This window comes from Saccharopolyspora erythraea NRRL 2338, from assembly GCF_000062885.1.
GTDB classification, from domain to species: Bacteria; Actinomycetota; Actinomycetes; order Mycobacteriales; family Pseudonocardiaceae; genus Saccharopolyspora_D; species Saccharopolyspora_D erythraea.
This window is the reverse complement of record NC_009142.1, coordinates 3,780,324-3,836,199: the sequence shown is the minus strand read 5'-3', so window position 1 is coordinate 3,836,199 and position 55,876 is coordinate 3,780,324. Positions and strand designations below refer to the sequence as shown.

Genomic DNA, 55,876 nt, shown 5'->3' with positions numbered 1-55,876 from the left:
CGAGGAGTGACGCGCCGACGTTGTTGACCCCGGGTCAACAAGCCTCGACCCGGCCGTCGGCGAGATGGCCGCGAGAGAGCCGGACGACGGCTGGAACACGTCCGGGCCACGCCTGGCACGAAGATCAACCGAACGGACCAATGCACCGGACGGCCTGTTGACATCGGGGCAACAGCACTCCAGCGTTGACGGGGTTTTCGACAGACCGCCGCGCCGGTCCGCGCCAGGGAGGAAGCCGAGTTGCCCGCAGCAGAACGAGTCCGCAAAGCCGTCGAGGGCCACACCATCCCCGGGCTCCTGCGGCGCAACGCCCGCCAGTTCGCCGACCTGCCCGCGCTGACCGCCGGAACCGGGGCCGTCGGTGTCCTGGAAGTCGATCTGGGCCGGGCTGCGCGAGGAGGTCGCCGCGCTGGCCCGCGGGCTGGCGGGGCTCGGCCTGCGACGCGGCGACCGGATGCTGATCTCGATGTCGCACCGCCCCGAGCACTGGGTCGCCGACCTGGCGGCTGCGCACGTGGGCGCCGTCTCCTGCACCACCTACGACACGCTGAGCAGCGAGCAGTTGCGCTTCCTCGCCGAGCACAGCGCGGCGGCGGTCGTGGTGGTCGAAGGCCCGCAGCAGTGGGACCGGTGGCGGCCGGTGATCGACGATCTGCCCTCCCTGCGCGCGATCGTGGTGCTGGACGAGCAGATCATCCCCGACGGCGACGAGCGCTTCGCCGGCTACGCGGCGCTTCGCGGCGGTGGAGCGGACCCGGACTTCGCCGCCGAGTTCGAGGAGCTGACCGACGCCGCCACCCCTGACGCGCCGCTGTCGATGGTCTACACGTCGGGCACGACCGGCGAGCCGAAGGGCGTGGTGCTCTCGCACCGCAACGTCATCCACGAGTCGCTGACGCTGGACGAGCTCGCTCCGCTGCCGGAGCACCCGCGCTCGGTCTCCTACCTGCCGCTGGCCCACATCGCCGAACGGGTGCTCGGCATCTACCGGCCGATCTGCGGAGCCGGGCACGTGACGATCTGCGCCGGCCAGGCCGAGCTCGTGCCGACCCTCGTGGCCGCCCGACCGCACAGCTTCTTCGGCGTGCCCCGGGTGTGGGAGAAGCTCGCCGCCGGGTTGCAGGCCAAGCTCGACGCGCTGCCCTCCGGTCAGCGCGCAGCGCTCGACGAGGCCCGGGAACTCTCGCTGCGGGTGCTGCGGCAGCGCGGCCGGGGAGCCGAGGTGCCCGCCGAACTCGAGGCGCGGCGCAAAGAACTCGACGAAGCCCTCCTGCTTCCCATCCGCGCGGCCATCGGACTCGACGCCGCCCTGCGCAGCTACAGCGGCGCGGCGCCGATCCCGATCGCGGTGCTCGAACTCCTCGCCGGCATCGGGCTGCCGGTGTACGAGGTGTGGGGGCTCAGCGAGACATCCGGCGCCTCGACGGTCACCAACGGCGACACGTTCACCCTCGGCGCGGTCGGGCGCGCGCTGCCGGGCATCGAGGTCGCCACGGCCGAGGACGGCGAGCTGCTGGTGCGCGGGCCGGTGGTGTTCCTCGGATACCTGCGCCCCGACGGCGGCGTGGAGGACGGCACCGACGAGGACGGCTGGTTCCACACCGGCGACATCGGGGTCGTCGACGAGCGCGGCGTCGTCACCATCACCGACCGCAAGAAGGAGCTCATCATCACCGCGGGCGGCAAGAACATCGCGCCCGCCAAGGTGGAGGCGATGTTGCGGGCGCACCCGCTGGTCGCCCAGGCGGTCGCCGTCGGCGACCGCCGCCCGTACCTGACGGCGCTGGTCGTGCTGGACGAGGAGGCAGCGCCCGCGTGGGCCGAGGCGCACGGCATCGGCACCGTCGACCTCGCCGAGCTGGCCTGCCACCCGGACGTGCTCGCCGAGCTCGACGCCCTGGTCGACCAGGCCAACCAGGTGCTCGCCCGGGTCGAGCAGATCAAGAAGTACCGCGTGCTGCCGCACCCGTGGACGGCGGAGTCCGGTGAGCTGACGCCCAAGCTGAGCCTGCGCCGCCGCGTCGTCGCCGAGCGCTACGCGGCCGAGATCGACCGGATGTACGCCTGACACGGCCGTCCCGATGACCCGGGTGCGCGCGGCCCTCGGCCTGATCGCCGCCGGTCGCCGCGCGTGCCACGCGCTCACCCGGCCGGCGCAGCACCCGACCCGATCAGATCTGTTGTCAAGACGCCAACAGTGTGGGCGCCTGAACTCCTTGATGTGCAAGGATATTCGCGAACGCGGACTCGCACCTGATCCGGTTGTTGACACAGCGGCAACCGAGCCGCGACAGTGGGTGGATGAGCACCGAGCCCGCCCCGCAGCGGCGCCGGCTGGAGCCGGACCAGCGCCGTTCGCAGATCCTGGCGGTCGCGCGGCGGCTCTTCGGCCGGGGCAGCTACTCCTCGGTGTCCACAACGGACATCGCACGGGAGGCGGGGGTGGCCCGGGCGCTGATCAACCACTACTTCGGCAGCAAGCGCGAGCTCTACCTGGAGGTCGTGCGGCAGATGATGGTGGTGCCCGGCTCGGTCGCCCAGCACCTGCCCCGCACCACCACCGAGGAACGCGTCTCGATCCTGGTCGACCGCTGGCTGGACGTGGTCGACCGCAACAAGGAGCTGTGGCTGTCGGCCATCGGTTCCGAGGCGATCGGCCGCGACGAGGACATCGAGCGAATCGTGCTGGAGTCCGACGAGATCGCGACCGACAACGTCCTGCTGGCAGCGATGATGACCGACGTGACCGAGGGCCGCGAGGAGCTGCGGGCGATGATCCGCGCCTTCGGCAGCATGCTCAAGGCCGCTTCCCGGGAGTGGCTGGTGCGCGGCACCCTCAGCCGCGGTGACCTGCACGTGATGCTCACCCAGTCCGCCCTGCACCTGCTGGGCACCGTGTACCCGGCCGTGTGCCGGCTCGGCCCCGTTCCCGGCGACCTGGAGGCCGCCGGGTCGTGACCGCAGGTCCGGGAGCTCGTTCCACGACGTGAGTCACCTCGACGAAGAGGGAGCGCCGGATGCACCAGGTATCCCGTCCGCTCGCGGTCCGGTGGCCGACGCTCTGCTGCAGACCGGTCTGCTCGACTTCTCGGTGCGCACCGCGGCCGCGGCCGGGCGGGTCCTGCGGCGGGCGCGCTTCTCCTGGAGCGAGTTCGTGCGGCAGGCGTGGTTCCTCGCCTCGGTCACGACTCTGCACCTGGGGTCGGTGATCCGCTCCGCCGACGCGCTCGGGGCGAACGGTGTGGTCGTGACCGGGCACGCGGTCGACCTCCACGACCCGAGAACGCTGCGCGCCACCACGGGATCGTCTTCAGCACACCCACCGCGCACGCCGACTCCGCCGCACAGGCGGTCCGGTGGGTCGACGTCCGTCGCGGCGGTGTCCCGCTGCGCATCGTCGGGTTGAGCGAGGACGGCACGCGCGAGCTGGCCGCCTGCGACCCGCGCGGCCCGACCGTGCTGGTCGTCGGCAACGAGACCACCGGACTCAGCCGCGGCTGGACCGAGGCGTGCGACGAGGTCGCCCGGATTCGGATGGCCGGCTCGGCCAGCTCGCTCGACGCCGCCGCCTCGGCCTCCACCGCGCTCTACGAGGCCGCCCGGCAGCACACCCGGACCCGCGGCGGCGTGATCGCCACGCCGCTATAGCCCGTAGGACTTCCCGATGATGTCGCGCTGGATCTCGCTCGTACCTCCGTACACAGTGGACACCACAGTCGAGCGCAGCAGCGATTCCATGCCGTAATCGGTGGCGTAGCCGTAGCCGCCCATCATCTGCATGCCCTCCAGCGCGACGTGCTTGGCCAGCTCGGTGCACTTGAGCTTGGCCATCGACGCCTCCCTCGGGAACAGCACACCCGGGTTGGCGTCGATGGTGCGGGCGACGTCGTCCACGAGCAGGCGCGCGCACTCCAGCTCGGTGGCCATGTCGGCGATCCGGTGCCGCAGCGCCTGGAACGTGCCGACCGGCCTGCCGAACTGCTCGCGCTGGGTGATGTAGGAGACCGTGTCGTCGAAAGCGCGCCGCGCGGTGCCGAGCATCAGGGCGGCCAGGATCATCCGCTCCAGGTTCAGGCCGGACACGAGCTGGCTCCACCCGGCACCGACGGTGCCGACCACCGCGTCGTCGGGCAGGAAGCAGTCGGTGAAGTACAGGTCGTTGACCTCCCGGCCGCCCATCGTGTCGATGCCGCTGATCCGCAGCCCTTCCGCGCCGGTGGGCACCATGAACTGCGTCAGCCCCTCGTGCTTGGTGCCCTCGCCCGACGTCCTGGCCACCAGCAGCACGTGGTCGGCGATGTGGGCGTTGGAGCACCACGTCTTCTGCCCGTTGACCACCCAGCCGCCCGGCCGCCGCTCGGCGCGGCAGCGCAGCGCGCCGACGTCGGAGCCCGCGCCCGGCTCCGACATCGAGATCGCCTCGACGCGTCCGCGGACCACTCCCGAGAGCACTTCGCGCTTCTGCGGCTCGCTGCCGAACTTCTCGTACGCGGCGGCGGAGATGATCGTGGTGGCGAACCCCGAGATCGGAGCGCGGCCGTAGGCGGTCTCCTCCAGGAACAGGCACAGCTCCGCCATGCCGCGACCGGCACCGCCGTAGTCCTGCGGGATCGACACTCCCAGCCAGCCGAGCTCGGCCATCCTGGCGTAGAGCTCCCGGCTGTGCGGGTGGCGGCCGTGGTCGGTGAGGGCGTCGCGCTGCTGCTTCGTGCCGCACTCGCGGCGGCAGAACTCGCCGATCGCGTCGACGAAGTCCCGCTGTTCGTCGGTGAGCGCTCGTGGCATGGGGCCTCCCGGGATCAGCCCGTGACGACGGGCACCAGATGGGCGCGGGCGAAGGCGCGCGTACGTGCGTCGTCGGACTCCGGTATGCAACCGGTGGGGGTCAGCATCATCGAGTGCGCCAGTCGGACGAACACCTCGGCGACCGGCTCCGGGTCGAACTCGCCCAGCCGCCCGGCGCTCTGGTGACCGCGCAGCTTCTCGGCCAGGTAGCCGCGGGCGACCGCCAGCACCCCGCCCCAGTCGGCGGTGAGCGCGGGCAGCCAGTCGTCCGGCTCGACGGCCATCAGCCGGTTCAGCAGGGAGTGCCTCCGCAACCCGCCGACCACGGCGACGTAGCACTCGACGACCTGCTCGGCCGGGTCGGTGATGTGGTCGACGCGCTCGTCCAGCCACTGCACGAAGCGGCGCATCTCCCGCAGCAGGACCGCTTCCACCACGGCGTCCTTGTCCGGGTAGCGCCGGTAGATGGTCGCCCGGCCGAGCCCGGCGCGGCGGGCGATGTCGTTCATCGTGGTCCGCCGGATCCCGACGTCCACGAACCCGGCCAGCGCCGCGTCGAGCACCACACCGCCGACGTCGCTCTCGGGCTCGGCCAGCAGGAGCCGGTGGTCGCCGCCGTTCATCGCGCCGCCGGACATCGGGGCTCGGCGTCGGGCCCCGCGCCCTGCCGGGCCAGGTGGCGGTGGAAGGACTCGGGGCCGAGGTCGGAGAGGGTGTAGCCGTCCGGGTAGGTCAGCGGTTCGGGTGCCACCGGCCGCGAGTCCGGGCGGGCCGGGCCCATCCGCACGATGCCGGCGCGCAGCTTCAGCGCCAGACCGGCGAGCCGCCGCGCCCGCGCGGAGGGCTCCGGGAAGCCGAACGCCGCCAGCAGATGCGGCTCCATCAGCAGGTGGGCCGCGTCGCTCACCGCGCCCGAGAGCGCCTTCGGGTACCAGGAGCCGAACAGGTCGAGCGTGGCCTGCGCGACCCGCGTACCGCCGGAGTCGCGGCCGAAGTTGTCCCGTTCGTAGTCGTCGAACAGCCGCGCGAACTCCTCGTAGGTCTCGGGGATCTCGCTGATGCGCATCCCCTCGCCCATCGCGCGCATGACGTTGGTGATCGCCCGGACCTCGACCGGGTGCAGCCTGCGCCAGCCGTAGGCCTCGATCCAGCGGACCGGCATCACGACGAACGTCGACAGGGTGTAGCGGTAGTCGTCGTCGCTGATCCGGTAGCGGCCGTGGATGCGGTTGAGCCACTCCAGCGCGGCCCTGCCCTTCGCGCTGGAGGGTCCGTTGTGCAGGATCTCGAACAGGATCAGCACGGTGTCGTCGTAGCGCTTCTGCGGGCACCTGGTGAACTCCCCGGTGCGGTCCAGCAGGCGCCCGATGCTCGGCACCGCGTAAGTGCGGAACAGCGCCATCTCCAGCGACTTGGTGACGTCCCACGGGAACTCGTACTCGGCGAGCAGCCGGTAGATCGACTCGTAGTCGCGGTCGGGGTCCATGGCCAGAATCCGCTCCAGCCGGTCGAACCGCTTCATGTGGCACCTCGTCTCGGGCGCGGTCGATGCCACGGACGGTAGCCACCCGCGAGACACCAGGTCAACACACGTCTCACCGTCTCGCCCGAGCGGACCAACCCCGCCGCCGGCGGCGGCGACCGCGGGGGCCGATCGTCACCGCATCCCCGAGCCGTAGCGGCCCGGTGAAAACGATCACCCGTTGGGACGGATGCTCGCCCGTCCCACGGCGGTCGGTCATGGGACGTCAATACCATTTCTCCCTACCGCGCAAGGCGTTTCGCGTCCGGTTCGCGCGGACATGTCTCTTCCGCACCACACCGGAGACCGCCGGTCGGTCCGCCGTCCCGTCCATTTTCGGACCGCGGCAGAAGCATCCGGTGCCGCAGCCCAGAGAAGGAGCACACCAACCGTGACCGTCGACGTCCCCGTCTCCTCTGATCCCTACGCGAACCTGGCGGCCTCGTACGACCGGCTGGTCGACTGGGTGATCAGCGAGCAGGAGGAGACCCCGCGCGAACGCATGGGCGACTACATCGAGAGTTTCTGGCGGGACCAGCCCCGACCGGTGCACAAGGTGCTGGAGATCTGCTGCGGCACCGGCCTGATGCTCGGCGACCTCCAGCGACGCGGGTACCAGGTCAGCGGCCTCGACCGGTCGGCGGCCATGCTGGAGCAGGCCAGGAACCGGCTTGGCACCGGAGTGGAGCTGGTCCGCGCGGAGCTGCCGGAGATCCCGCTGCACGCCGGGTTCGACGCCGTCATCAGCGCCGCGAACGGGCTCACCTACCTGCCCGGGACGGGCTTCGGCGAGACGCTGGCCGCGGTCGCCCGGCTCCTGCCGCCTGGCGGCACGTTCGTCTTCGACCTCTACGGCCACGGGTTCTTCGAACGCTTCTACGACTCGGCGGAGCCGCGGGTGCTGGCCGTGGAGCTGGAGGACGTCTCCTACATCTGGACCTTCACCGCTCCCCCGTCCCGGGCGCACTTCGACGTGGTCCACAGCCAGTTCCTGCGCACCCCGGACGCGGAGGCCGGCACCTACACCAGGACGCGGGAGCTGCACCGGTTCCACGAGCACACCCACACCAGCGTGCGGCGCCTGGCGGCCGAAGCCGGGTTCAGCTCCGCCGAGGTCCACGACAACTGGACGTCCCGCCCGTCCACGCCGGAGTCGATGTACGACACCTGGACCCTGACCCGCGGAGTCTGACCGGACACCACCACCCAACGGGCACCGCGCCGGGTCGGCGTGGTGCCCGGGTCATTCGAAGCGGGTCACGAAGCGGCGCTGCCAAGGGGTTTCCACGGCGCGGCGCGCGTAGTGCTCGCGAACGTAGGCGACCGCTTCGGTCCGGGGTACGCCGTCGAGCACGGCGAGGCAGGCCAGCGCCGTGCCGGTCCGTCCGACGCCGCCTCCGCAGGCGAGCTCGACGCGCTCGGTCTCCGCGCGGCGCCACGCCTCGCGGAACGCGTCGGCGGCGTCGGCCCGGTCGGCCGGAAGCCGGAAGTCCGGCCAGCGCACCCAGCGGGAATCCCACGCCACCGCGGGCGGCTGCTTGCCGAGCAGGTAGAGCCCGTAGGTGGGTTCGGGCCCCGCCGGAAGGGAATGGCGCAGGCCGCGCCCCCGGACGAGCCGTCCGGACGGCAGGCGCAGCACGCCCGGTGCCGACGGCTCCCAGAGATCGATCATGGCGCCAGCCTAGACGTGGCGCGCCAGCGGATTTCCGGACGTGCGAACCGGATCTCCCGGCCCGTCGGCGCTGCTCAACTCGGTGCCGAGCACGATCAGGACCATTCGATCGGGTGATAGCGTGACCAGGTGGCGCTGAAGCACGCACTCCTGGCCGCTCTGCTGGAAGGCGAGGCGTCCGGCTACGACCTGGCCAAGCAGTTCGACGTCTCGGTCGCCAACTTCTGGTCCGCCACGCCGCAGCAGCTCTACCGCGAGCTGGAGCGCCTGGCCGAAGAGGGTCTGGTCGCCGCGCGGGTGGTGCGCCAGCAGCGGCGGCCCGACAAGCGGTTGTTCACGCTCACCGACGAGGGCAGGCGGCAGCTCGCCGCGTTCACCGCGCGGCAGCCCAGGCCCACGGCGATCCGCGACGAACTGCTGGTCAAGCTGCAGGCCGTGGACTCGGGCGACCGCGACGCGGTCCGCGCCTTCGTCCAGGAGCGCGTCGAGCTGGCGCGCACCAAGCTCACCCGCTACGACCGGCTGCGCGAGCATTTCCTGGACGGCCGCTCCGAGGACGACTACCTGCGCAGCGCCGAGCGGATCGGGCCCTACCTCACCCTGATGCGAGGCCGGTCCTTCGAGGAGGAGAACCTCCGCTGGGGCGAGCGGGTGCTGCGGATCCTGGCCGAGCGGGCCGACGCCGCCACCGAGCGGGTCGACGTCGGCAGTGCCGCTGAGGCTCCTCGCCTGCCCTGACGGGAAGTGTCGCCGACCGCCATCGTGCCCGCGCCCTGACCGCCACCGCCGCGCTCACCAGTTCCGCGCTTCGCGCACGAGCAGGTCGCGGACCAGGGTGACGTGCGGGTGCTCGGTCGCCCCGGTGCGCTGCACGAGGAACGCCGTGTTGATCGGCGGGTCGTCGGGTTCGAGCAACGGCACCAGCGCACCGGAGCGGATCGCGGCGGCGCACAGGTAGCGCGGCAGCACGGTGATGCCCGCCCCGGCTTCGACCGCCGCCTGCACCCCGCGCAGGTCCGGCATCACGATGGCGGCCTGGCCCGTCAGCCGCATCCCGAGGACGTGCCGCCAGTAGCGGCGGGCGATCGGCAGGTCCTCCGCGTAGGTGACCAGCGGCGCCTCGCGCAGCGGCGCGGGGTCGCCTGCTTCGATCGCGCCGACGCGCGCCGCCCAGGACGGAGCCGCCACGAGCACGAACTCCTCGTCCATCAGCGCGACGGCGGACACGCTGCGGCCGCGTGGCCGGATGGCGGAGACGACCAGGTCGGACTGCCCGGCGCGCAGCCCCTCTAGCAGGTCGTCGGCGAGCCCGGTGGTCACGCGCAGGCGCACGCCCTGCCGCACGAGCGGTGCGAGGGCGGGCATGACGCGGGCGCACAGCAGTTCCGCCGGGCCGGCCAGGTGCACCGGCTCGGCGGGCGCTTCGGCTCCGGGGCGGCCGCGCTCGGCCACCGCCGCCAGCTCGTCCAGCGGCGCGGCGATCTCGGCGGCCAGCTCGGTGGCCACTGACGTGCTGGCCACGCCGCGCGGCAGGCGTTCGAACAACCGCCGTCCCATCCGCTGCTCCAGGGCGCGGACCTGGCTGGTCACGGTCGGCTGCGAGAGCCCGAGCAGCCTGGCCGCCGCAGTGAACGACCCGGCGCGGTGCACGGCGAGGAAGGTCCGGAGCAGTCCGAGATCCAGCGGCCCGCCGGTGACCGGTTCCCCCAACCGATCAGGATTCCTATGGGACATAGTGACAACTCTATTGGCAGGGTGATGGGGAGCGCGCCTAGCGTCGGAGTCGGCGCCACCCGGCGGCCCGCACGGCCCGCCGACCGGCGATGTCAGCACAGCCGAGACCCGAGGGAAACTTCCGCGAAATGGCCAAGATCCTGTTCGTGATGACCGGTGCCGACCACTGGACGCTGGCCGACGGCACCAAGCACCCGACCGGCTTCTGGGCCGAGGAGGCCGTGGCGCCCTACGAGGCGTTCAAGGCTGCGGGCCACGAGATCGTGGTCGCGACACCGGGCGGCGTGGTGCCGCCCGTGGACGAGACCAGCCTGGCGCCCGAGGCCAACGGCGGTCAGGAGGGCGCCGACCGGATCGCGAGCGCGCTCGCCGGCATGACCGAGCTCAAGCAGCCGATCAGGCTCAGCGACGTCGACCTGTCCGACTACGCGGCGGTGTTCTACCCCGGCGGTCACGGGCCGATGGAGGACCTCGCGGTCGACGCCGACTCCGGTGCGCTGCTGACCAGCGCCCTCGACTCGGGCAAGCCGCTCGGCGTGGTGTGCCACGCGCCGGCCGCGCTGCTCGCAGCCAGGAACGCCGACGGCGCCTCCCCGTTCTCCGGATACCGGTTGACCGGATTCACCAACGCCGAGGAGGAGCAGGCCGGGCTCGCCGACAAGGCCGCGTGGCTGCTCCAGGACCGGCTGGTGGAGATCGGCGCGGACTTCCAGGAAGGCGAACCCTGGGCCGCGCACGTTGTGGCCGACCGCAACCTGTTCACCGGCCAGAACCCCGCCTCCTCGGCTCCCCTGGCGGCCGAGATCAACAAGCGGCTGGGCTGACCTACCGGCGGGCGTCCGGTCGGCCGGGCGCCCGCCTCTGGTCACCTGCCCCAGCGAACGGCGGCCGCGGCGGCGAAGTCACCGGTGTGCGCGAACCCGGCGAGCACCACCAGCGATCCGCTCCGGACGGTCCCGTCGCGCAGCGCTCGGTCCAGCGTGACGGGGATGCCCGCGCCGAACAGGTTGCCGCAGTCGTCGAAGGTGTCCGGGTGCCGCCGCGGGTCGAGCCCCAGCGCGTCGCGCCACGCGCGCAGGAACGCCCTGTTGGGCTGGTTGGTCACCAGCGTGTCGATGTCGGCGGCCGGCACTCCTGTCTCCGCGCACAGCTTCATGACGATCTCGGGCACCAGGCGCTTGCCGTTGGTCACCGCCTCCCTGACGCCCGCCTCGGTGAAGTTGACCCGGAGCTGCCCGGTTCCCGGCTCCCAGTACTTGCGGCCGTCGTCGGACTCCAGGCGCATGTGCCCGGCGAGCTCGGCCGCGTGGTGGGTCTCGACGTGCAGGACCGGGGACTCGGCCGACGCCGTCAGCAGCGCGACACCCGCCCCGTCACCCGGGATCGCCGCCTGGGGCAGGTCGCGGACCGCGGACTGCGCGAAGATCTGGCCGCTGAGGTTGGCCACGTTGCAGACCAGCGCGGAGCTCGCCGCCCCGGAGCCGATGAACTGGCGTGCCAGCTTGAGCATGTAGGCGAACGAGGCGCAGCCGGTGTTGTGCAGGTCGATGACCCATTCGGGGTCGGCGCCCAGCCGGTGCGCCAGCTCGCCGCCGCACCCGTGGATCGGGCTGTCCAGCAACGCGGTCTGGGTGATGAGCACGTCGACGTCGCGGACGGCGGCCCGCCCGTGCCGGGCGACCAGCCCCGCGCAGGCGCGTTCGAGCATGTCGGTCGCGGTCTCGTCCGCGGCCACCCGGTGCCGGAACAGGGGCGGCTCGAACATGGCGCCCAGGTGCGCACCCGACTCGACGTGGCCAGTGGGAACGCGTAGTGCAGGCAGGTAGCTGGAGACGTCGAGCAGGCTAACCGGTCTCATGCGCCCACCCCCCGCCAGCCTGCTACCGCACGGGCGGAGGTGAGCTGCGAGTTCACCGCTGGCACGGGATCATCCCCTCCCTCAGGAAAGCGGCGACCGGCGGCATCTCGTCGGCGTCGCAGTCGACGGAGATGAACGCGGGCCCGGGCGCGGACCCGGTGGCCACGAGAGCGTCGGCCAGCTCCAGCGCGGTCGTGGCGTTGCGCGCCTCCAGGCTCGGGAACATCGCGTTGACCCCGGCCGCGATGCTGGTGCCCGCGAACCGGTTGTAGCTGTACCCGCCGCCGTAGTGGAGCTGTTCGCGCGTCACGCACATGGCGTGGGCGTTGTTGTTCAGCACGATGAAGGTGATCGGCAGCCCGTGCTCGACCGCGGTGTGCACTTCCAGGCCGTGCATGTAGAACGCGCCGTCCCCGGCGATCACGAAGGTCCGCGCCACCTCGGCGGAGTCGGCGAAGCTCGCGCCGATCGCGGCGCCGAAGGTGTAGCCCATGCCGCCCATGCCCATCGCCACGACGAACCGCCCGCCCCGGGGCACCGCCAGGTGGTGGATCGCGGCCGCACCGCAGTTGCCCGCATCGACGAAGAGCCGCGCACCCCGCGGCAGCGCCGCCTCGATGACCGCCATCGCCTCCACGTAGCCGATGCCGCCGCCCGCGGGCCGGGCTCCCGGGTAGCGCTCGACACCCGGCGGCTGCTGCGATCGCGGCGCGGGCCGGCCCCTCAACCGGTGGGTCAGCGAACGCAGCGTCGGCGCGAGGTCGCCCGGCAGCACGATCGACCCGATGTGCGGGCGCTCCCTGGACACCGCCACCACCGGTCTCTCGGCGAGCAGGTGCTCGATGCCGTCCCGCGCGACCACGGGCAGGCGGGTGCCGACCAGCAGGCACGCCGAGGACGCGCGCAGCGCGCGGGTGACGGTCGGATGCCCCATGACGCCGGAGACACCGACGAAGCGCGGGTCACCGTTGTCGAAGGCGTCCTTGCCGTCCGGCGCCACCGCGACTCGCGCGTCGAGCGCGTCGACCAGCCGTGCCAGGTCATCGCGGGCGCCGCGGCGCGCCACGTCGTCACCGGCGATCACGAGCACGCCACCGGTGCGGCGGGCTTCCTCCAGCACGCCGACCGCATGCGGCAGCTCGCGGTTGTGCGGCGCGACTTCCGCTCGAGGACGTGGTAGTCCGGCGCAGCCGGTGACCCGGGCCTGCTGCACGTCCTTGGGCAGCAGGAGCACGGCCGGTCCGCCGGGCGGGGCCAGCGCGGCCTCGATCGCCTCCGCCAGCCGGTGCTGGAGGTCGTCGGGGGCGTCGAGACGCGCGCAGTACCGCGCCACCGCCCCGAAAACCGCTTCGGCGTCGAGGCAACCGGGCGCGCCGCTGGTGTCCTGGAACGCCCCGCGGCCCTCGATCCCGGTGGGCGGCTGCCCGATCAGCGCCAGCACCGGCACGCGCGACGCGAACGACTCGCCCAGCGCGGGAACCAGGTTCAGCGCGCCGCCACCCGAGGTCGCCGCGACCACGCCGAGACCGCCGGTGACGCGCGCGTGCCCGTCGGCCATGGCGGCCGCAGAGAACTCGTGCTTGGCCAGCACGCCGGTCACCGCCGGGCTGGTGTGCAGCGCGTCGTAGAGGTCCTCGATGTTGGCGCCGCCGACGCCGAAGACGTGGCTCACCCCGGCCGCGGCCAAGCCGCGCACGAGGACGTCCACCGACCGGGGGGCGCCGTGCGCGGCCCTGCCGCGGGTGCCGGATCGCACCGCGAATGACCTGTCCACGCCACCTCCCCCGTGGTGTGCCGCCGGGCTGCCGCCCGCGATCAGACCGGAGCCGTCCGCGTCGCCGCCGAAGTCCTGCCGCCGGCCGCCGCCAGGTCCTCCAGCGCCGGGACGATGTCGTGCGGGCTGGGCGTGGCCTCGACCTCCTCCGCCAGCCGAGCGGCGTTCGCGGCGAAGGAGGGCTCGTCGAGGAGCCGGCCGATCCGCTCGCACAACACCCGCGGGCTGAGGTCCTCCGGCAGGCAGGTGAGTCCCGCGCCCTGCTCGGACAGTGCCGCCGCGAGCTGGCGTTCGTCCCAGATCGCGGTGGGCACCACCAGTTGCGGCACCGCGTGCACCAGCGCGGTGTTCATCGTGCCCGCGCCGCCGTGGTGCACGACCGCGGAGCAGGTCGGCAGCAGCGCGTCGAGCGGCACGAAGTCGACCAGCCGGACGTTGGCCGGCACCGGGACCGGACCGAGCTGGTCGGCGGTCAGCGTCGCGACGACCTCGGCGTCGAGGGTGGAGACGGCTTCCAGGAGATCGGCCACCGGGAGGTCGTACCCGGCCATGCCGGGCACGTGCGAACCGTCACGCACCTGCGACCGGCCCGACATCCCCAGGGTGAGGCAGACCCGCGTGCGGGCCGGCGGCTCGCGCAGCCAGTCCGGGACGGACGAGGGCCCGTGGTAGGGCACCGGCCGCATCGGCAGCCGGAGCAGGTCGAGGTCCGGGCACACCCAGGACGGCAGTGGGTCGATGGTCAGCTGCCCGACCACGGCTTCCTCGTCGAAGTCGCATCCGAACCGCGCGAGCTTGCCCCCGAGCCAGTCGGCGACCGGGTCACCGGCCGGCTCCCCGTCCCGCGACCCGAGGAACAGGGCGCGCAGCCGGGCGAGGTTGTCGACGCCGCTGAGCAGCCTCGCGTGCGCGGTGCCGGTCGCCTTCGCGACCACGGACCCGGCGTAGGTGAGCGCGTCCCACACCACCAGGTCCGGCCGCCACCACCGGGTGAAAGCGGCGAGGTCGTGCAGGAGGGCGTCCGGCATCAGCGCGTCGAGGGCGAGCGGGCCGTGGATGTAGGTGGTGAACAGCCCGTGCAGGTACCGGGGAGTGAGCACCTCCGGTCGCTGCTCGGCGATGTCGAAGCCGGAGGCGTAGACGGTGTCCTCGAAGGCCACCTCGGCGTGCCGGGCCGCGAAGTCGAGCTCCGCACCGACCGGGACCGCCGTGAGACCCGCCTGCTGGATCGCGCGGGCCGTTTCCGGCTGCCCGGCCACGCCGACCTCGTGCCCGGCCGCGCGCAGCGCCCACGCCAGCGGCGCCAGGAGGTGCAGGTGCGAGGGGATCGGGAACGTCGTGAACAGCACGCGCACGGTGTCTCACCTCGCCCGGTGCGCCGGCGGCCGGGGCTCCGCCGTCGTTCTGCCGCGGAAAAACGTGATCACAGGCGGTTTTCCGTTCGTCTCCGACGCCGAACCCATGGCTGGTTCACCCGAACAGGCCGAGATTAGCAGCGCCGAGTCTCCCGCGTTCGGCGGAAACCTCGAAGGTGTGACGACGTTGAGCGCCATGAAGACCGGCGACGACGTTGCCGCATTGCGTTCCAGGGCACGGGAGAACGATCAACTGTCGACTTCGGACTTCCGGGTCGCGCGGTCGTCAGCCGACGTGCACCAGCGGACGCCGGCGCGGATCGGGCTCGGCGCGGCGCAGCACCTCGCGGGTCAGCGGGGCGACGTCCCCGCCACCGGATACGAGGTAGCTGACCAGGAACTTGAAGGGGTTGCCCTCGGTCCACCGGAAGTACACGTGCGGCATCACGCCCTGCTCGTCACGGATGTCCAGGAGCACGGCGGCGACGGCGTTGGCGATCGAAGGACTTCCCACCCGCAGCACCCGGTACCCGGCCACCCGGTGTCCGCGCACCTCGAGCGCCGACTCGAACTCCGACGCGTCGGTGACGGTGATCTCCAGGAACAGCAACGGTTCCGCGTCGTCGAGGTGGTGGTTGTCGCGTTCCTCCCGGTCTTTCTCCCGGTACTCCCGCTCGTCGCAGGCGTCGGGCTCGTTGGCGACGATGCGGACCACCCCGTCGCGGACCGTCTCGTCGACGAGGCGCCTGGCGGTGTCGTCCAGCCGGACCTCGGTGGCCCGCAGCTCCAGCGAGCGGCCAACCCTGGATGCCAGCGAGGTGGCGATGATCGCGCCGATGAAGAAGGACGCGATCTTGACCCCGTCCGGGCGTTCGATGACGTTGGCGATCGTGGTGTAGGCGAAGACCGCGGTGATCACACCGAAGGCGATGACCGACCCGCGCCGGCCGCGCTTGCGAGCGGCGAGGGTCACCGCCAGCGCCGACGCGAACATCAGCACCAGCACGCCGGTGGCGTATGCCCCGCCCTGTGCGTCGACGTCGGCGTCGAAGATGTTTTCGCGTTGTGCCACGCGATCCCGCCGATCAGGGACCTGGACAGGCTGCACCGCTTCCGTTCTGAACTCCGCGCGGGCGCCGGTCAGGAGGTGCTGACGACCAGCAGCGAACGCAACGGATCGGCGCCCAGAGCCTCGATCGCGTCAGGACGGCCGTCGTCGACCACCAGCGTGTGGTGGCGATCCAGCGGGGTCCAGTACGCGAACGGCGCGTGGTCCAGCTTGGAGTTGTCCATCAGCACGTAGGAGTTGCGGCCCGCGTGCAGCATCTGGTGCTTGAGCTGCGCCTGCTCCAGCGTCGGCGAGCAGATCCCGCGCTGCGCGGTCAGGCCGTCCGCGCCGAGGAACACGTGGTCCGGGGCGATGTGGCGCAGCTGCTGCTCGGCCGACCGGCCCAGGATCGCCTCGTTGGGGTAGCGCAGCCTGCCGCCGAGGACCACGAGCTCGATGTCGGGATTCTCGGCCAGGGCGAGCACGACCGTCAGCCCGTTGGTCACCACGGTCAGCCCGGAGCGGTCGGCGAGGTGCCGGGCGACGCGGCTGGTGGTGGTGCCCGCGTCCAGCAGCACCACCTCGCCGTCGGCGACCAGCTCGGCGGCCGCCCGCGCCACCGCGTCCTTCTCGTCGGCGTTGCTGGCGTCCTTCTCCCGCAGCGTGCGTTCCACGCTGTGCGCGCTGTCCAGCGCCCCGCCGTAGGTGCGCACCACGTGGCCCTCGCGGGCCAGTTCGGAGAGATCCCTGCGGATCGTCGACGACGAGACTCCGAACTGGTCCGCGAGCTGCTGGATGCTGCCCTCGCCGCTGCGGACGGCGTCGAGCAGCAGCGTCCGCCGCTGGGTGGTCGTAGGCCGGGGCACGGTCACGATGCCACCTTACGGGCGAGCCGACTCGAGGTCGGCGGCCACCGTCTCCGGCTCCGGCTCCGGCAGCGCGGCAGGCCGCACGCCCACCAGCGTCACCACGACCGCGGCGGCCAGGAACCCGGCGAGCACGACGAAACCGGTGGCACTGCTGCCCGTGGCGTCGGTCAGCCAGCCGACCAGGTACGGGCCGAGGAACCCGCCGAGGTTGCCCAGCGCGTTGATGAGCCCGAGCGCCACGGCCACGACCTCGAAGCGCAGCACCGTGCTCGGCATCGCCCAGAACGGCCCGTACGGGGCGTAGACACCGGCTGCGACCACGCACAGCAGCAACATCTGCTGCCACGCCGGACCTTGCAGCCACTGGCCGAGCAGCATCGCCGCGGTCGCGACCACCAGCGGCACCGCCACTGCCAGCCTGCGGTTGCCGGTGCGGTCCGACCACAGTGCGACGCCGGTCATGCTCAGCAGCGCCACGACGTAGGGGATCGCGGTCAGCCACCCCACCAGCGCCGCGCCGCCGTCGCCGGTCATCGTCTTGACGACCGAGGGCAGCCACAGCGAGAAACCGTAGAAACCGGTCATCCAGAAGAAGTAGACGACGATCAGCAGCAGCACCGTCGGGTTGCGCAGGGCCTCGCCGTAGCTCTGCTGCCGCCCCTTCGGCTTGGCCGCCTCCTCCTGGGCGAGCATCGACTCGACGTGGTCGCGCTCGGCCGCCGAGATCCACCTCGCCTGCGCGGGCCGGTCGGCGACGGCGAACCACCACACCACGGCCCAGATCAGCGGCGGCAGCCCCTGCACGACGAAGACCCACCGCCACGACATGTGTTCGAGCATCCACCCCGACAGCGGTGACATCAGGATCGCCGAGACCGGCAGGCACGCCATCCACAGCGCGTTGGCCCTGGCCCGCTCGCGCTGCGGGAACCACGACGCCAGCAGGATCAGCACCGCGGGCCAGACACCGCCCTCGAACACGCCCAGGACGAAGCGCGCGATGTGCAGCTCCAGCTCGCTGCGCACGAGACCGCAGGCCATCGCCGCCAGCGACCACGTGATCATCAGCCACAGCACGGTCTTGCGGCTGCTCCAGCGCGCGGCCAGGATCGCCGCCGGGATCTGCAGCAGCATGTAGCCGACGAAGAAGATGCCGCTGGCCAAGCCCTTCGCGCTCGCCGACAACGGCAGGTCCTGGCCGACGTAGGGCAGGATCAGCGAGACGTTGGTGCGGTCGATGTAGGCCAGCATGTACATCACCGCGGCGACCGGGATGACGAAGACCCATCGCCTGCTGGGCGCGGCAACGCCGTTGTTGCTCATGTGGAACTCCTGACAGGCTGTCTTTGATCTGTGAAGCGGGCAGCCGCTTGGCCCACCCCCGCAGCCGGCACCGCCGCGGGTTCTCAGGTGTTCTCCGGCGAGGACAGCTTTTTCGCGGCGTATGGGCGATACGCGAGAAAACGATCCCGGAGCCCGAGAGCGCCTGAGGTTCCGCCGCCCGCGCCGCCGTGCAAGGCGAGTCCGAAGACAGGCACGGAGGGGGTGGTGACCGGTTCAGCGGGCCTTCGGCGGGTAGACCTCGCGCAGGCGGCCCGCGAACGGCGCCAGCTCGACGGCCGCGCGGAACGCCGAGCGCATGGTGCCGGGGTCGGCCTGGCCGGTGCCCGCGATGTCGAAGGCGGTGCCGTGGTCGACCGAGGTGCGCAGGATCGGCAGGCCGACGGTCACCGACACCGTCCCGTCGAAGTCGACCGTCTTCGAGGCGATGTGGCCCTGGTCGTGGTAGAGCGAGAGCACGCCGTCGTAGCGGCCCTGCAGACCCTGGTGGAAGACCGAGTCGGCCGGGATCGGCCCGAAGACGTTGAGCCCGGCAGCCCGCGCTTCCTCGACGGCGGGGGCGATGGCGGTGATCTCCTCGTCACCGAACTTGCCGTTCTCACCGCCGTGCGGGTTCAGCGCGGCCACCGCGAGCCGGGGCTCGCGGGTGCCGAAGACCTCGAGGGCGGTGTAGGCCTCGCGGATCGAGTGCGCGATGTTGTCCTTGGTGATCGACTCCACCGCCCGGCGCAGCGACATGTGCCGGGTGGCGAAGAAGATCTTCAGCCCCTGCACCCAGAACATCGTGTTGAACCGGTCGGAGCCGGTGAGCTCACCGAGCATCTCGGTGTGCCCCAGGTGTTCCGAGCCCGCGGCCCAGATCGCCTCCTTGTTGATCGGCGAGGTGACGATCGCGTCGACGTCCTCCTCCAGCGCGGCCCGGGTCGCGGTCTCGATGGCCGCCACCGCCGACCGGCCCGCGGTGCCGTCGACCTGGCCCCACGGCAGGTCGGCGGGCGAGATCCCCAGGTCGAGGATGTCGATCGCGCCCGGTTCGAAGCGGGCCTGCGACACCTCCGACACGGTGTTGACCTCGACGTCCAGGCCGCAGACCTCGACGGCGCGGCGCAGGGCCGTGGCGTCGCCTACCGCCAGCGGGCGGGCGGTCTCGGTGGCCTCGGGTTCTGCCAGCACGCGGGCGGTGATCTCCGGGCCGATGCCGACCGGGTCGCCGAGGGTGACGGCCAGGATCGGCCGGGCGGTTCCGTTGCTCACTGCGGGATTCCTCTCTGTTGTCCGGCGATGGTGGTGATCAGGTGTTCCAGGCAGGCGACCGCGGCGGTCCGGTCGCCGATCAGGCCGCCCTTGGTGGCGAAGGGCAGCCCGTCGTGCGGACCGCCGACGAGCCTGCCTGCGACCGCCAGCGGCAGCACCTCGGTGTCGATGGCGAACCCGGAGCTGCCCAGCGCCTCGGTGGTGGCCTCGGCGATGTCGCCTCCGGTGGCGTAGAGACCGCCGAAGACCCCGTCGTCCAGCAGCATCGCGGTGGCCTCGGCCAGGACTCCGGGGATGCGGGCGGCCAGCGCGGGATCGGCAGGGGCGCCTTGGGCGGGAGGGACCGTCCGGATGCCGACGATGCGGATGCCGGTGCGCGCGAGCTCCCGGGCCCGCTCGGCGATGGCCGTCGGGTCCAGGGCGTCCAGCGTCACGTCGACGAAGCGGGCGCCGAGCACCTGCTCGGTCTCCAGGACCTGGTCGTGGGTGGTGGCGGTGATGCTGCCGACGACCGCCAGCACCGGCCGCAGCGCCCGCACCCCGGGGCCGATGCCCAGCGCGGTGGCCAGCCGGACGGCGAAGGGACCGCTGTCGACCGACAGCCAGCGCGGCCCGCCCGCGTCCTGCACCCGCGCCGCCGCGTCGGCGATCGTGCTCAGGTGCGCGTTGGTCGTCGCGTCGCAGACCACGAGCTCGGCGTCGGTGGCGCTCAGCGCCTCGGCGACCGACTCGGCACCGGCCTGCACGACGTCGAGCGGGACTTCGGTGATCGAACGCCGCGTGCCCTCGCGCAGCAACGTCGCCACCCGTGACGAGCCGACCGGGTTGAGCGGGTCGCGGGCGGCGAAGGTCTCGGCCAGCGGCACGCCGTCCACCAGGTGCAGGCCTCCCACCGTGGTGCGTCCCGCGTCGGGGAAGGCCGGGACCACCAGCGCGCGCGTGCCCGGCTCCAGCACCTCGAACAGCGCGTCGACCTCGGCGCCGACGTTGCCCCGCAAGGTGGTGTCGACCCGCTTGACGACCAGATCCGCGAACGGCGCCGCCAGCGCCGCGTCCCGCACGCGCTCGCGGGCGACGCCGGCCGCCGCGTGCCGGGTGCCCAGGTTGAGCACGACCACGTCGGCCTCCATGGCGCAGGGCACCCGCTCGACCCCGCTCACCGAGATCGTCCGGAGGCCGGCGCGCGCGAACCTGGCCCCGGTCGCGTTGCTGCCGGTGAGGTCGTCGCCGATGACGAGCACCTGAGGCACCGTCGCCTCCCTCTTTTGCGCGAACCGCGCGACTGCCGCGCGGCTTCGTGACTAGAGACTGAACTATGTGCACGGTTCAGTCAATAGAGTTGCTCAACTTGCGCAACTTTGCTGGATGCGCGGCGCCGCTCGCTCCACCAGGGTTGGGGTTCGTGCACGTCACCGCGACCGGCCGGAGGGATTGGGCCGCTGCCGGACGAAGTGGTTGGCCAGCGCCGGATTCCGCGACGCCCAGCAGGACCGCACGAGCCGCGCGGCGCTCAGGAAGGCCGTATCGCCGCACGTCGTGATCGGCTACCCCGTGCAGTCGATTGACCACCAGGTGGGCCGATCTTACGGTGACGAAAGCCGTCCTCAGTCCGAACGGAGCCCCGATGCCGAGCGTGGACGATCCGCGACCGCTCGGCCCGGATTCGCTTACGTGGAAGTACTTCGGCGACTGGCGGGGGCTGTTGCTGTCGCTGTGGGCCGGCTCGATGCAGAACATGCACCCACAGCTCGGCGCGGGCGTCGAGGAGCACTCGCGGTTCTTCGACGAGCGCTGGCAGCGGCTCTTCCGCTCGCTGTACCCGATCGGAGGCGTGGTCTACGACGGTCCGCGCGCGGCTGAAACCGCACGTCAGGTGCGGGGGTACCACGACGCGATCAAGGGCGTCGACCGGCACGGGCGGCATTACCACGCGCTGAACCCGGAAACCTACTTCTGGGCCCACTCGACGTTCATGATGCTGTCGGTGCTGCTCAGCGAGTACTCCGGGGAGCCGTTCGACGAGCGGCAGAAGGAGCAGGTCTACGCCGAGGGGGTGCAGTGGTACCGGCTGTACGGGATGAGCATGCGACCGGTGCCGCCGGACTGGGGCAGCTTCCAGCGCTACTGGGACCACATGTGCGCCGAGGCCCTGGAGGTCAACAAGGCGACCCGCGACGTCCTCGACATCTCCGGCATCGGCAAACCGCCGCTGCTGCGCAGGCTGCCCGACCCGTTGTGGCGGCTGGCGAGAATCCCCATTGCACGTGGGTTCGTGTGGCTCACCGTGGGCCTGTACCCGCCGGTCGTGCGCGAGAAGCTCGGCTACACCTGGTCTTCCCGCGACGAGCGGACGCTGCGCGTGCTCGGCCGGCTGCTGGCGCTGGCATGGCGACTGGTGCCCTTCGAACTGCGGTACCACCCCAGGGCCCGCGCGGGTTGGCGCCGGGAGCGCGGCCTCGCCCGGCCTGAGGCGCCGCTGGTCGAAACACCCGCGCGCAACCTGCCTCCGGCCGAGCACCGCGGCGACCCCAAGCACTACTCCCCCTCGGTCTGAGCCGAGCGCGGGCACCGCATCGCCTGCTCGCCGCGGTGCGAACTCCCTAGGACTCGACCGCGACCCGGAGGCCGAGGGCGACCATGACGCCGCCGGTCACCCGCTCCAGGACCTGCATGACGCGCTTGCGCGTCAGCACCGCACGCATCGCGCCGACCAGCCACGACGTGACCCGCCACCACACCAGCGCGACGACGAGGAACACCAGGGTGAGCACCGCGGAGGTGACGATCCTCGACTCCCCCGGCGAGATGAACTGCGGCAGCAGCGTCAGGAAGAGCAGGATGATCTTCGGGTTGAGCAGGTTGCTCACCAACCCCTGCCGGAACGCTGTCCGGCGGTCGATGGCCGTCTTCGGCGCCGCGGGCAGGTCCAGCGCGACCGGTTCGTGCCGGTTCCGCCAGCTCTTCCACAGCGTGCTGCCCCCGAGCCACACCAGGTAGGCCGCGCCCGCGAGCTTGAGCACCATGTAGGCCTGCGCCGAGGCGGCGAACAGCGCCGAGAGCCCGACGACCGACGCCACCGCATGCACCAGCAGGCCGCTGCAGCAGCCCAGGCCCGTCCACCACATCGCCGAGGTCCCGCCGCGCAGGCTGTTGCGCAGCCCGAGAGCGAGGTCGGGGCCGGGCACGATGGTGAGGACGATGACGAACAGCAGGAACGGGACCAGTTGTGAAGGCACGGCCCCACACTAACGTCCAGCCCCGACAACGTTGCCCCGCGAAGCGATCGGGATTCGCCGCGAAGGATCGGAGTTGCCCAAGAAGCGATCGGGAATCCCCCGCTGCGACTTGGAATCCCCGTGAGCGATCGGGAATCCCCGCGAGCAAATCGCGGTCGCCCGTGAGCATTGACGGTTGCGCCGCGAGCCGTGGCGCTCAGAACGCCCGCGCGTAACCGGAGGCCCGGATCGCCTTCCACGCCACCGGGTAGTAGCGCACCCTGCCCGGCAGCAGCGGGAAGACGTACCGCGTGAACATCGTGACCAGCCGCAGCCACCTGCGGTGCTCCGGCGTGACAGCCAGGTCCAGGCGGCCAAGGACGCTGTCCGGGAGCGTGGCCAGCGCGCCGGCGGTGAGCACCTTGCCCACAGCGGGCCGCGCCAGCCGCCACAGCGGCATCGGCACGTACCTCGACGGGCGCGGGATGTTCTCGCCGCGGAAGGTCTCCAGCAGACCGTCCACCGTCGGGTTCGGCTCCAGCCGGGTCGCCACCTTCTGGTCGAAGTACTCCCGGAAAGCCTCGACGTCAGCGGGCATGTGGTGTTCCTTGATGCCGAGGACGCGCCCCACCTCGCGCCACTCCGCGTAGAGGTCGCGCTGCTGGCGGTCGGTCAGCGGGCGCCCCAGGACCCGCGCCGAGGTGACCAGGCCCTCGTACAGCGTCATGTGCACCCAGGTGTAGGCCTCCGGGTTGAGCGCGTGGTAGCGCCGCCCGCGGTGGTCAACGCCCTTGAACGCCTTGTGCACCTCGCGCAGCCGCGCCCCTTCGGCCAGCGCTTCCCGGCCGCCGTAGACCTGGGTGTTCAGAGAGTCCAGGGTCGCCCACAGCCGTTCCCACGGCCGACGCTGGTAGTCGGAGTGGTCGTGCACGCCTCCCCCGATCACCGGATGCGCGACCTGCAGGAGCAGCGCGTGCCCGCCCATCAGCGCGCCGCGCAGGTCCCCGGTGCACTTCCAGGCCACCGAACGCGGCCCGAGCGGGACCGGTGCGGCGTCCGCGCCCGGTGTCGTGGTCGCCGATTTCCGCGCTTCAACAGCCATGATCAGCTCCCTTGATAGAAGTATGTTGATTTTCTATCACCGGGCTCGGGAGCACAATGATCCGTTCGAGTCGGCATCCGTGCACTCCGGGCGCCGCACGGCGCTTCCACGTGCGCTCGGCGCCCGGGGGTGCTGGGCTGGGTGGGCCAACGTTGGGGAATGGAGGTCCACATGGACGCCGAAGAGGTCGACGTCGTGGTCATCGGGCTAGGGCCCGGAGGTGAGGACGCCGCCGCGCGCCTGGCCGCGGGGGGCCTGTCCGTGGTCGGGGTCGAGTCGCGGCTGGTCGGCGGCGAGTGTCCCTACTTCGCCTGCGTGCCGACCAAGATGATGGTGCGCGCGTCGGACGCGCTCGCCGAAGGGCGGCGGGTCGCCGAGCTGGCCGGCTCCGCGCAGGTCAGTCCCGACTGGACCCCGGTGGCCGACCGGATCCGCGACGAGGCCACCACCGGCTGGGACGACACGGCGGCGGTCCAGCGGCTGGAGAAGAGCGGCGCCCGGTTCGTCCGAGGGTTCGGGCGGATCAGCGCGCCGGGCGAGGTGTCGGTGTCGACCGGCAACGGCGACCGGGTCTTCCGGACCCGGCGCGCCATCTTGCTGAATCCGGGCACCGAACCGGTGGTGCCGCCCGTCGACGGCCTGCGGGACTCGCCGTACTGGACCAACCGCGACGCCGTGCGCGCCCGCGAGGCTCCCGAGTCACTGCTGGTGCTCGGCGGCGGCCCGGTCGGTGTAGAGCTCGCGCAGGTCTTCTCCCGGTTCGGCACGCGGGTCGCGATGGTGGAGCACGAGCAACGGCTGCTCGGCCCGTTCGAGCCGGAGGCGTCGGAACTGCTGGAGTCGGTGTTCGAGGCCGAGGGCATCGACGTCCGGACCGGCGAACGCGCCGAGTCGGTCGCCCACGACGACGACTCGTTCACCGTCCGGCTGGGCTCCGGTGCCGAACTCACCGCGCAGCGGCTGCTGGTCGCCACCGGCCGCCGCACCGACCTCGCGGCGCTGGGCGTGGCGGCGGTCGGGCTGGACGACCGGGGCAGGACCATCGACGTCGACGTCCGGATGCGCGCGGCCGACGGGGTGTGGGCAATCGGCGACGTCACCGGACGCGGGGCTTTCACCCACACCTCGGTGTACCAGGCGCGCATCGCGGCCAATGACATCCTCGGCCAGGGCCACGAGAACGCCGACTACCGGGCGGTACCCGCGGTGACCTTCACCGATCCGGAAGTCGCCATGACGGGGCTGACCGAGGCGGCAGCCCACGATCGCGGGCTGCCGGTGGTCACCGCGACCACCGGCATCCCGGCCTCGACGCGCGGCTGGATCCACAAGGCGGGCAACCAGGGGCTGATCAAGCTCGTCGCCGACCCCCGGCGCGGGGTCCTGGTCGGCGCCACTGTGGTCGCGCCGGGCGGTGGCGAGATCCTCGGCGCGCTCGCGGTCGCCGTGCACGGCGAGGTGCCTGTCGAGCGGCTGCGGCACATGATCTACGCGTACCCGACCTTCCACCGCGCCATCGAAGCCACGCTGGCCGAGCTCCCCGCGTCCGGGATCTGAGCGGCGCCCATGAGGTGCCGTGATCCTGCCGGCCTACGGGGTCCGCGGCCGCGGGGCCGTCCCGTCGGAGGACGCGCTCGCTGCGGCCGGGCGCTGAAGGGCTACCTCGGCTCGTCCCCGGAGCGACGGTGCGCCTGCTTGCGGCTGTACATGTCCCGGTCGGCCTCGTGCAGCAGCGTCTCCGGCGGCGTGTGCGCGTTGTCGGTGGTGGCGAAGCCGACGCTGGCCCGCAGCCGGACCGACACGCCGGAGACCGTGATCCGGGTGTCCAGCCGCTCGGCGACCCGCCGGTGCAGCGCCACCGCCGAGGGCTGGTCCGGCAGCAGGCTGACCACCACGAACTCGTCGCCGCCCAGGCGGGCGACGGTGTCGCCGGAGCGCACGACCCCGAGCAGTTCCTGGGCCGCCACGGTGAGCATCTGGTCGCCCAGCGCGTGGCCGTAGCGGTCGTTGACCGGTTTGAGCTGGTCGAGGTCGGCGACGATGACCACCAGCACCCCGTTGCCCCCGGCGAGCTGCTGCAGGCCGTGGTCCAGCCGGTCGGCCAGCAGCGCCCGGTTCGCCAGCCCCGTCAGCGGGTCGTGCAGCGCCAGGTGCGCCAGGTGGGCGTCGACCAGCCGCTGCTCGCCCATGTCCTCGTACTGGCTGACCAGGTAGGCGGGCAGGCCGTCGGCGCCCGGGACCGCGGTCGCCCTGATCAGCATCCAGATCGGGTGGCCGTCGCGGTGGCGGTAGCGCTTCTCCACGCTCACGGTGTCCTTGCGGCCCTCGATGAGATCGGCGAGCGCGGTCACGCCCTGCTGTTCGTCCTCCGGGTAGGTGACGTCGTTGAAGGAGCGCGACAGCATCTCCTCCCTGGTGTAGCCGAGCATCCGGCACAGGGTGTCGTTGACCGCGGTCCAGCTGCCCTTGAGGTCCAGCAGGGCCATCCCGATCGGGGCGTTGTGGAAGCTGCGCTGCCACAACAGCTCTGCCTCCCGGCGGCCTGTGATGTCCTGGGCCTGCGAGAGGAAGTACTGCGGGCGGTCGGCGCTGTCGCGGACCACGGTCCGCGACAGCAGCACGAAGATCACGCCGCCGTCGGAGCGCACGTAGCGCTTCTCCAGCACCGCCTCACCGACCAGCGGTCCCTCGTCCACGTCGTCGGGGTGGGTCACGTCGCGGTAGTTCAGCCCGATCAGCTCGTCGTGGGTGTAGCCCAGCAACCGGCACATGGCTTCGTTGACGTACAGGTACTTGCCCTGCAAGTCCATGATCGCCATCGCCGCGACCGACTGGTCGAACACGCGCTGCCACGGCACACCGTTGGCGGAGTTCGGGCCCGAGGCTGACATGAGAACTGCACAATAGCCGCCATGCCTCCCGCTCGCAGGCGACGCGGCGGGTGATGATCACCTCATCGGGTTCAGGCCTCGCCCCGGTTCATGGCCAGCAGGCGATCCAGCACCGCACTGCCGGCCTTGAGCCCGTCGTGCTCGTACTCGTTGGTCACCCACACGCGGGCGCCGCGCACCCGCTCCGCCGACTCCAGCGCGTGGTCGCGGTCGACGAACATGTCGTCGTGGTAGACCGCCGCTGCGACCGGTACGTCGTTCGCCGCGAGCCGGTCGAGGTCGTAGAGAGCGGGCCAGTCGTCCTTGGCCGCCAGCAGTTCGGCGGCGTCCTTGAGCGGCACCAGCGCGGGGTCCTGCTCGAAGAACCACGGGTAGATCATCTCGCCGGTGAAGTTGACCCGCGAGGCGCCGGCCAGGTCGAACTCGGCGAACTCCGCCCGCACCCGGTGCGCCGACCACTCCGAAGCGGTGTGCTGGCAGTAGATCGCCTCGTGCAGCACCGCGTACAGGGGCCGCTCGGCGAAGGAGACCACGGCGTCGACACCGCGCAGGAAGGTGTCCGACAGCTCCGGGCCCGCGGGACCCGCGACGAACGCCTCCTCCAGCAGGTAGTGCAGGGCGTCGAAGCGGGCGGCCTGGCCGAACTGGATGCCCAGCGTCTGGAAGCGCTCGGGCGTCAGGCGGTCGCCGGCGGGCAACGGCACCTCGTTGGACGCCAGGTGTTCCACCACGCGCCGCGCGATGTCCGCGTCGGCCGGATACCGGTCGTAGTAGGCGTCGTTCTTCGCCAGCACGCGCGGGTACGCGGCGCGGTAGACGTCGTCGGCGTGCCCGGTCAGCGTCGGGATGCCGCCGGTGATGAGGACCTGCCGGAGCCCGTGCGGCGCGTGGGAGAGGTAGGTCAGCGCGCAGAAGCCGCCGAAGCTCTGCCCCAGCACGCTCCACGGCGCGCCGCCGGTGAGCTGCTCGCGCACCACCTCGGCGTCGCGCACGATCGAGTCGGCGCGGAACAGGCTCAGGTGCTCGGCCTGCTGTTTGGGCGCCATCCCCGCCAGGGTGATCCGGCCGGCGGGCGTGCTGCGCCCGGTCCCCCGCTGGTCCAGCAGCAGCACCCGGTAGTCCTGGAGCGCGCGGCCGAGCCATGCGCTGGTGCTCAGGGGGCGCTCGGCCTTGCCGCCCGGGCCGCCCTGCAGGAACAGCAGCCATGGCAACTCCTGGTCCTGCTTGCCCGGTGCCACCACCTCCCTCCCGAAGACCTCGATCTCCCCCGCGCCCGGGTCGCCGTGGTCGAGCGGCACGCGGAAGACGTGGTCGCGGGCGACCAGGCCGGGCCTGCGGTAGCTGGTGGCTTGCATCCGGACTCTCCTTGGTCGTCACGCGCGGGTGCGCCCGGCGGACCGGGCGCACCCGCGTTCGGCGGTCAGTAGCCGGGGGCGCCGATCTCGCGGCAGATCGCCACGAGCTCCGGATGAACGTAGCGCCCGTCGACCTCGATCACCTCGCCGTCGAGGCGGAATCGTCGGGCCGTGCACGCTGCCGTCGGTGTGCGCCGCGGCCACCCACGGCTCGCCGCCGATCCAGGCGCCCTTGGTACCGATGCCGATCTCGACGCAGCCGAACACGCGATCGTCCTCGACGATCCGGCCGGTCGGCCGGGTGACGCCGGGTCGAAGCCCAGCGACCAGTGCGCCAGCCGTAGCGGGCGAGGCCGAACCCGACCCCGATCGCCGCCACACCGGAGGTTCCGAGCCGCCAGGCGGGACTCACCACCGGCCCCGGTGACCGACACCGTGCCTGATCCCGTGACCGGCGTGCACTCCGCGGGCCAGATCCGCCACCACCCGCAACAGGGACTTCAACAGCATGCGCATGGGCGCGCTCCTTCCACTCGCACCCGATGGTAGACAGACCTGTCTACCTAGAGTCAATGCTATGGTCGTAGCCGAGTCCGATGAACGGAGACCGACGAAGTGGCCACGACCAGCACACCCGCCGGGGCGCGGGGCGGAGCGCGGCCGCCCGCGCGCGAACGGCTGCTCGACGCCGCGGGCGAGCTCTTCTACCGGGACGGCATCCGCGCGGTGGGCATCGACGCGGTCATCGAGCGCGCCGGCGTGGCGAAGATGAGCCTGTACAAGCACTTCCGCTCCAAGGACGACCTGGTCGTCGCCTACCTGCAGCGCCGCGAGCAGCGCTGGCGGGAGCACTTCCAGTCGCGGATGCGCGCGGCCGGCACCACGCCCCGGGAACGCGTGCTGGCGGTGTTCGACGTGCTGGCCAACTGGACGGAGAGCGAGAACCCGCGCGGCTGCGCGTTCATCAACGCCTACGTCGAGCTGGCCGACGCCGGCCATCCCGGCAACGCGGTGGCCAGGGCCGACAAGGAGTGGCTGCGCGCCTACCTGACCGAGCTCGTCGCCGAAACCAGGGCGCCGGACCCGGAAACGCTGTCCGCACAGCTGTTCCTGTTGTTGGAAGGCGCGCTGGTGACCACGGCCATGGGTACCGTCGACGGTGCGATGAGCAGTGCGCGGGCCGCGGCGGAACGCCTGCTCCCCGACTGACCGCCGGACCGCGAGGGCTCACATGCCGCCGGGGCGCTGCGGCCACTCCGGGATGAAGCCGGGGTAGTCCCGGCTGACGCGCATCGGGAAGCGGGCCTCGCGCTTCTCGAGGAACGCGGTGACACCTTCCGCCGCGTCGGCCCCGGCACCGAGTTCGTGCATCGCCCTGGAGTCGAGCCGGTGGGCCTCCCAGGGGTTCGAGGCGCCGAGCATGCCCCACAGCAGCCTGCGGGTCACCGCGACCGAGACCGCGGAGGTGTTGTCCGCGATCTCGCTTGCTATTTCCCGTGCCGTGGCCAGCAGTTCGCCGTCGGGCACGACGCGGGAGACCAGCCTGCCGCGCAGCGCTTCCTCCGCACCGAAGACCCGGCCGGTGGCCGCCCACTCCATCGCCTGCGAGATCCCGACCACGCGGGGCAGGAACCACGTCGAGGCCGCCTCGGCGACGATCCCCCTGCGCGCGAAGACGAAACCGAACCGCGCCGACTCCGAGGCCAGCCGGATGTCCATCGGCAGCGTCATGGTCGCCCCGACCCCGACCGACGCGCCGTTGATCGCCGCGATCACCGGCTTGCGCGACGCCGCGATCCGCAGCGACACCGTTCCGCCGCCGTCTCGTGGCGCGCCGTCTACCTCCCCGAGGTCTTCGTGGGCCGCGCGCCGGTGCTCGCTGCCCGCGTTGAAGGTGTCGGCGCCGCCGCCGAGGTCGGCACCGGCGCAGAACGCCCGGCCCGCACCGGTCACCACCGCCACCCGCACGTCGTCGTCGGCGTCGACGGCGTCGAACGCGTCGACGAGCTCGGCGCGCATCACGGCGGTGAAGGCGTTGAGCCGTTCCGGCCGGTTCAGCGTGATGGTGGCGATGCCGTCGGCCACCTCGTAGTTGATCTGCTCGTAGGTCGTCATGGAACCGCCCGTCGACAGGTGGGACATCGGATCTCGCGCGCCGGCCGCGCCGTGCTCAGGTGCCGAAGTTCAGCGGCAGGCCCGGCCGCGCCCACTGCGCGGCGTAGAGCTTGCCGAGTCCGGAGGAGGTGATGTAGGCGGTGCGCAGATCCGGCCCGCCGAAGCAGATGTTGGTGACGAAGTAGTCGGGTTCCGGAGTCCGCACGACGTCCTCGAGCGTCCCGTCCGGGCTCAGCACGCTGATGGCACCGGTGATCAGCGTCGCCACGCAGACGTTGCCCTCGGAGTCCACCGCGAGCGAGTCCAGGAGCTGGTAGCCGCCGAACCCGTGCAGCAGCGTCGCACCCGCGGGCCCCGGCCCCGGCGCCCGCCGCAGCCTGCCGGGTGCCTCGATCTCCCAGTACCAGACCCGTCCGGTCATCGTCTCGGCCACGTACACCCGCCCGCCGTCCGGGGACAGGCCGACGCCGTTGGGATCGTGCAGCGGGTAGGCGATCTCCTCGACGCGCGAACCGTCCACTGTGGCGTAGTACAGCCCGCCGCGGTCGGAGTCGCGTTCCCGCCGCTTGCCGTGGTCGGTGAAGTAGAAACCGCCCTCGGTGTCGAAGACGAGGTCGTTCGGGCCCCGCAGCGGGTGGCCTCCCACCGACGTGCACACGTCGGTCACCGCGCCGTCGAAGGTGACGCGCTGGACGCGTCCGCCGACGTAGCCGTCGGGCTGGTCGCCCGGCGCGAGCCGTCCGCCGCCGCGGTGCCAGTCGAACCCGCCGTTGTTGCAGACGTAGACCGCGCCGTCGGGGCCGATGGCCGCGCCGTTGGGGCCGCCACCGCAGTCGGCCACCACCGAGACCGATCCGTCGGCGGCCACCCGCGACAGGGTTCCCCGCTCGATCTCGACCACCAGCACCGAGCCGTCACCCAGGGCGACCGGGCCTTCCGGGAAGCGCAGCCCGCTGCTGATCTCCCGCACTCGCAACCCCTTCCGCCTGCGACCACAACGACCATAAGCATGACTAAGCATCCGGCACAAGGCTCCGGTCGCGGACCCCGGTCGGCCACTGTGGACACCGGTACTGGCCGCCTGCCCGATGCGCGTGGATACTGGCGGCGGCCGGCCCCCGACCGGCCAGGACAGCCCCGAGCCGAGGAGTCGCACGACATGACCGAATACCGCCAGCCCCGGTACCGGCCGCCGGAAGGCTCCACCGAGTTCCTGCTGATCCGACACGGGGAGTCGGCCCGGGCGGTCCCCGGCAGGCCGTTCGCCCTGCTGGACGGGCAGTCCGACCCCGACCTCGCGCCCGAGGGCCGCGAGCACGCCCGGCGGGTCGCCGACCGGCTGAAGCACGAGCGGTTCGACGCCCTGTACGTCACGACGCTGCGGCGCACCGCCCAGACCGCGGCTCCGCTGGCCGAACGCCTCGGCATGACCCCTCTGGTGGAGGCCGAGCTGCGGGAGGTCAACCTCGGCGAGTGGGAGGGCGGCCTGTTCCGCAAGCACGTGGCCGAGCGGCATCCGCTCAGCCTGCGCATGCACACCGAGGAGCGCTGGGACGTCATCCCCGGAGCCGAGGAGGCGCAGGGCTTCCGGGAACGGGTCCTCGATGCGGTCGAGCGCCTCGCGGCGGCCCACCCCGGCCAGCGGCTGGCCGTGTTCACCCACGGCGGCGTGATCGCGCAGGTGCTGGCGCTGGCGGCCGGATCGCGCCCGTTCGCCTTCCTCGGCGCCGACAACGGCTCGATCTCGCAGGTCGTGGTCGACGGCGAGCGGTGGACGGTGCGGCGCTACAACGACACCGCGCACCTTTCGCCTCGGCTGGACCCAGGCGCCGCGCCGCTGACGTGATCAGCGGTAGCGCCGCATCAGCTCGCCCTTGACCAGCTTGCCCGTGGGCGTCCGGGGCAGGCTGTCGACGAAGTCGACGGCACGGGGCGCCTTGTAGTGGGCGAGCCGGGACCGCACGTGCTCGATCAGCTCGCGTTCCAGCTCCGGCCCCGGCTCGGCGCCCGGGGCCGGCTGGACCACGGCCCGCACCGCCTCCCCCATCTCCTCGTCCGGTACTCCGATCACCGCGACGTCGGCTATGGACGGGTGGAGGGCGAGGACGTTCTCGGGCTCCTGCGGGTAGATGTTGACGCCGCCGGAAATGATCATGAACGCCTTCCGGTCGGTCAGGTGCAGGAAGCCGTCCTCGTCGAGGTAGCCGAGGTCGCCGGTGGTGGTCCAGTTCGGGTGCAGCGGATGCTGCGCAGACCGGGTCTCGTCCGGGTCGCCGTGGTACTCGAACGGCCGCTCGTCGCGTTCGAAGTAGACGGTGCCCACCTCCCCCGGCGGCAGTTCGGCGCCGTCGTCGGCGCAGACGTGCACGACGCCGAGCACCGCCCGCCCGACCGAACCCGGTTTGTCCAGCCAGGTCCCGGAGTCGATGACGGTCATGCCGATCCCCTCGGTGGCGGCGTAGTACTCGTGCAGGATCGGGCCCCACCAGTCGATCATCGCCCTCTTGACGTCCACCGGGCACGGTGCGGCGGCGTGGATGGCGACGCGGTGGCTGGACAGGTCGTGGCGCCTGGCGCTCTCGGGAAGCTTGAGCATCCGCACGAACATCGTCGGCACCCACTGGCTGTGGGTGACGCGGTGGCGTTCGATCGCCCGCAGCGCGTTCTCGGGGTCGAAGTGCTCCATCATCACCAGCGTGCCGCCGACCGCGTGGACCGACGCCCCGAACCGCAGCGGCGCGGCGTGGTAGAACGGCGCAGGCGAGAGGTACACGGTGTCGGGGCCGAACCCGTACAGCGACCGCGTCAACGGCGTGAGGTGGTTGTCGCCCTCGCTGACGTCGACATCGCGCAGCGGAGCCCTGATCCCCTTGGGACGCCCCGTGGTCCCCGACGAGTAGAGCATGTCCGCGCCGCGCGGCTGCCGCGCCGGAGGCACCGGCGATGACGCGGCCAGCGCCGACTCGTAGTCGCCGAAGCCGTCGACCGCACCGCCGTAGGCCAACCGCGTGCCGACATCCGGCAGCGCATCCAGCCACTCGGCCGGCTCGTCCAGCTCCGCGGAGACGACCAGCGCTTTCGCCTTCGAGTCGGAGACGATGTAGGCGACCTCCGCGGCGGCGAGGTGCCGGTTGACCGCGGTGAGGTAGAGCCCGGACCGCACCGCGGCCCAGTAGACCTCGTAGGCGTGGATGGAGTTGTCGGTCAGCAGCGCCACGGTGTCACCGCGGCGCAGCCCGGACTCGCGCAGGAAGTGCGCCAGCCGGGTGGAGCGTTCCTCGAGTTCGCCGTAGGTCGTGCTGCGGCCGGAACCGGCCATGACCAGGGCCGTGCGGTCGGCCGGATGTGCACCTGGATACATGCGGACCTCTTTCGCGTCGTCCGGGCGATGCCGGCGTCGTGTGCAGGTCAACCGGAAGGGCGTTGCTCGTGGCGGGGTACCCTGGCGCGGTGGTTCGAGCCCGGACAGCCGCCCGCCCCCGGCAGGCCGCACGAACTCAGCAGGTCGCAAGCCCTCAGCCGGCCGCCCGCACCCGGCAGGAGCGCACCGCCGACAGCCGTGCGCTGATCCTCGACGCCGCCGTGGAATGCCTTGTCGAGCACGGCTGCGCCGGTGCGTCCACAGTGGTCGTCCAGGCCAGGGCAGGCGTGTCGCGGGGCAGGCTGCTGCACCACTTCCCGTCGCGGGAGGAACTGCTCGTCGCCGCCGCGCAGCACCTGGCCGCCAACCGCCTGGTGCGCACCGAGGAGCGCGTGACGAGCCTGCTCGACGGGGTGCCCGAGGGGCCGGAGCGGATGGACCGCTGCATCGAGCTGCTGTGGGAGACCTTCCAGGAACCGCCGTTCTGGGCCGCCATGGAACTGTGGACCGCGGCCAGGACCAATCCCGCGCTGGCCGCCGCGCTCCGGCCGCAGGAGCGCAGGCTGCGCGGCGCGATCCGCTCGGTGGCCGACCGGATCTGGGGTCCGGTGGTGTGCTCGCACCCGCTCTACCCGCAGTTGCGGGAAGTCCTGTTCACCAGCATGCGCGGGGCCGCGCTGGCCTACGCCTTCGAGGACCGCCCGGCGGCGACCGATCCGCACCTGGAGTCGTGGAAGACGATCGCCCGCAACCTGCTGTTCGGCGGCTGACACTACCGGGGCGCCATGCGGATCGCGCCGTCGAGGCGGATCACCTCGCCGTTGAGCATCGGGTTCGACACGATGTGCTCGGCCAGCGCGCCGAACTCGTCCGGATCCCCGAGCCGTGCCGGGTGGGGCACCTGCGCGCCCAGCGACGCCTTCACCTCCTCGGAGGCACCGGCCAGCAGCGGTGTGTCGAACAGCCCGGGCGCGATGGTCACGACGCGGATGGCGTGCTCGGCCAGGTCGCGGGCGACGGGCAGCGTCATGCCCACCACGCCGGCCTTGGACGCCGAGTACGCCGCCTGCCCGATCTGCCCGTCGAAGGCCGCGACCGACGCGGTGTTGATGACGACCCCGCGCTCCTGGCCCACCGGTTCGTGGCGCAGCATCCGCTCGGCTCCGAGCCTCAGCACGTTGAAGGTGCCGACCAGGTTGACGTCGATGATCCGGCTGAACGCCTCCAGCGGGAAGGGGCCCTTCCCGCGGCTCACCACCCGCATGGCATTGCCGGTTCCCGCGCAGTTGACCACGATCCGCAGCGTCCCGGCCGTGTCGGCCGCGTCCAGCGCGGCGCCCACCTGCTTCTCGTCGGTGACGTCAGCGGCGACGAAGCGCGCCCCCGCACCGAGGTCGGCGGCCACGCGCTCCCCCGCCGAGTCCGGCAAATCCAGCAGCACGACCCGTGCTCCGGCGGCCACCAGCCGCCGCGCGGTCGCGAGTCCGAGCCCTGACGCGCCACCGGTGACCAGGGCGACGCTGCCCGAGATGTCCATCGCTCCTCCTCGTCGAGAACCGAAGCGTCGGTGGTGATCGTTCCTACGGCATCTGGATCGCTCGCCACAAGGGCGCGCCACCGGACAGGCGCAACAGCAACAGTCAGCCTTGACGGTCGCGCACCGGCGGGACACCATGATCCGAGTCACATCACCCTCACAGCCGAGGATGCCGATGACCGACACCGCGCACCACGCCACCGGCATCCTGACCGGCCGCGGCATGACGATGAGCGACCAGCTGTCACGGCACGCGCGCAAGATCCCCGACTCCGGCGCCCTGACGTTCGAGTCCGGCACGCGCACCTACCGCGAGCTCGACGACCGCGTCTCCCGGCTGGTGGGCGCGCTTCGCTCCCGCGGCGTGCGCCCGGGTGACCGGATCGCGGTGATGTGCCTGAACGGCATCGAGGCCGTGGAGACCTACCTCGCCTCGGTGCGCCTGGGCGCGATCTGCGTGCCGGTCAACTTCCGGCTGGTCGCCGACGAGGTGGCCTACCTGCTCGGCGACTGCGAGCCCGCGGCGGTCGTCGCGGACGCGGGCTTGACTCCCACTGTCGACGCCGCGCTCGCAGCCGCGCCGTCGGCGCACACCTGCCTGTTGGTGGGCGGCCACGGCGACCGGGACTACGAGCGCGCGGTGCGGGAGTCCACTCCGGACATACCGGAGACCACTGCGGACATCCAGGACCCGGCTTTCATCATGTACACCTCGGGGACGACCGGCCGCCCGAAGGGCGCCGTGCTCACCCACTCCAACCTGCTGATGCACGCCTTCAGCAGCATCACCCACCTCGGCGTCGCCGCCGACGACCGGGTCGGTCTCAGCGGTGCCCCGCTGTTCCACATCGCCGGACTGGGCGCCGTCTCGACGAACCTGCTCCTCGGCGGCCGCTCCGTCCTGGTGCGCTCCGGCCGGTTCGACCCGGCCGAGATGGTCGACCTGCTGGCGCGGGAACGGGTGTCCAACTGCTTCTTCGTGCCCGCGCAGTGGCAGGCGATCTGCGCGCTGCCGGACCTCGCCGACCGGGACCTCTCGGCTCTGCGGCGCATCTCGTGGGGCGCGGCACCGGCGTCGAGCACCCTGCTGCGGACGATGATCGACACCTTCCCGCAGGCCGAGGTCGTCACCATGTTCGGCCAGACCGAGTGCAGCCCGATCACCACCGTCCTGCGCGGTGAGGACTCCGTGCGCAAGATCGGCTCGGTGGGCACCCCGATGCTCAACGTCGAGGTGCGCGTGGTCGACGACGACATGAACGACGTCGCGCGCGGCGAGGTCGGCGAGATCGTCTACCGCAGCCCGATGGTCATGCGCGAGTACTGGGGAAAGCCCGCGGAGACCGCCGAGGCGTTCCGCGGCGGCTGGTTCCACTCCGGCGACCTGGTGCGCGAGGACGAGGACGGCTACTTCTACGTCGTCGACCGCAAGAAGGACATGATCATCTCCGGCGGGGAGAACATCTACTGCGCCGAGGTGGAGAACGCGCTGGCCGCGCACCCCGGGATCGCCGAGGTCGCGCTGATCGGCGTCCCGGACCCGCGCTGGGGCGAGGCGCCGCTGGCGGTGATCGTGCCCCGGGATGCCGCCAACCCGCCCACCGCGGACGAGGTGGAGGCGTGGTGCCGCCGGCGGCTCGCCGGGTACAAGTGCCCGCGCCGGATCTCGGTCGTGGCCGAGCTGCCCCGCAATCCCAGCGGCAAGGTGCTCAAGACCCGGCTGCGCGCCGAAACGGGAACCTGACCGACCGCCCTCCGAGCGATCACCGCTTCGTCTCGGCGACCGCGATCCCGTCGCACAGGATGGTGACGTACTGCTCGGCGACGGCGGTCAAGGTCAACCGCCCTCGCGGGTTGTACCAGTGCACCGACGTCCAGACCGCGTCGCGGATGAAGCGGTAGGCGAGCTTGACGTTGAGGTCCGCACGCAGCACCCCGGCGCGCTGTCCTTCCTGCAGCACCCGCGTCCAGGTCCGCTCGAAGTCGCCCGCCGCCGCCCGCAGGTAGGCGAAGCGGTCGGAGGTGGCCAGGTGGTTCGACTCGTTCTGCAGGATCACCACGGCCGCCCGGTGCCGGTGCACGGTGCGGAAGGACTGCCGGACCAGCCCGGCGATGCGGTCGCGGGCGTCGCCGGAGTCGGCGAGCACCCTCTCCTGGGCGCGACGCTGGGAGTCCAGGAAGTCCCGCAGGATCTCGTCGACCATCGTCTCCTTGGAGTCGAAGTGGTGGTACAGGCTGCCGGACAGGATGCCCGCCGCGTCGGCGATGTCGCGGACCGTGGTGGCCTGGAACCCCCGGCGGGCGAACAGGTCCGCGGCGATGGCCAGCAGCTCGGCGCGGCGCCGGGAGCCGCTCGGCCCGCGCGTGCCGGACGAGCGCTTGGGGCTCATTGGGCAATTATCGGCCGGGCGCGGGATCCGGCGAGCCGCGTCCGGGCCCGCGCGAGTCCTCGTCACCGAGGCCGCCCGTTCGACCCGCGGCGTTCAGGAACCGCTCCGCGGCGCGCACGAGCTGGTCGGCGAGCTCGGGCGGGTGCACGACCTCGAAGTCGACCTCCAGCGCGCCGAGCAGGAACGCCAGCGAGTGCAGGGTGTCGGCGCCGAAGTGCAGCAGGCACGTGCGGTCGTCCACCGGCTCGATCCGCCCGTAGGTGGTGGTCCGCCGGGCGACCTCGGAGTCGGCGGGCACCGCCAGGCGCACGGTCGCCTGGTACGGCCACGCGCGCGCCACACCGCTCGCGACGAACGCGGCGGCGTCGGGCATGTCCCGGGGCGCGAACCGCGGACCGGTCGGGACGCGGGTGCGCATCCGGTCCACGCGGAACGTGCGCCAGTCCTGGCGCTCGAGGTCCCACGCCACCAGGTACCACCGCCTGCCCCAGGTGACCAGCTGGTGCGGTTCGGTGACGCGCGGGGTCTCCTGGCCGTCGTGGGAGCGGTAGTCGAACCGCAGGCGCTGCCGGTCGCGGCAGGCGGTGGCGACCGCTGTGAGCTCGCCGGCGTCGACCGACGGCGCCCCGGGCGCTTCCACCGTGCTCACCTGCAACGCCTCGATGCGCCGCCACAGCCGGTCGGGCAGCACCTGCTCCAGCTTGACCAGCGCCCGCAACGCGGTCTCGCCGACTCCGGCCACACCGCTGCCGGTCGCCGTCCGCAGCCCGACGGCCACCGCGACCGCCTCGTCGTCGTCGAGCAGCAGCGGCGGCAGCCTGGCGCCCGCTCCCAGCCGGTAGCCACCGGCGCGGCCCATGCCCACCGAGATCGGGTAGTCGAGACCACGGAGCTTGTCGACGTCCCTGCGGACCGTCCGGGCGCTCACCCCGAGCCGCTCGGCGAGCTCGGCGCCGCTCCACTCGCGGCGGGTCTGCAGCAGGCTCAGCAGTCTGAGCAGGCGCGCTGAGGTTTCCAACACGCCGCCGGAGTCTGCCGGCAATGGAGGACAGGAGTTGTCCTCCACTCCGCCTAGCTTGGCCGCCATGACCGAGACGATCGAACCGTTCCGCATCGACATCCCGCAGGCGGACCTCGACGACCTGGCCGCCAGGCTGGCCGCCACCCGCTGGCCGGACCAGCCCGCGGGTGCCGGGTGGGACTACGGGATCCCGCTGGACTACCTGCGCGAGCTGGCCGAGTACTGGCGGACCCGCTACGACTGGCGCGCGCAGGAGGCCGTGCTCAACTCGCTGCCGCAGTTCACCACCAGGCTCGACGGGCACGAGGTGCACTTCGCCCACGTCCGCTCGCCGGAGCCCGGCGCGCTGCCGCTGGTGCTCACCCACGGCTGGCCGGGTTCGATCGTGGAGTTCCTCCAGGTCATCGGCCCGCTGACCGATCCCCGCGCGCACGGCGGGGACCCGGCCGACGCCTTCCACGTCGTGGTGCCGTCGGCACCGGGCTTCACGTTGTCCGGCCCGACCCGCGAGACGGGCTGGACCTGCTCCCGGGTGGCGGCGGCCTGGGCCGAGCTGATGCACCGCCTCGGCTACTCGCGCTACGGCGCGCACGGCGGCGACTTCGGCTCGCTGATCTCCCGCGAGCTCGGTCTCATCGACGCCGAGCACGTGACCGGCGTCCACCTCACCTCGCTGTTCTCGGCCGGCGCCACCCCGGAGAACGCCGACTTCTCCGCGGAGGCGGAGCAGCGCAGCGTCGAGAAGGGCTACCGCTACGAGTACGAGCTCGGCGGCTACGCCGCGATCCAGAGCACCAAGCCGCAGCTGATGGCCTACGCCCTCACCGACTCCCCGGTGGCCCAGCTCGCCTGGCTCGCCGACGGGTTCAAGGCGTGGACCGACTCCACCGACGCCCCCGAGGACGCCGTGGACCGGGACGCGATGCTGACCAACGTGTCGCTGTACTGGCTGACCGGCACCGCGGGATCGTCCGCCCGCTACTACAAGGAGGGCGTGAGCACCTGGGGCGAGCCGGAACCCGACTCCCCGGTGCCGACCGCGGTCGCGGTGTTCCCGCACGACATCGCGCTGCCGGTGCGCAGGCTCGCCGAACGCAACAACAACATCGTGCGCTGGACCGAGTTCGACCGGGGCGGGCACTTCGCGGCGATGGAGGAACCCGGCTTGCTCGTCGAGGATCTCCGGGCGTTCTTCCGCGACCACCGCTGAGGAGGTGCCGGCATGTCCGTGCTCACCAGGCGCGCGCTGAACCGCGCCACGCTGGAACGCCAGCAACTCCTGCGCCGCGGCGGAACCCCGCTGGAGGTCATCACCCGGCTCACCGGGATGCAGGCGCAGGACCCCCACCTTCCCTACCTCGGGTTGTGGTCCCGGACCGCGGGATTGACCCGGGAGCAGCTGACCCGGCTGCTGCACGAGCGGGCGGTGGTCCGCTCGACGCTGCACCGCGGCACCCAGCACCTGGTGAGCGCCGGGGACTACCGCTGGCTGCGGCCGACCCTGCAACCGATGCTGGACCGGTGGCAGCGGGGCGCCTTCGGCAAGGCCACCGCCGGGATCGACCTCGCCGGGCTGGCCGCGGCGGTGCGGGAGTCGCTGGCGGGCGGGCCCCTCACCAGGAGGCAGCTCGCGGACCGGCTCGCCGTGCGCTGGCCGGGCCGCGACGCCATGGCGCTGGCGTGGTCGGCGCAGGCGCTGACGCGGGTCGTGCACCCGCCGCCCAACGGCGTCTGGGGCCATCACGGGCCCACCCTGTTCACTCCGGCCGAGACCTGGCTCGGACCTGCCGGGTCCGTCCAGGCCAGGCCGGACGAGCTGGTCCGGCGCTACCTCGCCGGCTTCGGACCCGCCGCGGTCCACGACATCCAGGCGTGGTGCGGGATGACCCGGCTGCGGGAGGTGGTCGAACGGCTGCGCCCGGAACTGCGGGTGCTGCGCGACGAGTCGGGGCGCGAGCTGTTCGACCTGCCGGGCGCCCCGCTGCCCGGCCCGGACGTGCCCGCACCGGTGCGGTTCCTCCCCGAGCTCGACAACGTCGTGATCGGCTTCCGCGACCGCTCCCGGATGATGACCGAACGCGAGCGCGGACACGTCGTCGTCGAGGCCCCGGTCACCTCGGACGGCTTCCTCTGCGGCTTCTGGCGGACGGAGCGCGGCGGCGGCAGGGCTTTGCTGCGGGTCGGCCTGACCCGCCCTCTGTCCGAAAAGGACAGATCGGAGGTCGAGGCGGAGGGGCGGCGGCTGCTGCGCTTCGCCGCCGACGACGCCGACGAGCGGCAGGTGCGGATCGGCGAGTTCGAGGGCTGGCATCAGGAGCGCCGACGCGCCCCGGCACACCCCGCGCATACACGTTTTTCCCGAACGTCGCGGCAAAAAGCGGGCCGCCGATCCGCGCCGTGATCGACTTCGACCCCGTAAACTCCCGTATCCAGGGGGTTTCCACGCGCTGACGCCGTGATCCGGGGGAAGAAGATGCCATCGACGTTCGGTCCTGCCGCCACGGGAACGCGTGACCCGTCGCCCGTGCCGCCGCCTGCACCCGGGCTCCCGCCGCCGGCGCGGGGGCCGGTGCTGGCGGTCGCAGCAGCGGCGGGTGCGCTGCTGGTCCTGCTCAGCGGGCGCTACGGCTACGTCACCGACGAGCTGTACTTCCTGGCGGCGGGCAAGTACTACCTCGACTGGGGCTACATGGACCAGCAGCCGCTGGTGCCGTTGCTCGCGTGGGTGCTCGACGCCGCCTTCCCCGGCCGGCTGGTCGTGTTCCGGCTGCCCGCCGTGCTGGTCACCGTGCTCGGCGTCGTGGTCACCGCCCTGATCACGCGCGAGCTCGGCGGTGACCGGCGCGCCCAGACCCTGGCCGCGGCCGCCTACCCGCTCTCGCCGTGGCTGCTGCTCAGCGGGCACTGGCTGGCCGCCGCGACGATGGAGCCGGCGCAGTGGGCCACCGTCATCTGGCTGCTGGTGCGCTGGGTGCGGCTGCACCGGCAGGGCCTGCACCGGGACCGGTTGCTGCTCGCGGCCGGACTGGTGGTGGCCCTGGCCGTGCAGACCAAGTTCCAGATCGTCGTCCTCTGCGTCGCGCTGCTGGTCAGCCTGCTCGCGGTCGGCCCCCGCGCCCTGCTGAGCAGGCCGTTGCTGTGGGTCGGCGCGGGCGTCGCGCTGATCACCGCCGTGCCGACGCTGGTGTGGCAGGCGGCCAACGACTGGCCCGCGCTGGACATGGGCACCGTCGTCGACGGCGAGTCGAGCAGGCTGCTGTTCCTGCCCAACGTACTGCTGTACTCCGGGATCGCGGTGGGCTCGGTGTTCTGCGGCTACGGGCTGTGGTGGCTGCTGCGCGCACCCGGCCACCGGTTCCTCGGCTGGACGGTGGCCGCGGTGGCGCTGTTCTACCTCGCCGCCAGCGGCCGCGCCAACTACCTCGCCGGGCTCTACGCCCTGCTGTTCGCCGCCGCGGCCGTCGGTCTCCAGCAGCGCCGCGAACGGCGCGGTGTCCACCGGTGGCGCCGGCTGCCGTGGCCGGCGTACCTGCTCTCCGCGGTGCTCCCGCTGGCGCTGCTGCCGATCTACCCGCTGCCGCTGCTGGCGCGCCATCCCGAGTTCCCGAACTTCCCGAGGCTCTACGAGACCGGCTGGCCCGAGCTGGCGCGCACGGTCGCCGACACCTACCACTCGCTGCCCGCGGAGGTGCGCAGGCGGACCGCGGTCGTCGGCGAGAGCTACTACACGACCGGAGCCCTGGACGTGCACGGCCGCGAGCTCGGCCTGCCTCGCGCCTACAGCCCGCACCGCGGCTACTGGTTCTTCGGAGCGCCGCCGGACCAGGCCACCGCGATGCTCTACGTCGGCAACGCCCAGCCGCTCGCGCCCTACTTCGGGACCGGCCGCGAGCTGGCCACCGTGCACAGCGACCTCGGCCTGCTCAACCTCGCCCAGGGCGACACGGTCACCTTCTACGAGGGCCCGAAGGTGCCGTGGTCGGTGCTGTGGCCGAAGATCCGCACCATGTGAGGCGTCAGCGCGGCGGCCACTGCTGCCCGGGACCTCCCGCTCCCCGCGGCGGGACGGGCTGCCGCTGCGGCGGGAACGACGGCAGCCGGGCCACGTGCAGGTTCGACGGCGGGGCGAAGAACCCCGACTGCTGCTGCCGCACCGCCCACGGCGGCGGCGGCGCCTGCGGGAGTCGGCGCATGAACGCCGTGGCGGCGGCGCGCATCAGGCCCACGATCGCCTCCCGGCGCGCGTGGAAGGCGTGCGGATCGATCGTTCCCCGCCGCGCGCGGTCGTGCAGCAGCGCGAGCTCGGTCGCGGCGAGCTGGTAGTCGCCCATCGCGCGGACCCCGGTGCCGCCGGCCTGCCTGCGCGCCCAGTGCCGGGCCTGCCTGCGCCCGGCCATGGTCCCGAGCATGCCGATGTCGCCGGGCTGCACCAGTCCGCTGGGCACGTAGGCGGGCAGGTAGGTGCGGATCAACCCCACCAGCCTGCGCCGGTCGCGCACCAGCACCACGATCATCACCACCAGCACCGCGGCCTCGACCGCGTAGGCGAAGAGCAGTCCGGGCAGGCCGAACGCGGTCGAGCCGTTCCACAGCCCGTGCAGCAGGACGGCGCCGAACCAGCCGGCGACCACCGCGAGGAAGCGCCCTGCGCCGCGGTGGGTCGCGGCGTAGGCGACGCCGAGTCCGGTCAGCGCCGTGTACAGCGGATGCCCCAGCGGCGCGATGACACCGCGCACCAGGACCGTCAACCAGAACTCGCCCTGCGGTCCCTCGAAGCCGCGCATGTAGTAGAGGACATTTTCGACTAGCGCGAAGCCCAACCCGCACAGGCTCGCGTAGACGATGCCGTCGGTAGGCCCGTCGATCTCATGCCGCCACCACCACAGCACCAACAGCAGCAGCACGCCCTTGAAGCTCTCCTCGACCACCGGTGCCACGACCGCCATCGTGATGAACGTCCCGACATCCGGGCCGACCGCGAGTTCCAGCACGGCGCCGCCGAGGCTGTTGACGATGAGCGCGCCGACGATCGCCACCCCGCCGCCCCAACCGAAGGCGAGCAGCAGGTGCAGTCGCGGCTCCGGTTCGAGCCGGTCGACGAGCAGGATCAGCCCGACCAGCACCGCCGCGGTCGGCAGCGCGAGCAGGGTGCCGACCAGCACGCCCACCGGCTCCCCCGTGGCCAGGTAGAAGGCCAGGGCGAGCAGCAGGCAGATTCCCGACACGACCAGTCCGATGATCAGCGGCACGGGTGTGCGGTTGGTCCTGCGTCCTTCGAGGATCGACTGCGGTGTCAGCGCGGGCATGCGCGTGAGCGTAGGAGAAGCGGCGACCCTGCCGCTGCCGATCGTGGCAAGCCCGACTGCGGTATCCGGGCCACACCGATGTTCGCGTCGCCGTCTTCGGCTCGGCCGAGCCGGGCCACCGCGCGCACCGCGCTGAGCACGCCGGCACCGTCCACCGAGGCTGTGAGCTCGACGGCGACGCATCCCGTCGCCGAGCTTCTCCGCCACCGCACCCTCGACCACGGTGCCGGGATCACCGGCCCAGTCGGTGACCAGCCTGCCCACCCGCGCCATGGTGAACATGCCGTGCGCGATCACGTCCGGCAGCCCGCCCGCTTGGCGGCGCGTTCGTTCCAGTGCAGTTCGTTGAAGTCACCGGACGCACCGCATTGATTTCCTCAACGGCTTGAAGGCCGGTGAGTCCTGCCGTGCCTGACGCGCGGGTCTCCACACGCGTCAGGTCACCTCGGTGGGTTCCTGCTTCACCTCGATCAGCCTCCACCGAGGTGGGCGGGCTTGCGTTCGCTCGACAGGCTGTCACGACCAGTCCGGCCGCCTTCGCGACGTTGACCGCCGCGTTGATGTGGCCGCGCGCTTGCCACTGATCGAGCCGAAGAAGTTCTTGAACGCCGTCTCGGCGTCTCGGAGCGACTGTTGCAACGCCACCGCCGAGACATGCCCGAGCCACGAGCGTTCCGGGGTCTTCGTCGCAAGATTGATCAACCGCTTGGACAACTCGGCGGCCTTCGGTGTCGGCAGTGCCAGCGCGGTCTGCTGGCCCGGCGTCGTGTTCCAGCGGAATTCGACCGAAGCCGCACAACCACGCGCACCTGCTGGTCGACTTCCACCCGAGGTGGCGACGATCAATGTGCTGCGTCAGTGCCTCGACCACCGACCGTTATGGGACCACTCAGGCTTGACGGTCTTCGCGGCCGCCGCGCCTCACCGCACCGCAGTAACGGATCAGGTCGAGCCTGCGGACCGGCAGCTCGCACCTCAGATGCTCGCGCCCACCTCGACGTCGTCGTAGCGCACGCCCACCGCCCTCACTCCCCCGTCCCGCCGGCGGCCGTGCCGCGCGAGAGCAGCACGTTCACGGCGGTGCACACCGGTTCGCCGTCCGCGTCCGACAGTTCGGTCTCGACGCGGACCAGTTCGTGCGGTCCGGCGTCGCGGATCTCGGCGACGAGCCCGCGGACCGACAGCAGGTCCCCGGCGCGGATCGGCCTCCGGTAGCGGTACCTCTGCTCGCCGTGCAGGACCCGGCTGTAGTCCATGCCGAACTCCGGATCGAAGATCGGGCTGCCCGCCGAGCCGATGCCGGTGATCACGATGGGGAAGGTCGGCGGTGCGATGACGTCGGGATACCCGAGCGCGCGGGCCGCCTCCGGGCTGCGGTAGGCGGGGTGGGGGTCGTCGATCGCCTCGGCGAACTCGCGGATCTTGACCCGGCTGACCTCGTAGGGCTCGGCGGCGCTGAACCGGTGCCCGATGAACGCTCGGTTGATGGTCATGACGCCTCTCTCCGCGGTCGCCCGCTCGCGGCACGCGCCCGCCCGTGGTCCCTGTCGGCGCATGGGAAGGCGGATACTACCGGAACCGCACGGCCGCCGGCTCTGTCCACGGTGGATGGTCCAGCTCGCCCCGGAACCCGGCTCTGCGGGACCTCGACGCCCACTCCATGGACAACCTGTTCTGTTCCGCCGACTCCAGCACTACGTTGTGTCCGGTGCCGAAGGAGTTGGCGATGAACCCGACCTCGCCGGACGTGCTCGCCCTGCCCACCGTGGCCGACGTCCTGGACCTGCCCGCCGTCCGCGCCGGGCGGCCCAGGGTCGTGGCGGGCTCCGCCGGGCTCGAACGCCGGGTGCGCTGGGTGCACGTCGCCGAGATCGCCGACATCGCCGCGCTGCTGTGCGGAGGCGAGCTGGTCCTCACCACCGGCATCGCCCTGCCCGACGAACCCGCGGAGCTCACCGCCTACATCCGCGACCTGTCCGAAGCGGGCGTGACCGGCCTGGTCGTGGAGCTCGGCAGGCACTGGCGCGACCGCCTCCCCGACGCCCTGGTCACCGCCGCAGGACGGCACGACCTGCCGCTGGTCGCGCTCTACGAGGAGACTCGCTTCGTCGGCGTCACCGAGGCCGTGGTCGCGCTGATCCGCGACGCCCAGCTCTGGGAGCTGCGGGCCACCCACCGCATCCACGAGACCTTCACCGCGCTGACGACCTCCGGTGCCGAGCCCGCGGAGGTCCTGGGCGAGGTGGTGCGGATGACCGGGCTGCCGGCGGTGCTGGAGACGATGTCGCACCAGGTGCTGGCCTACGACGCGGCGGGATCGGATCCGGTGGCGCTGCTGTCGGGATGGGGCGAGCGCTCCAGGCGCGTCCCGCAGTCCGGCCGCACCGGCTACGACCCGCGGTCCACCTGGCTCACCACCGTGGTCGGGGCGCGCGGCGACGACTGGGGAAGGCTGGTGCTGGTCTCATCGGAGCCGCCGCCGCACCGCCACGTCGTGGTCGCCGAGCGGGCGGCCTCGGCGCTCGCGCTGAACCGGCTGGTCACCCGCGACCGGGAGAGCCTGGAACGCCAGGCGCACCGCACGCTGCTCACCGAACTGCTCGGCGGAGGCGGCGACAGCACCGATCTCGCCGCACGCGCGTGCGGAGCCGGACTCACGATCAACGGTGAGCTCACCGGGATCGCGGTGCGCCCGCGCACCGCCGCCGCGCACGCACCGGCACTGGAGACCCAGCAGCTCCTGCGCGACCTCGCCGAGGCGACCGCGCAGGCCGCGCGCGGGGCGCGGCTGCCCGCGCTCTGCGGGGTCGTCGACGACGTCACGGTCCTGGCGCTGGTCGCCGTGGACGGCGGCGACGACGCCGTGGTGGGCCGGCTGGCCGCCGAGGTCCGGCGCGCGGCGAGCAGCAGTCCGCACCCGCTGCCGGTGGTGGTCGCCGTCGGCGGTACCGTCGGGTCGATCGGCGCGGCACGCCGCAGCCTCACCGAGGCCGCGCAGGTCGCGGAGGCGGCGCTGCACGGCGCCGACGACGGCCGCGACTACCACCGGCTCGACGACGTGCGGCTGCGCGGCCTGCTGCACCTGCTCAGGGACGACGACCGGCTGGTGGCCTTCGCCGAGCGGGAGCTGGCACCGATCCGCTCCGACGACCGGCTGCTCGCGGCCCTGCGGCACTACTGCGAGCACGGCGGCAACAAGTCGGCTGCCGCAGCGGCGGCGCACCTCTCGCGCACCGCCTACTACGGGCAGCTCGCGCGGATCGAGCAGTTGCTCGGCGTGACGCTGGACGCGCCGGAGTCGCTGGTCTCGCTGCACGTCGCGTTGCTCGCCCACGACATGCGCGGCGGCCGGCCGCGGTGATGGCAGCCGTCAGCGAGGACGCGACGTGAGGCTCTTGCTGTATGCCTTGAGATCGAAGTCCACATCGGACGCCTGCTCCGGCGTGAGCGCCGCACCGGCGGTCAGGATGCGCCGCACCGCCATGTGGTCGACCGCCCGACCGACCGACTCCGCCCCCAGCAGCCGATCGCCCCGGTAGCAGAAGATGGTGAACCGGCCCTCGTCCCGGTCGCCGCGCACGACCCTGCGGTCGTGGCCGCCGACCAGCCCGGCGATCTGGAGCTTCGCCGCGCCCTGGTCGGTCCAGAACCACGGCACGGCCTCGTACGGGACGTCCTCGCCCGTCAGGAGCCGGGAAGCGACGTGGCGCGCCTGGTCCACGGCGTTCTGGACCGACTCCAGGCGCACCGGGCACCCGGCGTGCGGGCTCGGGAAGCGGGCGCAGTCTCCGACCGCCGAGATCGCCGGGTCGCTGGTGCGCAGCGTCTCGTCGACCACGATGCCGTCGTCGACGCTCAGCCCGGCACGCTCGGCGAGCTCGGTGTTGGGCCGCACCCCGATGCCGGCGACGACGAGGTCGGCGTCGATGCGCGTCCCGTCGGCGAGCTCGACACCGGTGGCCGCGCCGCCCTCCCCGACGATCCGCGACACGCTCGTCCCGAACAGCAGGTCCACCCCGCGGGCGCGGTGGAACCCGGCGAAGAACTCCGACGTCGGCTCGCTGACGACCCGGGACATCAACCGGGGCAGCGCCTCCACCACCGTCACCTTCGCCCCGGCGTCCACGGCCGCAACGGCGAACTCCAGTCCGATGAACCCGCCGCCGATCACGACGACATCGCGCGCCGAAGGCAACGCCGCGCGCAGCGCGTCGGCGTCGGCCACCGTGCGCAGCCCGGCCACGCCGTCCAAGTCCGCACCGGGAACGGGTAGCGCGCGGTTGCGGGAACCCAGGGCGAGCACGAGGTGGTCGTAGCCGACGGTGGTGCCGGACTCGGTGGTCACCGACCGGTCCGCGCGGTCGATGCCCGCCACGCACTCGCCGCGCAGCAGCTCGATCTCGCTCTCCTCGAAGAACTCCGCACCGCGCAACCGGATCCCGTCCGTACCGGGCCGGCTCAGGTAGACCTTCGACAGCGGCGGGCGCTGGTATGGCAGCACCGGCTCGTCACCGACCAGCACCACGCGGCCGGCGAAGCCGCCCTGCCGCAGCGAAGCCGCCGTCTGGAACCCCGCCTGACCACCACCGGCGATCACCACAGCCTTGTCCGGGCCGCTCATCCACCCACCACCACGTCGAATCCGCGCCTGAACGCCGTCGCGGCAAGGATACGGAACCCGAGCGTCCGCTTGGTCGGCTCGGGCAGGACTGGCCGATCGCCGCTCAGCGGGCGGGCATATCGCCACGCGACGACCGCACGTCCGGCGCCGCTGGAGCGGCCCGGATCAGCGCCCGGTGGGGCGGCGGCAGACGTAGGTGAGCGCGGGCGGAACGTTGCGCCAGACGGTGCGGCTGGTGACGACCTCGTCGAAGGCGATGTCCAACCGCCTGCGGAACAGCCGCGCGCCGGTCATGCCGAGCGCGTGGACGTAGGCGAAGGTCGTGAACGCGCCACCGGGAGCCAGCACCTGGCCCACCTGCCGCAGGATCGCCTTCTGCAGCTCCCCCGGGAAGATCGACCACGGCAGCCCGCTGACCACCGCGTCCACCGACTCGATCCCGGCCCCGGCCAGCAGCTCGCCCAGGTGGGCCGCATCGCCCTGCACGACCTCCAGCCACGGCACCTCGGTGCGCAGGTACTCGACCATGCCGGAGTCGAGCTCGATGGCCAGGTGCCTGCCGCCGGTGGGCAGCCGCTTGGCCACCGCGCCGCTGAGCGCTCCGGTGCCGGGGCCGAGCTCGACCACGACCGGGTTGCCGGAGGTCGGTACGACGGAGGCCATCTGCCTGGCCAGGCCCGGCGAGCTCGGCGCGACCGCACCGACCAGCCCGGGCTTGCGCATCGCCCGGCTGACGAACGCCCGGTAGCCTGCCAGAACCGATCCGGCGGCGGGCCGCGGGTCGAGCGCGCGTGCTCCGTCTCGATGCTGAGGTGCTGTCACGGATACCTTCCCGGGGCCGAACCGACGTCCTCGGCTCACCCTATCGGCTCATAGCCGGCCGGGGCACGGACCCGTCGATCACCGCCGCGGCCGCACAGCCCCACCAGCGGGTGTAACGGAAGACACAGCCGGAGCGATGTTCGGGGTGACGGCACGACCTCGCGAAGAGGCGGGCACGCGAGGAGCCCCGTTCCGGCGAATTCGTCGGAAGCGGGGCTTCGTCATTTCAGCGGTGCGATTCGCCGATGGCGAATGCGAATACCCGGTTTCCGAACCGTGACGCGCACGTCACGAAAAATGATTCCGGAAATCGAGTAACAGAACCGGGCCCGGCAGCGATGCACTGCTCTCACCCGGGGACACAGCGGGCTAGTTCCTCAATCGGAGCAAGCCCGTTGCACACGTCCGCGAACTCAGACCGCGGCCTGCTCGGCCAGCGGAGCGACCGGCTGCACAACCTGGTCAGGGGTGCTCGCCGAAGGCCGCCGAACCCACCTGACCGCCGCGCCCGCCGCCGCCAGCAGCACGACCGCCTCGGTCACCAGAGCCACCCACACCGTTGCCACTTTCGTTGCCTCCCTTCTGCATACCTCCCCGTCTCCGGAACGCGCGTGCGAAGGCCGCCCGTGAAGGGCGGTTGTTCCGAAGAGGTTTGGGGCGAACACCCACTTGCGCAAACAATCGTAGATCTTTGTTTCGACCTTGTTGAAGGGGGCCGGGCAGTGGTGTGCGTCGCACTCTTGTGCCGGTGTCGCGCATCACGCTCCGCGCGGGAAAGCGTGGGGCCGCTGCGCCGTTCTGGTGGACATGCGCGAGATCGACGTCGTGGTCATAGGCGCGGGGCAGGCGGGGCTCAGCAGCGCTTTCCACCTGCGGCGCACCGGCCACGAGCCCGGTGCCGGGTACGTGGTGCTCGATGACGGCGACGGTCCGGGCGGCGCCTGGCGGCACCGCTGGCCTTCACTGCGGATCGGCGGCGCGCACGGTGTGCACGACCTGCCGGGCCTGGCCTTCGACGTCGGCGACGCCTCCCGACCGGCGTCGGAGGTGGTGGCGGAGTACTTCGAGCGCTACGAGCGAACCTTCGACTTGCCCGTGCTGCGGCCGGTCGAGGTGCGCGCCGTGCGTGATTCCGGAGAGCGGCTGACCGTCGCGACCTCGGTGGGCGACTGGTCGGCGCGCGCGGTGATCAACGCGACCGGGACGTGGGAGCACCCGTTCTGGCCGCGCTACCCCGGCCAAGAGCTGTTCGCGGGTCGCCAGCTTCACACCGCCGACTACCGCGGGCCGGAGGAATTCAGCGGGATGCACGTCGTCGTGGTGGGCGGCGGCATCTCCGCGGTGGAGCACCTCGCCGAGATATCCGAGGTCGCTTCGACGACCTGGGTGACGCGCCGCCCGCCGGACTTCGGCGAGGCCGAGTTCACCCCCGAACGCGGGCGGGAGGCGGTCGCCGAGGTGCAGCGCCGGGTCCGGGCCGGACTGCCGCCGGGCAGCGTGGTGAGCGTGACGGGGCTGCCACCGACACCCGCCGTGCGCGCGGCTCGCGAGCGCGGCGTCCTGGAGCGGCAGCCGATGTTCGACCGCGTCACCGAGCACGGCGTCGCCTGGCGCGACGGCCGGGAGCTGCGCGCCGACGCCATCCTGTGGGCCACCGGGTTCCGGCCGGCGATCCGCCACCTCGCCCCGCTGCAGCTGCGCGGGCGGGGCGGAGGGATCGAGGTAGACGGGACCCGCGCGGTGCGCGAACCTCGCCTTCACCTGGTCGGCTACGGCCCGTCGGCCAGTAGCGTGGGAGCCGGCCGGGCGGGCCGCGCCGCCGTGCGCGAGATCAACGGCCTGCTGGCCCGACCTCAGTCCTCGACCAGCGACAACGCGGCAGCCGGGCACAGATTGACCGCCTCGCGGACCGGCTCCAGCTCCTCGTCGCCGACGTGGTCGGTCAGCAGCACCACCGTGCCGTCCTCGTCGTTCTGATCGAACACGGCACCGGCGGCGAGCACGCACTGGCCCGCACCGACGCAACGGTCCGCATCGGCGTTGATCCGCATCGAAGCACTCCTCACCACGTCACCGACATCTCGTGCGCCCCGTAGACCAGGGCGTCGTCCTTGAACCTGATCCCGTCCAGGCCGTCGGCCAGGCGCAGCCCCGGGATGCGGCGGAACAGCGTGTCGAAGACGATCTGCAGCTCCACCCGCGCGAGGTTCTGGCCGAGGCACTGGTGCGCGCCGAACCCGAACGCCACGTGGTTGCGCGCCTGGCGGTCAAGGTCCAGCTCGTCGGGCGAGTCGAAGGCCTCGGGGTCGCGGTTGGCCGACAAGCCGACGGCGACCACGCCTTCGCCCTCCCTGATCAGCACTCCCCCGATCTCGATGTCGGCCAGCGCAGTCCGGGAGGTGGCGCCGTCGACGATCGAGAAGTAGCGCAGCAGCTCCTCCACCGCGGCCGGAGTCCGCGCCGGGTCCTCGGTGATGCGCGCGAGCTGGTCCGGGTTGTCCAGCAGCGCCAGGGTACCGAGCGAGATCATGTTCGCGGTGGTCTCGTGCCCGGCGATCAGCAGCAGGAAGGCCAGGCTCACCAGGCCCTCGCGGTCCACCTCGCCCTTCTCGGACTGCTGGGCGACCTGACGGCCGAGCAGGTCGTCGGCTGGCTCGCGCACCTTCTCGGCCACCAGCTCGTCGAGGTACCGCCGCAGCTCGAGCACCACGTCGCGCCTGCGCTCGGGCGGCGTGGAGCGGCTGATCATCAGCGCGCTGCGGCTCTGGAAGAAGTCGTGGTCGGAGTAGGGCACGCCGAGCAGCTCGCAGATCACCAACGACGGAACCGGTAACGAGAGCTCCCGGACCAGGTCCACGGGCCCGCCGGCGGCGAGCATCCGGTCGACGCACTCGTCGACGATCTCCTGGATGCGCGGCCGCATCCGGTTGATGCGGCGCACGGTGAACTCGCCGATGACGGCGCGGCGCGCTTCCGCGTGCTCCTGGCCGTCCATCCCGATCATCGCCTGCTTGTTCTCGGCCACGATGGCCCGCCTGCCGGGGACCAGGCTCGGAAATCCGGGCATGGTCCGGTCGGAGCTCATCCGCGGGTCGGAGAGGACGCGCCGGACGTCCTCGTGGCGGGTCACCAGCCAGGCGGTGCCGCCGCCGATCGTGCGGACCCGCTTGACCGGCTCCTGCGAGCGCAACCGCTCGTACTCCCGCGGTGGCGAGTACGGGCAGGTGCGCGGCATGGGATAGCTCAGGGCTTCTGAAGACGCCATCGTGGCTCCAGTGTCGCACTAGGTGGATGTGGAAGGAGTTGTTCCGCTTCTGCTCGCCACGGTAGCGAAGCGGAAGAACTCCGTCCACCTGTGCGCGTCCGCCGCGATCGTTGCGCGTGCGACAATCCGCGCATACCAACCGAGCACCGAAGAGAGGACGATGACCGAGGCCGCCGAACGGACGCGCTTGCGCGCCGACGCACGACGCAACAGGGACCGGATCGTCTCCGCCGCCCGCACGGTCTTCGCCGAGCGCGGCGCCGAGGTCCCGATGGAGGAGATCGCCCGCGCGGCCGAGGTGGGCGTGGGCACCCTCTACCGGCGCTTCCCCGACCGCGACTCGCTGATCCGCGCGGTCGCCGTCGACACCCTGCAACGCGTCCTGGACACCGCTCAGGCGATCGTGGCGCGGGAGGAGGACCCGTGGGCCGCGCTCACCGAGGTGCTGATGTCGATCGCGGACCTGCGGGTGGTGCTCCAGCTCTCCCTGCTGTCACCGCGCGCCCGCGTGGTGCTCGCCGAGGACGAAGACGCGCACCGCATCCGCGACGTCCTGATGGGCATCCTCGACGAGCTCGTGCGCGCCGCCCAGGAGAACGGCTCCATGCGCACCGACGTCAGCGGCGCCGACATCGCGGTACTGCTCTCGCTGGTGCTGCGCGGCATCAACGGACTGCCGCACGACCTGAAGCTGGCCGCGCCGCCGCGGTTCCTGACCCTGATGCTCGACGGCCTGCGGCCCGGCTCCACCACCCCGCTGCCGGGCAGGTCGGTGACCCAGGAGGACCTGGACTTCGTCCGGACGTCGAACGAGGGGTGAGGTCGCGCTTCCGGCCGTGAACGCATGACTCGGCGGGCCCGGCTCGCCGCTTACTGGCCGCGACCACAGCCGGTTGCCGGCGTCGGCCGGCATGGCAGCGTGTGGCGAATCCGTCGCCCGCGGATCCGCCTCAGACCAGCGAATCCCACGCGCACATCGCGCGGTCGACCACGGCGTGCAGTTCGGCGCGCGACCGGCCGTCCCGGGCCTGCAGCGACAGGCCCTGCTGGATGGTCATCAGGAACGTCGTCATCGCCGCGGTGTCGGTACTCGCGGGCAGATCACCTTCGGCCACCCCGCGTTCAAGGCGCTGCTCGACCAGAGCGTGGTCCTTGCGCCTGCGGGCGGCGAGGAACTCGCGCACGCCTTCGTCCGCGGTGTTGGTCGCGGCAAGCACGACGAGGCAACCGCGCGGTGCCTCCGGATCGGTGACGGCGTCGGCGCTGTCGCGCAGCATCGCCTCGACGACCTGCCTCGCGGTCGGCTGCTCGCGCACCGCGCGGGCGATCGGTGCGCGCTCCCGCGAGGTGTAGAGCTCGACGGCCTCGTGGAACAGGCCCTCCTTCGACCCGAACGCCGAGTAGAGGCTCGGCGGGCTGATGCCGATCGCGGTGGTCAGGTCGCTCAGCGACGTGCCGTCGAAACCGCGCCGCCAGAACAGCTCCATCGCGACCCTTACCGCGCGGTCGCGATCGAAGGCGCGAGGACGGCCACGTGGTGACACCTGCCCACCTCCCGTCGGCGTGCGAATCCCGGTTGACCTTCGGTCGATCACGATGATAGCTATTTTATAGCGTTCGATACAGATATGGAGTACGCGCATGACCCAGCTCAGCGGCAAGGTCGCACTCGTCACCGGTGGCAGCCGGGGCATCGGGGCCGCGATCGCCACCCGGCTCGCCCAGGACGGATCCGACGTCGCCGTCACCTACAACGCGAACGCCGACGGCGCGGCGCTTGTCGTCGATCGGATCAAGGCCGCGGGCGGGCGCGGCCTCGCCGTCCCGGCTCCGGCCACCGATGCCGACGCGGTCGCCAACGCCGTCGAACAGACCGTCGCCGAGTTCGGGAGGCTCGACATCCTGGTCAACAACGCCGGCGTCTTCCCGACCGGCCTGATCGGCGATCTCACCGTCGAGGACTTCGACGCCGCGGTCGCGGTCAACATCCGCGCCGTGTTCGTCGCGTGCCAGGCCGCCGCCGCGCACCTGGGCGAGGGCGGGCGGATCATCAACATCGGCAGCAGCCTGGCCGACCGGGTGCCCGAGGCGGGGCTGAGCCTGTACTCGCTGACCAAGTCGTCGCTGGCCGGCTTCACCAAGGGGCTCGCCCGCGACCTCGGGCCGCGCGGCATCACGGCCAACGTCGTGCACCCGGGCAACACCGATACCGACATGAACCCGGCCGACCGGGAGGGCGCCGAGGTCAAGCTCCCCCGGATCCCGCTGCGCGCCTGGGGACGCCCCGAGGACGTGGCCGCCACCGTCGCGCACCTCGCGGGCGAGTCCGGCCGCTACATCACGGGGTCGGCGATCACCGTCGACGGCGGCGTCAACGCCTGACCGGTTCGCGGTCGGCGGCGCAAGCCCTCACCGCGGCGGGAAGGATGGCGGCCATGCGCACCGATGACTTCCTCCTCGTCGCCGACCGCGCCCTCGACGGCATGGCGCGGATCGTCGCCGACCTCGGCGACGACCTCGCCAACCGGCCCCCGGACCTCCCCGGCGCCAACTCCCCGTACCAACTGCTGACCCACTGCCTGGGCATGCTCGAGTACTGGGCGGGCGAGCTCGTCGCGGGCAGGCGGATCGAGCGCGACCGCGACGCCGAGTTCACCGCCAGCGGCCCGGCCGCCCCGCTGGCGGAGCGCACAGCATCGGCGAAGGCGCAACTGCGGAAAGACGTGGCAGCACTGCGACCCGGCGCTCGGCTGAACCCCTCGCACCGGTCGTGGATCCCGCCCGAGCACCAGATGACGCAGGAAACCGCCCTGCTGCACGCGATCGAGGAACTGTGCCAGCACCACGGCCACATGGAGATCACCCGCGACCTTCTCCTGGCAGCCGCCCAGTAGACGAGAAAGCAGTGGCCTCGCGCCTCTCACACGATTGGCCGCAATTCCGCCGCAAAACCCGGCCACTTCCGATTCAGGTCTTTCACGAGCAGTGATCTCGGATGCCAGACTCACGCCCATGGCCAACCTCCGAACCGGTGGCCACACGACGGTTGTGCCGAGGGCGCGGCCTTGACTTCGTCGTCCACCCGACCGCAGGCTCCGCCACGAGCAAGCGGTATCACCGCAGGCCGGTGCTTCGCACTCGGCGTGATCGCACTCGTCGCCTCGTTCCTCCCCGTCATCGGCATCATCGCGTGGCCGCTCTCCATTGCTGGAATATTCTTGAGCGCTTTGCTCCGATCGAAGATGCAGCGCGGAGAGACACCGCACGATCCTCGCGCGCTGCGGGGACTCCTCCTTTCGGTCATAGCGCTGGTGATCTGCGCGATCTGGTTCTTCGGATTCGTCGTCCACGCCGCCCTGAACCCGGTTCCCGCCAACCGGGCCACTCCTCCGCCGGCCGTTCAACCACCCACCGCGAGCACGACCTCGGCGGCCCCGCCTCCCCCAGCACCCGACGTGGTCACGGTCTCCGAGGTCATCGACGGGGACACCTTCCGCGCGCACGGTCCTGACGGCCGCGACCGGCTGGTCCGCGTCCTGGGGATCGACGCTCCCGACCTCGGCCGTGGAACTCCGCTCGCCGACTGCGTCGCGGGCCGGGCACGCCAGTTCGCCGTCGACACCCTGGCCGCGCGCGTAACGCTCGTCGCCGTCCCGGGACAAC

Annotated in this window: 54 protein-coding genes and 1 pseudogene (2 of these 55 only partly in view); 23 read left to right on the top strand and 32 right to left on the bottom strand. The window is 72.1% G+C overall.

Going from position 1 to position 55,876, the window contains the following annotated elements; translation table 11 throughout:
* From SACE_RS16865 to SACE_RS16845, 5 genes are all read left to right on the top strand, one after another.
* On the top strand, positions 1-10 hold the final stretch of the coding sequence (locus tag SACE_RS16865; RefSeq protein WP_009942253.1) for a TetR/AcrR family transcriptional regulator. The gene continues 623 nt to the left of window position 1, outside the view; only the last 10 of its 633 coding nucleotides appear in the window; the start codon falls outside the window, past its left edge; its stop codon occupies positions 8-10.
* Positions 11-361: 351 nt separating this feature from the next.
* Positions 362-2,068 (top strand): AMP-dependent synthetase/ligase, encoded by a 1,707-nt coding sequence (locus SACE_RS16860; RefSeq protein ID WP_011874045.1) that lies wholly within the window; start codon positions 362-364, stop codon positions 2,066-2,068.
* Positions 2,069-2,301: 233 nt separating this feature from the next.
* The gene (locus tag SACE_RS16855; protein ID WP_009942255.1) at positions 2,302-2,958 is read left to right on the top strand and encodes a TetR/AcrR family transcriptional regulator; all 657 of its coding nucleotides are present in this window, start codon (positions 2,302-2,304) and stop codon (positions 2,956-2,958) included.
* A gap of 91 nt (positions 2,959-3,049) precedes the next feature.
* Positions 3,050-3,406: an RNA methyltransferase gene (locus SACE_RS16850; protein ID WP_009942256.1), complete on the top strand. Its 357-nt coding sequence runs from the start codon at positions 3,050-3,052 to the stop codon at positions 3,404-3,406.
* Complete coding sequence (locus tag SACE_RS16845; protein ID WP_081468218.1) at positions 3,304-3,648, top strand: TrmH family RNA methyltransferase; 345 nt, start codon at positions 3,304-3,306, stop codon at positions 3,646-3,648. Before SACE_RS16850 ends, SACE_RS16845 begins: the two co-directional genes overlap by 103 nt.
* Here the strand turns inward: SACE_RS16845 and SACE_RS16840 are convergent.
* From SACE_RS16840 to SACE_RS16830, 3 genes are read right to left on the bottom strand one after another with little or no spacing between them, the layout of a single operon-like run.
* Entirely contained in the window at positions 3,643-4,785 is a 1,143-nt protein-coding gene (locus tag SACE_RS16840; RefSeq protein WP_009942259.1) for an acyl-CoA dehydrogenase family protein, read from the bottom strand. The two genes, SACE_RS16845 and SACE_RS16840, sit on opposite strands and share 6 nt — an antisense overlap.
* Before the next feature lie 14 nt (positions 4,786-4,799).
* Positions 4,800-5,423 carry a TetR/AcrR family transcriptional regulator gene (locus SACE_RS16835; RefSeq protein ID WP_009942260.1) on the bottom strand — a complete coding sequence of 208 codons (624 nt, stop codon included), beginning with the start codon at positions 5,421-5,423 and terminating at the stop codon, positions 4,800-4,802.
* Entirely contained in the window at positions 5,405-6,307 is a 903-nt protein-coding gene (locus tag SACE_RS16830; RefSeq protein ID WP_009942261.1) for an oxygenase MpaB family protein, read from the bottom strand. The genes SACE_RS16835 and SACE_RS16830 overlap by 19 nt, the downstream gene beginning before the upstream one ends.
* 391 nt (positions 6,308-6,698) lie before the next feature.
* Here SACE_RS16830 and SACE_RS16825 point away from each other — a divergent pair, with 391 nt between their 5' ends.
* Positions 6,699-7,499 carry a class I SAM-dependent DNA methyltransferase gene (locus SACE_RS16825; RefSeq protein ID WP_009942263.1) on the top strand — a complete coding sequence of 267 codons (801 nt, stop codon included), beginning with the start codon at positions 6,699-6,701 and terminating at the stop codon, positions 7,497-7,499.
* Between the two features lie 51 nt (positions 7,500-7,550).
* Here SACE_RS16825 and SACE_RS16820 read toward each other — a convergent pair whose 3' ends face one another.
* Positions 7,551-7,979, bottom strand: a complete 429-nt coding sequence (locus SACE_RS16820; RefSeq protein ID WP_009942265.1) for a protein-tyrosine phosphatase family protein — start codon at positions 7,977-7,979, stop codon at positions 7,551-7,553.
* Positions 7,980-8,108: 129 nt separating this feature from the next.
* Here SACE_RS16820 and SACE_RS16815 point away from each other — a divergent pair, with 129 nt between their 5' ends.
* Positions 8,109-8,717: a PadR family transcriptional regulator gene (locus SACE_RS16815; protein ID WP_009942267.1), complete on the top strand. Its 609-nt coding sequence runs from the start codon at positions 8,109-8,111 to the stop codon at positions 8,715-8,717.
* 54 nt (positions 8,718-8,771) lie between these two features.
* Here SACE_RS16815 and SACE_RS16810 read toward each other — a convergent pair whose 3' ends face one another.
* Positions 8,772-9,689 (bottom strand): LysR family transcriptional regulator, encoded by a 918-nt coding sequence (locus tag SACE_RS16810; RefSeq protein WP_009942268.1) that lies wholly within the window; start codon positions 9,687-9,689, stop codon positions 8,772-8,774.
* 152 nt (positions 9,690-9,841) lie between these two features.
* Between SACE_RS16810 and SACE_RS16805 the strand changes: the two genes are divergently transcribed.
* Complete coding sequence (locus SACE_RS16805) at positions 9,842-10,537, top strand: type 1 glutamine amidotransferase domain-containing protein (RefSeq protein WP_009942269.1); 696 nt, start codon at positions 9,842-9,844, stop codon at positions 10,535-10,537.
* A 41-nt stretch (positions 10,538-10,578) separates the two neighbouring features.
* Here the strand turns inward: SACE_RS16805 and SACE_RS16800 are convergent, their stop codons facing one another.
* From SACE_RS16800 to SACE_RS16765, 8 genes are all read right to left on the bottom strand, one after another.
* The gene (locus SACE_RS16800) at positions 10,579-11,571 is read right to left on the bottom strand and encodes a 3-oxoacyl-ACP synthase III family protein (RefSeq protein ID WP_011874044.1); all 993 of its coding nucleotides are present in this window, start codon (positions 11,569-11,571) and stop codon (positions 10,579-10,581) included.
* Between the two features lie 52 nt (positions 11,572-11,623).
* Positions 11,624-13,345, bottom strand: coding sequence for a thiamine pyrophosphate-binding protein (locus SACE_RS16795; RefSeq protein WP_009942272.1), 1,722 nt, complete (start codon positions 13,343-13,345; stop codon positions 11,624-11,626).
* Between the two features lie 41 nt (positions 13,346-13,386).
* A complete protein-coding gene (locus SACE_RS16790) occupies positions 13,387-14,700 on the bottom strand; it encodes an activator-dependent family glycosyltransferase (RefSeq protein ID WP_009942273.1) in 1,314 nt (437 codons plus the stop codon).
* Between the two features lie 286 nt (positions 14,701-14,986).
* A complete protein-coding gene (locus SACE_RS16785; protein WP_009942275.1) occupies positions 14,987-15,772 on the bottom strand; it encodes a hypothetical protein in 786 nt (261 codons plus the stop codon).
* 68 nt (positions 15,773-15,840) lie between these two features.
* Positions 15,841-16,620, bottom strand: a complete 780-nt coding sequence (locus tag SACE_RS16780) for a DeoR/GlpR family DNA-binding transcription regulator (RefSeq protein WP_009942277.1) — start codon at positions 16,618-16,620, stop codon at positions 15,841-15,843.
* Between the two features lie 9 nt (positions 16,621-16,629).
* The gene (locus SACE_RS16775) at positions 16,630-17,940 is read right to left on the bottom strand and encodes an MFS transporter (protein WP_009942278.1); all 1,311 of its coding nucleotides are present in this window, start codon (positions 17,938-17,940) and stop codon (positions 16,630-16,632) included.
* 234 nt (positions 17,941-18,174) lie between these two features.
* Complete coding sequence (pdxA, locus tag SACE_RS16770; RefSeq protein ID WP_009942279.1) at positions 18,175-19,212, bottom strand: 4-hydroxythreonine-4-phosphate dehydrogenase PdxA; 1,038 nt, start codon at positions 19,210-19,212, stop codon at positions 18,175-18,177.
* Positions 19,209-20,462, bottom strand: a complete 1,254-nt coding sequence (locus SACE_RS16765; RefSeq protein WP_011874041.1) for a four-carbon acid sugar kinase family protein — start codon at positions 20,460-20,462, stop codon at positions 19,209-19,211. Before SACE_RS16765 ends, pdxA begins: the two co-directional genes overlap by 4 nt.
* A gap of 374 nt (positions 20,463-20,836) precedes the next feature.
* Between SACE_RS16765 and SACE_RS16760 the strand changes: the two genes are divergently transcribed.
* A complete protein-coding gene (locus SACE_RS16760) occupies positions 20,837-21,766 on the top strand; it encodes an oxygenase MpaB family protein (protein ID WP_009942281.1) in 930 nt (309 codons plus the stop codon).
* Between the two features lie 46 nt (positions 21,767-21,812).
* Here the strand turns inward: SACE_RS16760 and SACE_RS16755 are convergent, their stop codons facing one another.
* On the bottom strand, positions 21,813-22,448 hold the full coding sequence (locus SACE_RS16755) for a LysE family translocator (RefSeq protein WP_009942282.1): 636 nt from the start codon (positions 22,446-22,448) through the stop codon (positions 21,813-21,815).
* 196 nt (positions 22,449-22,644) lie between these two features.
* The gene (locus tag SACE_RS16750; protein WP_009942284.1) at positions 22,645-23,529 is read right to left on the bottom strand and encodes an oxygenase MpaB family protein; all 885 of its coding nucleotides are present in this window, start codon (positions 23,527-23,529) and stop codon (positions 22,645-22,647) included.
* 171 nt (positions 23,530-23,700) lie between these two features.
* Here SACE_RS16750 and SACE_RS16745 point away from each other — a divergent pair, with 171 nt between their 5' ends.
* Positions 23,701-25,086: a dihydrolipoyl dehydrogenase family protein gene (locus SACE_RS16745; protein ID WP_011874040.1), complete on the top strand. Its 1,386-nt coding sequence runs from the start codon at positions 23,701-23,703 to the stop codon at positions 25,084-25,086.
* A gap of 101 nt (positions 25,087-25,187) precedes the next feature.
* Here SACE_RS16745 and SACE_RS16740 read toward each other — a convergent pair whose 3' ends face one another.
* The gene (locus tag SACE_RS16740) at positions 25,188-26,420 is read right to left on the bottom strand and encodes a sensor domain-containing diguanylate cyclase (RefSeq protein WP_009942286.1); all 1,233 of its coding nucleotides are present in this window, start codon (positions 26,418-26,420) and stop codon (positions 25,188-25,190) included.
* 71 nt (positions 26,421-26,491) lie between these two features.
* A complete protein-coding gene (locus tag SACE_RS16735; RefSeq protein ID WP_009942287.1) occupies positions 26,492-27,775 on the bottom strand; it encodes an alpha/beta fold hydrolase in 1,284 nt (427 codons plus the stop codon).
* A 615-nt stretch (positions 27,776-28,390) separates the two neighbouring features.
* Here SACE_RS16735 and SACE_RS16730 point away from each other — a divergent pair.
* Complete coding sequence (locus tag SACE_RS16730) at positions 28,391-28,984, top strand: TetR/AcrR family transcriptional regulator (RefSeq protein WP_009942290.1); 594 nt, start codon at positions 28,391-28,393, stop codon at positions 28,982-28,984.
* An 18-nt stretch (positions 28,985-29,002) separates the two neighbouring features.
* On the opposite strand, the gene SACE_RS16725 is transcribed toward SACE_RS16730, so the two are convergent.
* Both SACE_RS16725 and SACE_RS16720 read right to left on the bottom strand, forming a co-directional pair.
* Positions 29,003-29,890, bottom strand: coding sequence for an enoyl-CoA hydratase-related protein (locus tag SACE_RS16725; RefSeq protein WP_143538155.1), 888 nt, complete (start codon positions 29,888-29,890; stop codon positions 29,003-29,005).
* A 55-nt stretch (positions 29,891-29,945) separates the two neighbouring features.
* Positions 29,946-30,860, bottom strand: coding sequence for an SMP-30/gluconolactonase/LRE family protein (locus tag SACE_RS16720; RefSeq protein WP_009942292.1), 915 nt, complete (start codon positions 30,858-30,860; stop codon positions 29,946-29,948).
* Between the two features lie 189 nt (positions 30,861-31,049).
* Here SACE_RS16720 and SACE_RS16715 point away from each other — a divergent pair, with 189 nt between their 5' ends.
* On the top strand, positions 31,050-31,736 hold the full coding sequence (locus SACE_RS16715) for a histidine phosphatase family protein (RefSeq protein WP_009942293.1): 687 nt from the start codon (positions 31,050-31,052) through the stop codon (positions 31,734-31,736).
* On the opposite strand, the gene SACE_RS16710 is transcribed toward SACE_RS16715, so the two are convergent.
* Positions 31,737-33,251 (bottom strand): acyl-CoA synthetase, encoded by a 1,515-nt coding sequence (locus SACE_RS16710; RefSeq protein WP_009942294.1) that lies wholly within the window; start codon positions 33,249-33,251, stop codon positions 31,737-31,739.
* Positions 33,252-33,340: 89 nt separating this feature from the next.
* Here SACE_RS16710 and SACE_RS16705 point away from each other — a divergent pair, with 89 nt between their 5' ends.
* A complete protein-coding gene (locus SACE_RS16705; protein WP_231850018.1) occupies positions 33,341-34,021 on the top strand; it encodes a TetR/AcrR family transcriptional regulator in 681 nt (226 codons plus the stop codon).
* A gap of 2 nt (positions 34,022-34,023) precedes the next feature.
* Here the strand turns inward: SACE_RS16705 and SACE_RS16700 are convergent, their stop codons facing one another.
* Positions 34,024-34,788 (bottom strand): 3-hydroxyacyl-CoA dehydrogenase, encoded by a 765-nt coding sequence (locus SACE_RS16700; protein ID WP_009942296.1) that lies wholly within the window; start codon positions 34,786-34,788, stop codon positions 34,024-34,026.
* Positions 34,789-34,963: 175 nt separating this feature from the next.
* On the opposite strand from SACE_RS16700, the gene SACE_RS16695 reads away from it, so the two are divergent.
* The gene (locus SACE_RS16695; RefSeq protein WP_009942297.1) at positions 34,964-36,532 is read left to right on the top strand and encodes a long-chain-fatty-acid--CoA ligase; all 1,569 of its coding nucleotides are present in this window, start codon (positions 34,964-34,966) and stop codon (positions 36,530-36,532) included.
* Positions 36,533-36,551: 19 nt separating this feature from the next.
* Here SACE_RS16695 and SACE_RS16690 read toward each other — a convergent pair whose 3' ends face one another.
* Both SACE_RS16690 and SACE_RS16685 read right to left on the bottom strand, forming a co-directional pair.
* Positions 36,552-37,178 carry a TetR/AcrR family transcriptional regulator gene (locus tag SACE_RS16690; RefSeq protein WP_009942298.1) on the bottom strand — a complete coding sequence of 209 codons (627 nt, stop codon included), beginning with the start codon at positions 37,176-37,178 and terminating at the stop codon, positions 36,552-36,554.
* 7 nt (positions 37,179-37,185) lie between these two features.
* Positions 37,186-38,199 carry a helix-turn-helix transcriptional regulator gene (locus tag SACE_RS16685; protein WP_011874038.1) on the bottom strand — a complete coding sequence of 338 codons (1,014 nt, stop codon included), beginning with the start codon at positions 38,197-38,199 and terminating at the stop codon, positions 37,186-37,188.
* Positions 38,200-38,263: 64 nt separating this feature from the next.
* Between SACE_RS16685 and SACE_RS16680 the strand changes: the two genes are divergently transcribed.
* From SACE_RS16680 to SACE_RS16670, 3 genes are all read left to right on the top strand, one after another.
* Positions 38,264-39,409 (top strand): epoxide hydrolase family protein, encoded by a 1,146-nt coding sequence (locus SACE_RS16680; protein WP_011874037.1) that lies wholly within the window; start codon positions 38,264-38,266, stop codon positions 39,407-39,409.
* A 12-nt stretch (positions 39,410-39,421) separates the two neighbouring features.
* Positions 39,422-40,600: a winged helix DNA-binding domain-containing protein gene (locus tag SACE_RS16675; protein WP_009942302.1), complete on the top strand. Its 1,179-nt coding sequence runs from the start codon at positions 39,422-39,424 to the stop codon at positions 40,598-40,600.
* A 123-nt stretch (positions 40,601-40,723) separates the two neighbouring features.
* The gene (locus tag SACE_RS16670) at positions 40,724-42,211 is read left to right on the top strand and encodes a glycosyltransferase family 39 protein (RefSeq protein ID WP_021341456.1); all 1,488 of its coding nucleotides are present in this window, start codon (positions 40,724-40,726) and stop codon (positions 42,209-42,211) included.
* 4 nt (positions 42,212-42,215) lie between these two features.
* On the opposite strand, the gene SACE_RS16665 is transcribed toward SACE_RS16670, so the two are convergent.
* The 3 genes from SACE_RS16665 to SACE_RS16660 form a co-directional block, all read right to left on the bottom strand.
* Positions 42,216-43,505: a PrsW family intramembrane metalloprotease gene (locus tag SACE_RS16665; RefSeq protein ID WP_009942304.1), complete on the bottom strand. Its 1,290-nt coding sequence runs from the start codon at positions 43,503-43,505 to the stop codon at positions 42,216-42,218.
* Positions 43,506-44,021: 516 nt separating this feature from the next.
* On the bottom strand, positions 44,022-44,351 hold the full coding sequence (locus tag SACE_RS38560) for a hypothetical protein (RefSeq protein ID WP_081468215.1): 330 nt from the start codon (positions 44,349-44,351) through the stop codon (positions 44,022-44,024).
* Between the two features lie 179 nt (positions 44,352-44,530).
* Entirely contained in the window at positions 44,531-44,998 is a 468-nt protein-coding gene (locus tag SACE_RS16660) for a MaoC family dehydratase N-terminal domain-containing protein (RefSeq protein ID WP_009942305.1), read from the bottom strand.
* A 233-nt stretch (positions 44,999-45,231) separates the two neighbouring features.
* Here SACE_RS16660 and SACE_RS16650 point away from each other — a divergent pair, with 233 nt between their 5' ends.
* Positions 45,232-46,866, top strand: coding sequence for a PucR family transcriptional regulator (locus SACE_RS16650; protein ID WP_009942308.1), 1,635 nt, complete (start codon positions 45,232-45,234; stop codon positions 46,864-46,866).
* Between the two features lie 9 nt (positions 46,867-46,875).
* Here the strand turns inward: SACE_RS16650 and SACE_RS16645 are convergent, their stop codons facing one another.
* The 3 genes from SACE_RS16645 to SACE_RS37670 all read right to left on the bottom strand — a co-directional run bounded on the left by SACE_RS16645 (position 46,876) and on the right by SACE_RS37670 (position 49,514).
* Positions 46,876-48,126, bottom strand: coding sequence for an NAD(P)/FAD-dependent oxidoreductase (locus SACE_RS16645; protein WP_009942309.1), 1,251 nt, complete (start codon positions 48,124-48,126; stop codon positions 46,876-46,878).
* Between the two features lie 165 nt (positions 48,127-48,291).
* The gene (locus SACE_RS16640) at positions 48,292-48,849 is read right to left on the bottom strand and encodes a class I SAM-dependent methyltransferase (RefSeq protein WP_009942310.1); all 558 of its coding nucleotides are present in this window, start codon (positions 48,847-48,849) and stop codon (positions 48,292-48,294) included.
* Between the two features lie 512 nt (positions 48,850-49,361).
* Entirely contained in the window at positions 49,362-49,514 is a 153-nt protein-coding gene (locus SACE_RS37670; RefSeq protein ID WP_011874034.1) for a hypothetical protein, read from the bottom strand.
* A 241-nt stretch (positions 49,515-49,755) separates the two neighbouring features.
* Here SACE_RS37670 and SACE_RS16635 point away from each other — a divergent pair, with 241 nt between their 5' ends.
* The gene (locus tag SACE_RS16635) at positions 49,756-50,925 is read left to right on the top strand and encodes an NAD(P)-binding domain-containing protein (protein WP_011874033.1); all 1,170 of its coding nucleotides are present in this window, start codon (positions 49,756-49,758) and stop codon (positions 50,923-50,925) included.
* Here the strand turns inward: SACE_RS16635 and SACE_RS39260 are convergent.
* Together SACE_RS39260 and SACE_RS16630 are read right to left on the bottom strand one after the other, a co-directional pair.
* Positions 50,868-50,999, bottom strand: a pseudogene (locus tag SACE_RS39260) (ferredoxin); the annotation flags it as partial. The gene SACE_RS16635 and the pseudogene SACE_RS39260 sit on opposite strands and share 58 nt — an antisense overlap.
* A gap of 11 nt (positions 51,000-51,010) precedes the next feature.
* Positions 51,011-52,213 (bottom strand): cytochrome P450, encoded by a 1,203-nt coding sequence (locus SACE_RS16630; protein ID WP_029621357.1) that lies wholly within the window; start codon positions 52,211-52,213, stop codon positions 51,011-51,013.
* Positions 52,214-52,373: 160 nt separating this feature from the next.
* Between SACE_RS16630 and SACE_RS16625 the strand changes: the two genes are divergently transcribed.
* Positions 52,374-53,033: a TetR/AcrR family transcriptional regulator gene (locus SACE_RS16625; protein ID WP_009942315.1), complete on the top strand. Its 660-nt coding sequence runs from the start codon at positions 52,374-52,376 to the stop codon at positions 53,031-53,033.
* A 130-nt stretch (positions 53,034-53,163) separates the two neighbouring features.
* Here SACE_RS16625 and SACE_RS16620 read toward each other — a convergent pair whose 3' ends face one another.
* A complete protein-coding gene (locus SACE_RS16620; RefSeq protein WP_029621358.1) occupies positions 53,164-53,757 on the bottom strand; it encodes a TetR/AcrR family transcriptional regulator in 594 nt (197 codons plus the stop codon).
* Positions 53,758-53,854: 97 nt separating this feature from the next.
* On the opposite strand from SACE_RS16620, the gene SACE_RS16615 reads away from it, so the two are divergent.
* From SACE_RS16615 to SACE_RS39255, 3 genes are all read left to right on the top strand, one after another.
* Positions 53,855-54,595, top strand: coding sequence for an SDR family NAD(P)-dependent oxidoreductase (locus SACE_RS16615; protein WP_009942317.1), 741 nt, complete (start codon positions 53,855-53,857; stop codon positions 54,593-54,595).
* Between the two features lie 53 nt (positions 54,596-54,648).
* A complete protein-coding gene (locus SACE_RS16610) occupies positions 54,649-55,107 on the top strand; it encodes a DinB family protein (protein ID WP_009942319.1) in 459 nt (152 codons plus the stop codon).
* Between the two features lie 333 nt (positions 55,108-55,440).
* Positions 55,441-55,876, top strand: the 5' portion of a protein-coding gene (locus SACE_RS39255; RefSeq protein ID WP_011874031.1) for an excalibur calcium-binding domain-containing protein. It continues 410 nt past the right edge of the window; the window shows 436 of its 846 coding nt (coding positions 1-436); the start codon lies at positions 55,441-55,443; its stop codon lies beyond the right edge, outside the window.

Excerpts from the sequence above, each read along its gene's own strand:
- SACE_RS16665 (WP_009942304.1), bottom strand. The coding sequence starts at position 43,505 with ATGCCCGCGCTGACACCGCAGTCGATCCTCGAAGGACGCAGGACCAAC.
- SACE_RS16650 (WP_009942308.1), top strand. The coding sequence starts at position 45,232 with ATGAACCCGACCTCGCCGGACGTGCTCGCCCTGCCCACCGTGGCCGAC.
- SACE_RS16675 (WP_009942302.1), top strand. The coding sequence starts at position 39,422 with ATGTCCGTGCTCACCAGGCGCGCGCTGAACCGCGCCACGCTGGAACGC.
- SACE_RS16800 (WP_011874044.1), bottom strand. The coding sequence starts at position 11,571 with ATGAGACCGGTTAGCCTGCTCGACGTCTCCAGCTACCTGCCTGCACTA.
- SACE_RS16635 (WP_011874033.1), top strand. The coding sequence starts at position 49,756 with ATGCGCGAGATCGACGTCGTGGTCATAGGCGCGGGGCAGGCGGGGCTC.
- SACE_RS16640 (WP_009942310.1), bottom strand. The coding sequence starts at position 48,849 with ATGCGCAAGCCCGGGCTGGTCGGTGCGGTCGCGCCGAGCTCGCCGGGC.
- SACE_RS16660 (WP_009942305.1), bottom strand. The coding sequence starts at position 44,998 with ATGACCATCAACCGAGCGTTCATCGGGCACCGGTTCAGCGCCGCCGAG.
- SACE_RS16820 (WP_009942265.1), bottom strand. The coding sequence starts at position 7,979 with ATGATCGATCTCTGGGAGCCGTCGGCACCGGGCGTGCTGCGCCTGCCG.
- SACE_RS16740 (WP_009942286.1), bottom strand. The coding sequence starts at position 26,420 with ATGTCAGCCTCGGGCCCGAACTCCGCCAACGGTGTGCCGTGGCAGCGC.
- SACE_RS16840 (WP_009942259.1), bottom strand. The coding sequence starts at position 4,785 with ATGCCACGAGCGCTCACCGACGAACAGCGGGACTTCGTCGACGCGATC.
- SACE_RS16615 (WP_009942317.1), top strand. The coding sequence starts at position 53,855 with ATGACCCAGCTCAGCGGCAAGGTCGCACTCGTCACCGGTGGCAGCCGG.
- SACE_RS16700 (WP_009942296.1), bottom strand. The coding sequence starts at position 34,788 with ATGGACATCTCGGGCAGCGTCGCCCTGGTCACCGGTGGCGCGTCAGGG.
- SACE_RS16760 (WP_009942281.1), top strand. The coding sequence starts at position 20,837 with ATGCCGAGCGTGGACGATCCGCGACCGCTCGGCCCGGATTCGCTTACG.
- SACE_RS16855 (WP_009942255.1), top strand. The coding sequence starts at position 2,302 with ATGAGCACCGAGCCCGCCCCGCAGCGGCGCCGGCTGGAGCCGGACCAG.
- SACE_RS16680 (WP_011874037.1), top strand. The coding sequence starts at position 38,264 with ATGACCGAGACGATCGAACCGTTCCGCATCGACATCCCGCAGGCGGAC.
- SACE_RS16725 (WP_143538155.1), bottom strand. The coding sequence starts at position 29,890 with ATGACGACCTACGAGCAGATCAACTACGAGGTGGCCGACGGCATCGCC.
- SACE_RS16695 (WP_009942297.1), top strand. The coding sequence starts at position 34,964 with ATGACCGACACCGCGCACCACGCCACCGGCATCCTGACCGGCCGCGGC.
- SACE_RS16690 (WP_009942298.1), bottom strand. The coding sequence starts at position 37,178 with ATGAGCCCCAAGCGCTCGTCCGGCACGCGCGGGCCGAGCGGCTCCCGG.
- SACE_RS16835 (WP_009942260.1), bottom strand. The coding sequence starts at position 5,423 with ATGTCCGGCGGCGCGATGAACGGCGGCGACCACCGGCTCCTGCTGGCC.
- SACE_RS16625 (WP_009942315.1), top strand. The coding sequence starts at position 52,374 with ATGACCGAGGCCGCCGAACGGACGCGCTTGCGCGCCGACGCACGACGC.
- SACE_RS16715 (WP_009942293.1), top strand. The coding sequence starts at position 31,050 with ATGACCGAATACCGCCAGCCCCGGTACCGGCCGCCGGAAGGCTCCACC.
- SACE_RS16735 (WP_009942287.1), bottom strand. The coding sequence starts at position 27,775 with ATGCAAGCCACCAGCTACCGCAGGCCCGGCCTGGTCGCCCGCGACCAC.
- SACE_RS16805 (WP_009942269.1), top strand. The coding sequence starts at position 9,842 with ATGGCCAAGATCCTGTTCGTGATGACCGGTGCCGACCACTGGACGCTG.
- SACE_RS16630 (WP_029621357.1), bottom strand. The coding sequence starts at position 52,213 with ATGGCGTCTTCAGAAGCCCTGAGCTATCCCATGCCGCGCACCTGCCCG.
- SACE_RS16710 (WP_009942294.1), bottom strand. The coding sequence starts at position 33,251 with ATGTATCCAGGTGCACATCCGGCCGACCGCACGGCCCTGGTCATGGCC.
- SACE_RS16645 (WP_009942309.1), bottom strand. The coding sequence starts at position 48,126 with ATGAGCGGCCCGGACAAGGCTGTGGTGATCGCCGGTGGTGGTCAGGCG.
- SACE_RS16775 (WP_009942278.1), bottom strand. The coding sequence starts at position 17,940 with ATGAGCAACAACGGCGTTGCCGCGCCCAGCAGGCGATGGGTCTTCGTC.
- SACE_RS16745 (WP_011874040.1), top strand. The coding sequence starts at position 23,701 with ATGGACGCCGAAGAGGTCGACGTCGTGGTCATCGGGCTAGGGCCCGGA.
- SACE_RS16750 (WP_009942284.1), bottom strand. The coding sequence starts at position 23,529 with ATGGCTGTTGAAGCGCGGAAATCGGCGACCACGACACCGGGCGCGGAC.
- SACE_RS16610 (WP_009942319.1), top strand. The coding sequence starts at position 54,649 with ATGCGCACCGATGACTTCCTCCTCGTCGCCGACCGCGCCCTCGACGGC.
- SACE_RS16830 (WP_009942261.1), bottom strand. The coding sequence starts at position 6,307 with ATGAAGCGGTTCGACCGGCTGGAGCGGATTCTGGCCATGGACCCCGAC.